Genomic DNA, 54,412 nt, shown 5'->3' with positions numbered 1-54,412 from the left:
GGTCGACGGGCGGCGCGGTCACGGGCAGTTCGTCACTGCGGTCGCTCACCGAGACTCGCACGCCGGGGCCGTCCACGTCGACCCGGAAGTCGGTGACGCCGCCGCCGTGCAGGATCGCGTTGGTCGTCAGTTCCGAGACGACCAGCAGCGCGTCGGACAGGGCGTCGGCGTCACACGGGGTGTGCGTGTCGCGGCAGCGCTCGGCCACGGCTCGCTCCACGGCCCGGCGCGCCTCGGCTGGTTTGCACGGCCGGGCCCGGTCCGCGCCGAGCGGCCCGAATACGGATTCGATCATGTGCTCGTCGCACATCCTGCAGCTCCCTGGTCGGTGAAGACGGGAAGCCGGGTCCGGCCCGCGTTCCCGCGGCCGCCCGCACGGGCCCGCCTGGGGCTCACGGTGCCCGCTGCTTCCTTCAACCTGCCGCGGCGTTCGGGGCGCGCACCTCGCGAGCGCCGCGGTCCTCTTCTCTTCGGCTGACCTCTCCCCGCACCTGCAAACCTCCGGTCCGCCTCCTCCTGCCGAAAAGCGCCCGAACGGCCGCCGGCCGGTGCCATCTCGGCGCGTTGTGGGGGTAGGCGGGGTGCATGACCGATGTGGTGGACTCGGACGAACTGCTGCGGCGCATCCGGCGCGCGAGGGCCTGCGCGATGCGGGAAGAGCGGACGTGGCATGCCAGGAGCGAGGAACTGAGCGCGACCGACCCCAAGGGGGCCAGGGACGCGACCGTACGAAAGATGTCCTACGAGGCGGTGGTCACGGTGCTGGACGAGATTCTGACGCCGGGCAAACACAGTCCTGAGGGCTGACCGGGGCCCGGTACAGAAGGTGAAACGGGTCACCCGACCCGGTCGGGGGTGCACACACGACCCTCAGATGGTTTATCGTTCATTCATACGTGGTGGCGGAGTCGAACCCGTGGTCCTCCGTCCATCACCGCTATCGGCCCTGGCTGGTCTCCCCCGTCCAGCCAGGGCTTTTTCATGCCCGGAGAAAGTTGGGCACGCCGAGGTGCCCGCGGCCGCGCCAGCGGCTGAAATGGGCGTAGGGAGAAAGCACCGGAAGTCGACCTCCCGGCGAGGAGCTCCGCGTCATGACCAAAGCGATCAAACTCCTGACCGCCCTGCCTCCGTCGCAGCGGCACCGTCTGATGACGCTCGCGCGGGAGGTGTCCTTCGCCGAGGACACCCGGATCTTCGAGGCGGGCGGCGTGGCCGATCGCTTCTGGGTCATCCGCTCCGGCGCGGTCTCCCTGGACCAGGAGGTCAACTCCCTGCAACGGGTGACCGTGGCCAGCCTCGGCGCCGGCGACCTGCTCGGCTGGTCCTGGCTGTTCCCGCCGCACACCTGGGACTTCGGCGCGGTGGCGTTCAGTCCCGTACGGGCCTACGAGTTCGACGCGGCGGCGGTGCTGGAGCTGTGCGAGGAGGATTCCCAACTGGGGCTGCTGCTGGTGCGGTCGGTCGCCGAGGTGCTCGCGCACCGGCTGGAGATGACCCGGGGCAAGCTGATGGAGCAGTACACACTGCACCGGCGAGGGGTGCTGTGAGCGCTCAGACGCGGTAGCGGCGCAGTGCCGGTACCGCGGCGGCCAGCGCCAGCATCACGGCGACGACCAGCAGGCCGCCGCCCGTGACGGCGGTGCGGGGGCCGAAGGCGGAGCCCGCCGTGCCGTGCAGTACGTCGGCGAGGCGCGGGCCGCCCGCCACGACGACGGTGAAGACGCCCTGCATGCGCCCACGCATCTCGTCGGTGGCGGCGGACAGCAGGATCGCTCCCCGGAAGACCATCGAGACCATGTCGGCCACCCCGGCCACGGCGAGGAAGACCACGCCGACCCACAGACTGCCGCTCAGTCCGAATCCCGCGATGGCCGCGCCCCACGCGACCACCGCCCCGATGACCATCCAGCCGTGCCGGCGGGCCCGGGAGAAGGTGCCGGAGAACAGTCCGCCGAGCACGGCGCCTATGGGGATCGCCGCGAACAGCAGGCCCAGCGCGAGTCCTTCGCCGTAGGGCGCGTAGGTCTGGGCGGCGAGCTGCGGGAACAGGGCGCGCGGCATGCCGAGGACCATGGCGATGATGTCGGCGAGGAACGACAGCAGCAGCACGGTGTGCCCGGAGATGTAGCGGAATCCGGCGGCGATCTCCCGCAGCCCCGCGCGGCGCTTGCCCGTACCGGCCAGGGGCGGCAGCGGCGGCAGCCGGTACACCGCCCACACCGTGACGCACAGGGCCAGGGCGTCGATCAGATAGAGCTCGGGCAGGCCGATCACGGGGATGAGGGCGCCGGCGAGCAGCGGGCCCGCCACCTGGCCGGTCTGCATCACGGTAGAACCCAGGGCGCCCGCCGCCGGCAGTTCGTCCTCGGGGACCAGCCGGGCGATGGAGGCGGTGCGGGCCGGGGCGTTCAGGCCCCAGAAGGCCTGCTGCAGCGCGAGCAGCACCATGAGCGCGGCCACCGACTCCAGACCGGCGAAGGCCTGGAGCCAGAAGAGCAGCGAGGTGACGGCGATGCCGCAGTTGGTGATCAGCAGCAGCTTGCGCCGGTCCATGGTGTCGGCGATCGCCCCGCCCCACAGCGCGAACACGATCAGGGGCACGAGGCCCGCCAGGCTCGCCGCGCCCACCCAGGCCGAGGAGCCGGTGATGTCGTAGATCTGCTTGGGCACGGCGACGGCGGTGAGCTGGCTGCCGACGGCCGTGACGACGGTCGAGCCCCACAGCCGCCGGTAGGCGGGGCGGCGCAGGGGGCGGGTGTCCATGGCCCAGCGGCGCCAGCCTCGGCGCCGGGGTGCCTCCGGCGCCGGATCCCGCTCTCGCTCCGTGCTCTCGCTCGTGTCCACTCGCCGCTTCCTGGATGCTCGCTACATCTACCGGGCCGGGGATCACTATCCCACCGGCCGCCGGGCGCCCCGGAGCCGAGGTGTCAGCTTCCGGCGATGAGCGCGGCACCGAGCACGATCATGGTGGCGGCGAGCACACCGTCCATGACGCGCCAGGCGGCGGGCTTGGCGAGGAAGCGGCCGAGCAGCCGGGCACCGAAGCCGAGGGCGGTGAACCAGCACAGGCTGGCCAGCACGGCGCCGAGACCGAACGTCCAGCGCAGCGTGCCGTGGTCGGCGGCGACGGAGCCCAGCAGGAACACCGTGTCGAGGTAGACGTGCGGGTTGAGCCAGGTCAGCGCCAGGCAGGTGAGCACGGCCCGGCGGGCTGATCCGGCCGCCTCCCCCTCTGCCCGGAGGCCGCCGCCCGGCCGGATCGCCCGGCGGGCGGCGAGGGCGCCGTAGCCGAGCAGGAAGGCGCCGCCGATCCAGCCGACCGCCGTCAGCGCGCTCGGCCATGCCACCACCACCGCGCCGACGCCGCCGACCCCGAGCGCGATGAGGGCGGCGTCGGAGAGGGCGCAGATGCCGACGACGGCGAGGACGGCTTCGCGGCGGACCCCCTGGCGCAGGACGAAGGCGTTCTGCGCGCCGATGGCGACGATGAGGGACAGTCCGGTGCCGAATCCCGCGGCTGCGGCGGTGAAGGTGCTGGTCATGACCTCGACGCTACGGACGGGGCCGCCTCGGGTACAGCTAAAGATTCTTACGTATCATTAACGCACGTGATGACTTCCGTGATGCCGGACCTGCCGCTGGACCAGGTGCGAACCCTGCTCGCGGTCGTGGACGAGGGCACCTTCGACGCGGCGGCGGCCGCGCTGCATGTGACGCCGTCGGCGATCAGCCAGCGGGTGAAGGCGCTGGAGGAGCGCACGGGGCGGGTCCTGCTGCTGCGGACCAAGCCGGTGCGGCCCACCGAGTCGGGCGAGGTGCTGGTGCGGCTGGCCCGCCAGGTGGCGCGGCTGGAGCGCGACGCGTACGCGGAGCTGGGCCTGAGCGGCACCGGCGAGCCGACCCGGGTCTCGGTGGCGGTGAACGCGGACTCGCTCGCCACCTGGTTCCTGGGGGTGCTCACGCGTGTGCCGGAGGAGCTGCGGCTCTACTTCGAGCTGCGCCGTGAGGACGAGGACCACACGGCGGCGCTGCTGCGGGAGGGCGTGGTGATGGCCGCGGTGACCTCGTCGCCGGACGCCGTACCGGGCTGCTCGGTGCGCTCCCTCGGGCGGATGCGCTACGTCCCGGTGGCCGCGCCGGACTTCGCGGCACGCCACCTCGGCGGCCCCCTGGAGCAGGTGCTTCTCGAGGTGCCCGTCGTGACCTTCGACCGCAGGGACGACTTCCAGGACGGCTTCGTCCGCCGGCTCACCCGGGGGCGGAGCAGCGCGAGCGCGCTGCGGCACTACGTGCCGACGTCGGAGGGGTTCGTCGACGCCGTGGCCGCCGGACTGGGCTGGGGCCTGGTGCCCGAGGCCCAGGCAGATCCCCTGCTGCGCACCGGCGGGCTCGTCGGGATCGCCTCCGGCCGGACGGTCGACGTGCCGCTGTACTGGCAGCAGTGGAAGCTCGACTCCCCGGCGCTGGCGCAGGTCGCGGAGACGGTGACGGAGACCGCCGCGGAGGCGCTGCGCACCTGAGGGCGTGCCGCCCTACTCCCCGACGCTGTCCCACTGCGTCGCCGCGCTGTCCAGCAGCATGTCCAGGGCCGTCGGATAGGCGCTGGTCAGCATGCGGGTGGCGAGCAGGGGTGCCGCTTCCGCGATACGGGGATGGGTGGTGGCGGGCAGGCGGGCGTACGTCGAGCGCCACATCTCCTCGTCGGCGCGCAGGGAGGCGGTGGGCAGCGCCAGCGAGGCGGCGTCGAGTGCGGCGAAGGCCAGGGTGGTGTCGACGAAGGCGTGGTAGATCCGTACCGCGTCCGGCAGCGGGAAGCCCGCCGTGCGCAGGACGTCCAGGACCGCCTCGTCGGCCGCGAGTTCGTGGGCCCGGCCCGAGACGCGGCTGGCGGTGAGCACCGCCGCCTGCGGATGTGCCACGTACGCGGCGTGGATGCGCAGCCCGACGGCCCGCAGGTCCGCCCGCCACTCCCCCGTGGGCGCCCAGCCGCCGAGCGCCTGCCCGATCAGCGCGTCGCCGATGGCGAGCGTCAGGTCGTCCATGCCCCGGAAGTACCGGTAGAGCGTGCTCGGGTCGGCGTCCAGGGCCAGGCCGAGCCTGCGGGCGGTCAGTCCCGCGCTGCCGTGTTCGTGCAGCATGCGCAGCGCCGTCTCGACGATCAGCTCCTCGGACAGCACGGTGCCGCTCTTGGTGGGCCTTCGCCGACGGCGTTTCTCCTCGGGCACCACGGGCTTCGGCACGACGGCTCCCTCCTTATGCCAACGCCATTGACCTTAAGACAGGGGGCGGCGTTTCATCTCCTCAAGGGCCCGCCACGTTCTTCGCAAAAAGGGAGTTTCTGTCATGCGTGTACTGCTCGTGGGCGCCGGCGGTGTGGGCGGCGCGATCACCCGTATCGCGGCCCGGCGGCCCTTCTTCGAGGCGATGGTGGTGGCCGACTACGCCCCGGCCCGGGCCGAGGCGGCGGTCGCCGCGCTCGGCGGCGACACGCGGTTCACCGCCGAGCAGGTGGACGCCGGGGACGAGACGGCGGTGGCCCGTCTGCTGGCGCGGCACCGCTGCGACGTCCTGCTGAACGCCACCGACCCCCGGTTCGTGATGCCGCTGTTCCGGGCGGCCCGCGCGGCGGGCGCCACCTATCTCGACATGGCGATGTCGCTGTCCCACCCGCACGGGGAACGGCCGTACGCGGAGTGCGGGGTGAAGCTCGGCGACGAGCAGTTCGCTCAGGCGGCCGACTGGGAGAAGGAGGGGGTGCTGGCCCTCGTCGGCATGGGGGTGGAGCCGGGCCTTTCGGACGTCTTCGCGCGGTACGCCGCCGACGAACTCTTCGACGAGATCGAGGAGATCGGCATCCGGGACGGCGCGAACCTGACCGTCGACGGCTACGACTTCGCGCCCTCGTTCAGCATCTGGACCACCATCGAGGAATGCCTCAACCCCCCGGTCGTCTACGAGAGCGACCGCGGCTGGTTCACCACCGCGCCCTTCAGCGAGCCCGAGGTCTTCGACTTCCCCGAGGGCATCGGCCCGGTCGAGTGCGTCAACGTGGAGCACGAGGAGGTGCTGCTCGTCCCGCGCTGGGTCGACGCACGCCGGGTCACCTTCAAGTACGGCCTGGGCCGGGAGTTCGTCGAGACGCTGAAGACGCTGCATCTGCTGGGCCTGGACCGCACCGACCCGGTGACCGTGCCGGGGCCGGACGGGCCGGTGGCGGTCTCACCCCGGGACGTGGTCGCCGCGTGCCTGCCCGACCCGGCGACCCTGGGCGAGCTGATGCACGGCAAGACGTGTGCGGGCACCTGGGTGCGGGGCGTCAAGGACGGGAAGCCGCGCGAGGTGTACCTCTACCACGTGGTCGACAACCAGTGGTCCATGAAGGAGTACGGCAGTCAGGCCGTGGTGTGGCAGACCGCCGTCAACCCGGTCGTCGCCCTCGAACTCCTCGCCACCGGCGCCTGGTCCGGCACGGGTGTGCTCGGCCCGGAGGCGTTCCCGGCCGGACCGTTCCTGGACCTGCTGACGGCCTACGGTTCACCCTGGGGCATGCGCGAGCAGTGACCCGTCGTCCGTGCGAATTTGTTTCACGAGGCATCGACAGGTGACCCGAAAAGGAGTAATCATCCGAACGGGCACGTTTCTACTGTGATGCAGGTGACTTCGATGGACAACTGGCGAGACCACGCTGCCTGCCGGCACGAGGACCCCGAGCTCTTCTTTCCGATCGGCACCACGGGCCCGGCCCTGCTGCAGACGGAGCAGGCCAAGTCGGTGTGCCGGCGCTGCCCGGTTCAGGACGAGTGCCTGCAATGGGCCATGGACACGGGCCAGTCCATCGGCGTGTGGGGCGGCACGAGCGAGACGGAACGGCGTGCGCTGAAGCGGCGCACGGCGGCCCGGCGCCGCTCCGGCTGACGTCCCTCCACCGGCCGTTCGAGAGGGCCGGGGTTACGCTCGCGGCAGACCCGTCCGTCACAGAAGGGGCCGGCCATGAGCGTGCGCGTCCGCCGTGTCTACGATCCGCCCGAGCCGGCCGACGGCACACGTGTCCTGGTCGACCGGCTGTGGCCGCGCGGACTGTCGAAGGACGCGGCGCGGGTGGACGAGTGGCCGAAGGCGATCACCCCGTCGACGGAGCTGCGCCGCTGGTACCACGCGGGCGAGGCCTCCTACGAGGAGTTCGCCGAGCGGTACGAGGCGGAGCTCGACGGCGGTGAGGCCGCCGAACTCCTCGGCCGGGTACGGGATCTGGTCCGCGAGGGCGAGGTGACCCTGCTGACCGCGTCCAAGACGCCGGAGCAGAGCCACGCGACGGTACTGGCCCGCCTCCTCGAAGGCTGAGGAGGCGGGCCCGGGCGCGTCAGGCGGTCTGCTTGGCCGCCGCCCGCCCCGCCGCCCGGCCCGAGAAGAGGCAGCCGCCGAGGAAGGTACCCTCCAGCGCGTTGTAGCCGTGGACCCCGCCGCCGCCGAAACCGGCGACCTCGCCGGCCGCGTACAGCCCCTCCACCGGCTTGCCGTCGGCCCCGAGGGCGCGGGAGTCGAGGTCGGTCTGGATGCCGCCGAGGGTCTTGCGGGTGAGGATGTGCAGCTTGACGCCGATCAGGGGGCCGGCCGCCGGGTCGAGGATGCGGTGCGGGGTGGCGACCCGGCCGAGGCGGTCGCCGATGTAGCGGCGGGCGTTGCGGATGCCCTGCACCTGGGCGTCCTTGGCGTAGGGGTTGGCGAGCTGCAGGTCGCGCGCCTCGATCTGGCGCTTGATCCCGGCCGTGTCGAGGAGCGGCTTGTCGGTGAGGTCGTTCATCTTCGCGACGAGCTGTTCGATGCCGGGCGCGGTCACGAAGTCGGCGCCCTTGCGCAGGAACGCGTCGACCGGGCCGGGGGCGCCCTTGCCGAGGATGCGTTCCTTGAGGAACCCGGCGCGGTCCTTGGCCGTGATGTCGGGGTTCTGCTCGGAGCCCGACAGGGCGAACTCCTTCTCGATGATCTTCTGGGTGAGGATGAACCAGGAGTGGTCGTACCCGGCGATGTCCTCGGTGGTGCGCAGATGCTTCAGCGTGCCGAGGGTGTCGTAGCCGGGCAGGTACGGCCCCGGCAGGCGGCGGCCGAGGGCGTCGAACCACATCGAGGACGGTCCGGGCAGGATGCGGATGCCGTGGCCGGGCCAGATGGGGTCCCAGTTCTGAAGGCCCTCGGTGTAGTGCCACATGCGGTCGCGGTTGACCAGCCGTACGCCCGCCTCGGCGCTGATGTCGAGCATCCGCCCGTCGACGTAGGCCGGTACGCCGGTGACCATCTCCTGCGGCGGGGTGCCGAGGCGCTCGGGCCAGTGGCGGCGGACGATGTCGTGGTTGGCGCCGATGCCGCCGCTGGTGACGATGACGGCCTGGGCGGTGAGTTCGAACTCGCCCATGGGGTCGCGGTTGGAGGCGACGCCGCGGGGTGAGGTGTCCTCGGCCAGGACCGTGCCGCGCACCCCCCGGGCGGTGCCGCCTTCGACGATCAGTTCGTCGACGCGGTGGCGGTGGTGGAAGGTGAGCAGGCCGTCGCGCGCGGCCTGCTTGGCGTAGCGGACGAAGGGTTCGACCACGCCGGTGCCGGTGCCCCAGGCGATGTGGAAGCGGGGCACGGTGTTGCCGTGCCCGTGCGCCGTGAGGTCGCCGCGCTCGGCCCAGCCGACGGTGGGCAGGAAGGTGATGCCGTGCCCGTCCAGCCAGGAGCGCTTCTCCCCCGCGGCGAACTCGACGTAGGCGCGCGCCCAGCGCACGGCCCAGGAGTCCTCGTCGTCCAGCCGGTCGAAGCCGGCGCTGCCCCGCCAGTCGCTCCAGGCGAGGTCGAAGGAGTCCTTGATGCCCAGGCGCCGCTGCTGCGGCGAGTCCACGAGGAACAGCCCGCCGAAGGACCAGAAGGCCTGCCCTCCGAGGTTGGCGGCGTTCTCCTGGTCGACGAGGGCGACCCTGCGGCCCTTGCTGGTCAGCTCGTGTGCCGCGACCAGGCCGGCGAGGCCCGCTCCTACGACGATGGCGTCGGCATCCATGGCGACCGTTCCCTTCCTCAGTTCTGATCGGGGGTGCCGCTGCCGTCGGTCAGCAGGGCCGTGAGCAGTTGCTTCAGCCAGGCGCGGGCGTGTTCGACGTCCCGGTCCAGCAGCAGTTGGGTGGTGACGCCGTCGTACGCGGCGACCACGGCACGGGCGGCGCCGTCCGTGTCGCCCAGGACGGCGGGCAGTGCGGTGTGCCCGCGGGCCCGGCCGAGCCGGTCGGCGATCGCCTGTCGCAGCCGCGCGCGGTGTTCCAGCAGGCTGCGGGCCACGTCCGGGTCGCGGGCCGCGTGCACGAGGAAGTCCGTCTTCACCAGGAGCCAGTCCCGGTCGAGGAGCAGCACGTCGGTGACGCGGTCCACGGCCGCCGGCACGTCGAGGCCGGGCCCGTCGAGGGCGAGGGCCCCCGACACCTGCTCGGCGATCAGGTCGGCGCGCTCGCGGTAGAGGGCGAAGAACAGCTCGTCGAGGCTGGAGAAGTTGGAGTAGAAGGCGCCTCGGCTGTAGCCGGCGGCCTCGCAGACCTCCTCGATGGAGACATGTCCGAAGCCCTTGGCCGCGAACACGGAGAAGGCCGCCTCCAGGAGGTTGGCCCGCGTGCGCACCCGGCGCCTGGTCACCCGCCCCGTCGTCCCCTCCACGGCCATGTCCGGCCCCCTTTCGATACATGACTGTATTCGATACACCGATGTATCGAAAGCCTCACGTCGCGAAGCCTCGCAATTCGATGGAACATATTTTCGATTACGGAGTACGCTGGGCGCATGCACCTCCAGGGCTCCCTCTTCGACCAGACCGACGAGCTGCGCCTCGGTCCTCTCGACGGGATCAGCCGTACCGACCTCGGTTTCGGCGCCTGGCTCGACACCCTGCCCACATGGCTCAGCGGTTCCGACGACCTGTTCGAAAAGCTGGCCGCCGAGGTGCCGTGGCGGGCGGAGCGGCGCACGATGTACGACCACGTCGTCGACGTCCCCCGGCTGCTCGCGTTCTACGGCGCGGACGACCCGCTGCCGCACCCGGTCCTGGCCGAGGCGAGGGACGCCCTGTCCGCGCACTACGCCGGTGAACTGGGCGAGCCGTTCACCACGGCCGGGCTCTGCTACTACCGCGACGGCCGGGACAGTGTGGCCTGGCACGGCGACCGGATCGGACGCGGCGCCCGCGAGGACACGATGGTCGCCATCCTGTCGGTGGGAGCACCCCGGGATCTGCTGCTGCGCCCGATGCGGGGCGGCCGGGACACCGTGCGCCGGCCTCTGGGCCACGGCGACCTCGTCGTGATGGGCGGCTCCTGCCAGCGCACCTGGGAGCACTCCGTGCCCAAGAGCACGCGCGCGACGGGGCCGCGCGTCAGCGTCCAGTTCCGCCCGCACGGCGTGCACTGAGACGGCCCGAACCGCACTGCCGCACAGGGCCCGTTGAAGGCGGACCCGGTGATTCCGCCTGTCGCCGGGTCTGCTTTCCTTCTTCCGTCGGGCTGGGACCACACAACGCGGGGCGATCATGCGGGCAGACGTACGGCAAGTCGCGGACGGCACCTACCTGGTGCACGGCTCCAACACCAACTGGGTGATCCTCACGGAGGGGGACGCCGTCACCCTGGTCGACACCGGCTACCCCGGGGACCGGGAGCAGGTCCTCGCCTCGCTCACGGAGGTGGGCAGCTCCCCGGAGGCGGTCGCGGCCGTGCTGATCACGCACGCGCACAACGACCACCTGGGTTCCGCCGAGTACCTGCGCGCCACGTACGGCACGCCCGTCTATCTGCACGAGGCCGAAGTGCCGCACGCGCGCCGGGAGTTCCTGCACCAGGTGTCCGTCGGGACGGTACTGAAGAACGGCTGGCGGCCCGGTGTGCTGCCGTGGGTGGTGCACGCGCTGCGCTCCGGCGGCACCACGCACAACCCGGTCACGGCCCCCGAGCCGTTCCCGGCGGCGGGCGCCCTGGACCTGCCGGGCCGTCCCGTCCCGGTGCACACGCCGGGCCACACCGACGGGCACTGCGCCTACCACGTACCGGGCACCGGTGTGCTGATCTCCGGCGACGCCCTGGTCAGCGGGCACCCCACCTCGCGGATCGAGGGGCCGCAGCTGCTGCCGGACATGTTCCACCATGAGCGCCCGCGTGCCGTGGCCTCCCTGGACGTGCTGGCGGAGCTGGAGGGCGAGCTGCTGCTGCCCGGGCACGGGCCGGTCCACCGCGGCCCGGTGCGGGACGCCGCGCTCCGGGCCCGCGAACGCGCCCTCTAATCTGATGTGACGATCGGCGGCGAGACAAGGACACCCGGCCCATGGCACTGCAGATCAGCGCGACCAACCCGGAGCATCCCGCGCTCCTGCTGGAACTGCCGTGGGACGTTCCCCTGGAGGAGTGGCCGGAGGAGTACCTGGTGCCGCTGCCGCGCGGCATCTCCCGGCACGTGGTGCGCTACTCCCGGGCCGGCGACGAGGTGATCGCCGTCAAGGAACTGGCCGAGCGGCCCGCGCAGCGCGAGTACGACATGCTGCGCGACCTGGACCGGCTCGGCATCCCGTCGGTGGACCCCCTCGCCGTGGTGACCGGCCGCACCACCGCCGACGGCGCCCCGCTGGAGAGTGTCCTGATCACCCGGCACCTGGGCGGCTCGATGCCGTATCGCTCGATGTTCGAGACGACCATGCGCCCGGCCACCATGCACCGGCTGATGGACGCGCTCGCCGTGCTGCTGGTGCGGCTGCACCTGGCCGGGTTCGCCTGGGGCGACTGCTCGCTGTCCAACACCCTCTTCCGGCGGGACGCCGGCGCCTACGCCGCCTATCTGGTGGACGCCGAGACCGGTGATCTGCATCCCCAGCTCAGCGTCGGCCAGCGCGAGTACGACCTGGACCTCGCCCGGGTGAACATCAGCGGGGAGCTGCTGGACCTGGAGGCGTCCGGGGCGCTGCACCCGTCCGTGGACCCCATCGAGTTCGGCATGGAGATCTGCGCCCGCTACCGCACCCTGTGGGACGAGCTGACCCGCACCTCCGTCTATCCGGCCGGCAAGTACCAGTACATCGAGCGCCGGATCCGCCGCCTGAACGAACTCGGCTTCGACGTCGCGGAGATGCAGATCGAGCACGCCTCGAACGGTGACACGGTCAGCTTCGTGCCCAAGGTCGTCGACGCGGGCCACCACCAGCGGCAGTTGCTGCGCCTGACCGGCCTCGACACGGAGGAGAACCAGGCCCGGCGGCTGCTGAACGACCTGGAGAGCTGGATGGCGACCCAGGACGACTACGCGCCGGGCGACCCCCTGGGGGCCCGCCCGGAGGTCCTCGCGCACCGCTGGGTGCGGGAGGTGTTCCGGCCGACCGTGCGGGCCGTGCCGCCCGAACTGCGCGGCGCCGTGGACCCGGCGGAGATCTACCACCAGCTCCTCGAACACCGCTGGTACATGTCCGAGCGGGCCCAGCACGACATCGGCATCGAGACCGCGGTCGAGGACTACATCCAGAACATCCTGCCCAAGGCCCGCAAGACGCTGCAGCCGACCGCGGACTGAGCCGGAGCGTCCGTCAGGCGTGAGTCGGCCTTACGGCACCACGGCGACCGGGCAGTCCGCGTGGTGCAGCATGCCGTGCGCCACCGAGCCGATCCGGGCGCCGACGGCCGTACGGTGCGCCCGGCGGCCCACGACCATGAGCTGGGCCGTCCCGGCCACCGACAGCAGGACCTGGGAGGCGCTGCCCATCTCCACGTGCTCCTCCACCGGCACGTCGGGGAAGCGGTCCCGCCACGGCCGGACCGCCGCGTCCAGGCTCTTCCTCTCGTACGGCTCCAGTCCCCCGGCCTCGTCGAGGAGCTTCAGCGAGCCCGGGCTGTAGGCGAACACGGGCGGCAGGGTCCAGGCCCGTACGACCCGCACGGTCGCGCCGCGCGCGGCCGCCGTCTCGAAGGCGAAGCGCAGCGCGTCGGCACTGTCCTCCGGGTCGCCCTGCTGGCCCACGACGATCTCGCGCCCGGCGGCCTCGGCGGAGGGTGCGTCGCCCGCGCGGACGAGGACGACGGGCCGGGCGGCCTCGGCGATCACCTGCTGGCCGACCGAGCCGAGCAGGAAGCCGACGATCCGCCCGTGCCCGCGCGAGCCCAGCACCAGCAGCTCGGCGTCGGCAGCGGCGGCGAGCAGGGTGTCGACGGCCGGCCCCTCCACGATGTCGGTGGACACGTCGAGGTCCGGGTGCCGTTCGGTGACGGTCCCGACGGCCTCGTTCACCGCGGCGCGCACCCATTCCGCCTGGCCGTCGGCGTCCCCGGCGATCCGCGCTTCGGGCGCCTCCTGCGGCTGGGGCCGCCAGGCGTGCACCACCCGCAGTGCCAGCCCGCGCCGCTCCGCCTCCCGGGCCGCCCAGGACAGAGCGGCGAGGCTCTCCTGCGATCCGTCGACTCCTGCGGTGATCGGGCGTGTCATCCGGCTGCCTCCCTGAGAAACGGTCACTGCGTGCGTCCAGTCTTCACTACCCCCCTTCGCCACCCCTACGGGTTCCGGACCGCCCGGGATGATCTCCGTTTCGAAAGCGCCGCGCGGCGATCGAACATACGATGGGCGAAGGCCGGCGCGGCGCCCCGGGACGCCGCGTCGTGAGTCGACCGCCCGGTGTGGGGGACGTATGGCACAGGCCGCCGACGCGGCGCGGACCGTCATATTGACCGTGGACGACGACCCGGGGGTCTCCCGGGCGGTGGCCCGGGATCTGCGGCGGCGGTACGGCGCCTCGTACCGGATCGTGCGCGCGGAGTCCGGCGAGTCCGCGCTCGACGCGCTGCGGGAGCTGAAGCTGCGCGGCGATCTCGTGGCGGTGATCCTGGCCGACTACCGGATGCCGCAGATGAACGGCATCGAGTTCCTCGAACAGGCCCTGGACGTGTACCCGGGCGCGCGGCGGGTGCTGCTGACGGCGTACGCGGACACCAACGCGGCGATCGACGCGATCAACGTCGTCGACCTCGACCACTACCTCCTCAAGCCGTGGGACCCGCCCGAGGAGAAGCTCTACCCGGTCGTGGACGACCTGCTCCAGGCGTGGCGGACCAGCGACTTCCGGCCGGTGCCCAGCACCAAGGTCGTCGGGCACCGCTGGTCGTCGCGGTCCTCGGACGTACGGGAGTTCCTGGCCCGCAACCAGGTGCCGTACCGCTGGTACTCCGCCGAGGAACCGGAGGGCCGGCGGCTGCTGGCCGCGGCCGGCACGGACGGGATGCGGCTGCCGGTGGTCATCACGCCGGACGGGACGCCCCTGGTCGAACCGGAGGCAGTCGACCTCGCCGCCCGGGTCGGTCTCGCGACGACCCCGACGGCCGACTTCTACGACCTGGTCGTGATCGGCGGCGGACCGGCCGGGCTCGGCGCGGCCGTCTACGGTGCCTCCGAGGGGCTGCGCACCGTGCTGGTGGAGCGGTCGGCGACCGGCGGCCAGGCGGGGCAGAGCTCACGCATCGAGAACTACCTGGGCTTCCCCGACGGCGTGTCGGGCGGGCAGCTCACCGACCGGGCACGGCGGCAGGCGGCGAAGTTCGGCGCCGAGATCCTCACCGCGCGCGAGGTGACGGCGCTGGAGGTCAACGGCGCCGCCCGGATCGTCCGGTTCTCCGACGGCTCGGCGGTCGCCGCGCACAGCGTGATCCTCGCGACCGGCGTGTCCTACCGGCAGCTCGCCGCGCCCGGCTGCGACGACCTGACCGGCTGCGGGGTGTTCTACGGGTCGGCCCTGACGGAGGCCCCCTCCTGCCAGGGGCAGGACGTGTACATCGTGGGCGGTGCCAACTCCGCCGGGCAGGCGGCGATGTATCTGTCCCGGGGCGCCAAGTCGGTGACGCTGCTGGTGCGGGGCGAGTCGCTGTCGGCGTCGATGTCGCACTACCTGATCCAGCAGATAGACGACGCGCCCAACATCCAGGTGCGCTCCCGTACGGTCGTCGAGGCCGCGCACGGCGACGGGCATCTGGAGCGGCTGACCCTGCGGGACGTGGAGAGCGGTCAGACCGAACAGGTCGACGCGCAGTGGGTGTTCGTTTTCATCGGCGCCGCCCCGCTGACCGACTGGCTGGACGGCACGGTGCTGCGGGACGAACGGGGTTTCATCCTCGCCGGGCCCGACCTGACCTCCGACGGCCGCCCGCCCGAGGACTGGGAGCTGGACCGGCCGCCGTACCACCTGGAGACGAATGTGCCCGGCGTGTTCGTGGCGGGCGACGCCCGTGCCGAGTCCGCCAAGCGCGTCGCGTCCGCCGTCGGAGAGGGAGCCATGGCCGTGATGCTCGTCCACCGGTATCTGGAGCAGTCATGAGCGGGCAGTCGATGCCCTGCAACCCCCAGGAGATCGGGGCGCTGTTCCTGTTCGAGAAGCTCACGCCCGAGCAGCTCGGCAGGCTGTGCGGCGAGGGGCGGGTGGAGCGCTTCGAGCCCGGCCCGGTGTACACCGAGGGCGATCCCGCCACCTGCTTCTATGTGATGCTCGAGGGCACGGTCGTGCTGTACCGCCGGGTCGGCGGGGACGATGTGGAGGTGTCCCGGACCTCGCAGCGCGGGGTGTACGCGGGGTCCATGCAGGCGTATCTGGGCGACCGGGTGCGGCAGGTCTACAACAACTCCATGCGCGTCACCGAGCCGACGCGGTTCTTCGTGCTGCCCGCCGACACGTTCGCGGACATCATGCAGGAGTGGTTCCCGATGGCGGTGCATCTGCTGGAGGGGCTGTTCTTCGGCTCGAAGAGCACCCAGCGGGCCATCGGGCAGCGCGAGCGGCTGCTGGCGCTGGGCTCGTTGTCCGCGGGGCTCACCCACGAGCTCAACAACCCCGCCGCGGCGGCGGTACGGGCGACCGCGACCTTGCGGGAGCGGGTCGGCAAGATGCGGCACAAGCTGGCGATCATCGCGCAGGGTTCCTACTCCCCCGAGGTCATGGCGAACCTCATCGACATCCAGGAGCGCACCGCCGAGCGGGTCGCCAAGGCACCCGTGCTGAGCCCGCTGGAGGCCTCCGACCGGGAGGACGTGCTCAGCGACTGGCTCGACGACCGGGGTATCCCGGACGGCTGGCGGATCGCGCCGACGTTCGTCCAGGCCGGTCTCGACGAGGACTGGCTGGACCAGGTCGCGGCGGCCGTCGACGAGGACATGCTGCCGAGCGCGATCGGGTGGCTCAACTACACCGTCGAGACCGAGCTGCTGATGGACGAGATCAACGACTCGACCACCCGCATCTCGCATCTCGTCGACGCGGCGAAGCAGTACTCGCAGCTCGACCGGGCGCCCTTCCAGAACGCCGATGTGCACGAACTCCTCGACTCCACGCTACTGATGCTGTCGGCCAAGATCGGCAAGGAGATCAAGGTCGTCAAGGAGTACGACCGGACGCTGCCGAGGATCCCGGCGTACCCGGCCGAGCTCAACCAGGTGTGGACGAACCTCATCGACAACGCGGTGTCGGCCATCAACAGCGCGGGCGGTGAGGGGACGTTGACCGTGCGGACGGCTCCGGACCACGACCGGCTGCTGGTGGAGTTCCGGGACAGCGGCGTCGGGATCCCGGCGGCCGACCGGGGGCGGATCTTCGATCCCTTCTTCACGACGAAACCCGTGGGTGAGGGGACCGGGCTCGGGCTCGACATCTCCTGGCGGATCGTGGTCAACAAGCACCACGGGAGCATCCAGGTGGAGTCGGAGCCGGGGGACACACGCTTCCAGGTGCTGCTTCCGCTCACATCGGTCGAGGAGGAGCCTTCATGAGTGGCGACAGTGGTGACAGTCGTGACAACGGGATCGACCCGGGTGTGCCGCCGAGCGGCAACGGGTGCGTGGAGTGCGAGGCCGGTGGCGGGTGGTGGTTCCATCTGCGGCGATGTGCGCAGTGCGGGCATGTGGGGTGCTGTGACAGTTCGCCCGCGAAGCATGCGACGGGGCATTTCCGGGCGACCGGGCATCCCTTGGTGCAGAGCTTCGAGCCCGGTGAGAACTGGTACTGGGACTACTCGGCGAACGAGTTGTACGAGGCCGGCCCGGAGTTGGCTCCGCCGGGGAGTCATCCTGCGGATCAGCCCACGCCGGGGCCTGCGGGGCGGGTGCCGGTCGACTGGGCGAAGGTGTTGCGGGCCTAGGAGCTCGGGACTGTCTGTTCGGTGGCGGCTGCGGGTTGTTGGGGGTTGATCGCGCAGTTCCCCGCGCCCCCAAGAAAAGAGGGTTGGTTCAGTGCCGCTTGGTTCATTCGTCACGCCGGTTGTGGGGCGGGAGTCCGAACTCGCCCGGCTGAGTGGCGTGCTGGAGCGTGCCCGGGGTGGGGAGGCGCGTGCGGTACTCGTCGCCGGGGACGCCGGAGTCGGTAAGACGCGGGTCCTGGAGGAGGTGTCCGGGCAGGCCGCCGCAACCGGGATGGTCGTTGTCACCGGGCACTGCGTGGACCTCGGGGACGTCGGGCTGCCGTATCTGCCGTTCACCGAGGTGCTGGGGGTGCTCGCGGGCGATGAGCGGTTCCGGGCCGCTCTGGCCGCGCACCCTGTCGTCGAGCGGTTGCTGGGGGCCGGGTCCGACGGTGTGCGGGACGTGGACGGACGGCTGCGGCTGTTCGAGGGGATGGCGGGGCTGCTGGCCGATGTCGCCGATGTCGCCCCGTTGCTGCTCGTGCTGGAGGATCTGCACTGGGCCGACCAGTCGTCGCGGGATCTGCTGCGGTTCCTGCTCGGCCGGGGTGTCCTCAGGCACCGGCTGGCGGTTCTCGCCTCGTACCGGGCCGACGATCTGCACCGACGGCATCCGCTGCGGCCGCTGCTCGCGGAGTTGATACGGCTGCCCGCCGTGGAGCGGCTGGAGCTGCGGCCGCTGGCCGATCCCGATGTGGCCCGGCTGGTGCGCGCGTTGGAGGACCGGCCGCTGCCGGACACCACCGTGCGGCGGATCGTGGAGCGCGCCGAGGGGAACGCCTTCTACGCGGAGGAACTGCTCGCGGCCACCGACTCGGAGCCCGGCGGGGTGCCGGGCGGACTCGCCGATGTGCTGCTGATCCGCTTCGAGCAGCTCTCCGACACCGCGCAACAGGTGCTGCGGACCGCGGCCGTGGCCGGGCGCCGGGTGGAGCACGACGTGCTGCGGGAGGCGGCCGGGCTGCCCGAGGAGGAGCTGGAGTCGGCGCTGCGCGAGGCGGTGGGACGGCAGCTTCTCGTGGCCGGGGACGACGACACGTACTCGTTCCGGCACGCCCTGGCCCGCGAGGCCGTCTACGCCGATCTGCTGCCCGGGGAACGGGCGAGGCTGCACGGCGCGTTCGCACGGCTGCTCGCCGGGCGCGGCCGGACCGCCGAGAGCGCCGCCGAGCGCGCCCACCACTACCGGGAGAGCCACGACCTGGCCGAAGCGCTGACCGCTTCCCTGGAGGCCGCCGACCACGCCCAGCGGGTCGGTGCGCCCGCCGAGGAGCAGCGGCATCTCGAAGCGGCCCTGGACCTGTGGCCGGCGGTGGGTCCCGAGGCGCGGCCCTCGGACCGAGGCGTCGACCGGGTGACGCTGACGCTGCGTGCCTCCGCGGCGGCCGTGCACGCCGGGGAGCTGCACCGCGCCGTCTCCCTCACCCGGTCCGCGCTGTCCGAGCTCGGCCAGGACGCCGACTCCGAACTCGCCGCCCGGGTCCGCTACACCCTCGCCGGGAACCTGCTGAGCGTGGACAGCCTGACGGCGGCGTTCGCCTACAGCAGCGAGGCCCTGGGGATGATCCCCGAGGATCCGCCCTCGACCACCTGGGTGTGGGCGGCGGCCATGCATGTCATGGCCGCACGCCACGTCGGGGAGAACGAGACCGCGGTGCGGGTCGCCCGCCGGGCCCTGGAGGTGGCGGAGGGGCTGCGGGTGACCGACGCCCAGGCGGACCTGCTGATCTCCCTGGCCGTGTTCGACGGTGGCGGGCGGCGCGGCTCCGAGGGCCGTGAGCGGCTGCTCAAGGCCCGGGAGCTGGCCCGGAGTTCGGGCAACGCGCCGGTGGAGCTGCGCGCCCTGTTCAACCTGGCCATGGGCTGCTACGAGTCCGGTGAGCTGGCGGAGTGCCTGCCCTGGCTGACGGAGGGCCTGGACCGGGCCCGGCGCGCCGGGCTGCTGTCGTCGCCGTACCCGCTGGAGATGCGGTACCTGCGGCTGCTGGTGCTGCATGTGCTGGGCCGCTGGGACGAGTGCGTGCGCGCGGCGGCGACGGACGCGGACGTGCTGCCGGCGGCCGGCGGCTATACGAGCGGTCCGGCGCTGTCGGTGGCGCTGGCGCGCGGCGATCTCGCCGCCGCCGACCGGGCGCGGGCGCTGCTGGAGGGGCCGTTCGACTGGATGGGCACCCTGGTCGCGGGCATCGTGCTCACCGACGCAGCCGGGCTGCGCGGCGATCCCGAGGACGCGGTGCGGTGGATGCGGTCCACGGTCAGGACGCTCACCGACGAGGCGGGCACCCGGCCGGACGTCACGGTCCGGCTCGCCGCCCTGGCGTTGTCGGCGGTGGCCGACGCCGCGGCCGGGCTGCGGCTGACCGGCGACGAGGCCGGGGCCCGCCGCTGGACGGACACCGCGGCCGACCTGGTGGAGCTGGCGCGGGCCACCGCCGCCCACGGCGAGACCGGCATGCCCCAGGGCCCCGAGGGGCAGGCCTGGCTGGCCAGGGCGGAGGCGGAACATCTCCGGGCGGTCTCGGGGCCGGACCCGGCGGCCTGGTCGGCGGCGGTGGAGGCGTTCGGCTACGGCGATGTCTACGAGCGGACGCGCTGCCGGTTGCGGTATGCCGAGGCCTTGGTGGCGGCGGGGCGTCGCGAAGAGGCAGTGGCTCAGGCGCGGACGGTCCGGGAGGCCGCCGACGCCCTCGGCGCCACGCCGCTGCGGGAGCAGGTCGACGCCCTGGTCCGGCGCGGCCGGCTCTCGGACGCACCGGGCGCCGAGGACCGGGCCGGTGTGCTCACGGCACGCGAGCAGGAGGTGCTGCGGCTGCTCGCCCTCGGCCGCAGCAACCGGCAGATCGGTGACGAGTTGTTCATCAGCGGCAAGACGGCGAGCGTCCATGTCTCCAACATCCTCGCCAAGCTGGGCGCGTCGAGCCGGGGCGAGGCGGTGGCGATCGCCTACCGGGAGGGTCTGATCACCCCGGAGCCGTCGGCGTCCGGCTGACGGACACGACCGGCGCAACCGGCGTGACCGGCGTGACCGGGTGAGCACGCGGTCGAGGCGCCGGACGGACCGGGCTAACGGCTCCCGCAGTCGAGGCTCTCGAGATCGACGGCGTCGGCCATCGCCCGCATCCCCTTGTCGTTGGGGTGCAGATGGTCGCCGCCGTCGTAGGCGGGGAGGATCGACTCGGGGTCGTCGGGGCTGCGCAGGACGCGGTCGAAGTCGGCGACCGCGTCGAACTCGCCGCTGGTGCGGATGAAGGCGTTGACCTTCCGGCGCACCGCCTCCCCGGCGGGGTCCCATTCCTGCCAGCCCTTGAAGGGGGCGATCGTGGCGCCGACGACGCACTTGCCGTCCCCGTGCACCCGGTCGATCAGGGTGCGGTACCCGGCGATCAGCTGGGCGGCCGTGACGCCCGGCTCGAACTTGATGTCGTTGACGCCCTGGAAGAGGAACACCGTGCGCACGCCCGGCAGCGACAGCGCGTCCCGGGAAAGGCGGTTCAGGGCGCTCTGCCCGGCACCGTCGGTCAGGACCCTGTTGCCGGCGATCCCCGCGTTGGCCACCCCCTTGACGCTCGTCGTGGGGGACGTGGCCAGCCGGCGGGCGAGGTAGTCGGGCCAGCGACGGTTGAGGTCGGTGGTGGACTGCCAGCCGTCGGTGACGGAGTCGCCCAGGGCGACCACGGCGCCCGCCGCGGGCCGAGGCCGCACGGTGACGGCGTCGAGGTAGAACCGGGAGCGGGTCCGCTGTTTCCAGTGGGCCGCGCTCTCCTCCGCGGTGTGGTCGCCCCTGGTGGTGTACGAGGTCTGCATCGCCAGCCAGTGCCCGGTGAGCGCGCCGCCCGCCCGGGCGACGTACAGGCTGACGGCGAGCGAGCTCGCGGCGGGAACATGGCCGGGCAGCGGGTCGCTGTGGACGATGCCGCCGGGCGGGACGGTGACGGAGCGCGCTCCGTCGAAGGTCAGGCGTCTGTTGCTGCCGGGGACGAGCGCGGCCCCCTGCCGCTGCAGGCCTGCGTGGACGTTGCCGAAGGTCACCGGCTGGTCGCCGAAGGCGTTGGACAGCCGCACCCGCAGTCCGCTGCCGCCGACGCTGGTGTGCACCACCATCCGGTAGCCGCGGCCGTCGACCGCCTCGCCGAAGCGGTCGGCCGAGGAGGCCCAGGTGACCACGCCGTCCCCCGGCTCCGCCGGGGCGGCGGGCGGCCGGGCCTCCTCGGCCCCCTGGGGTGTCGCACCGGCCCCGCAGCCCAGCACGAGGCAGGTGGAGAGGGCGGCCAGGGCGGTGCGTCGGCGGGGGCGGGCGGTGCGGGGCATCGTCGGCGCTCCTTCGGCCGGTCGGCGGGCGATCGTCCGGGGCGGTCCCGGCGTACGACACGGTAGTGGTGCGACCTCCGACGCCGCGCACACGCCCCTGCCACGACCGGGACGAGTCGGGCATGGCGGTCAGGACGGCTTCGGTACGTCGATCCGGCCGATGCCGTAGGAGTCGAGGCGGGTGAGGTCGTCGCCGGTGAAGCAACCGGATCGTTCCCGAAGCCCTGGGGGCCGACCTCCGGTGGGAACCCCCGCTCTCCCCAGGCCGTTGTCCGGACGTGTTCAGCGAGTTGGTCCCCGGTGGGAATCTGGCGTTGCCGGGCGGTGCGGTGACCGTCCGGGTGCCCGGGCCGTTCGACGTGTCCGCGTTGATCACGGACGACAGCGGAAAGGTCGCAGGCGACGGCGACTTCGTCTTCTACAACCAGCCGGGCGCGCCGGGGGCCGTGCTGCGGGGCGACACCCTCACCGTGGACCCGGCGAGGCTGCGTGCCGGCGCCACCCGGGTCACGGTCGCCGTCAGCCCCGCCGAACCCGGAACCGCTCTCGGCCGCCTGCCCTCCCCCACACTCCACGTCACCGACTCCGGCGGGCGCCCGCTCACCCGGTTCACCCCGCCGCGCCCCCGAGAGGAGAGGGTGCTGCTGCTCGCGGAGCTCTACCGGCGCGGCGACCGCTGGAAGCTGCGGGCGCTGGGCCAGGGGTACGCCGACGGACTGGCGGGAGTGGCACGGGACTTCGGCGTCGATGTCATGGACGACAAGCCCGCGTCGGAGCCGTGCGGGTTCGACAGCGGGGCGCGCCGAGCGGCGTTCGCAGCTGACGGTGCCGCCCACTCCCCCAGCGCTCCCGCCTCCGCGCCCGACCCCGACGGCTTCGCCGCCCTGGTCAACTCCGCACGGGCCGAAGCCGGTTCACCCCCTACGGCCTTCGACACGCGCCTGGCCTCCGCCGCCCGAGAGCACGCCGCCGCCATGGCGATGGCGGGACGCCTCGGCGTCGAGAGCCGGGACGGTGTCTCCGTCTATCAGCGCGTCACCGGCGCCGGGTACGCGTACCTGACCATCGGCGAGCACCTCGTGTCCGGCCCGCGCACACCGGCCGAGTTCGTCGCGTACTGTCTGCGCACCGACGCGGCGCGCCGCACCCTGCTCGACCCTGCGTTCACCCACACCGGAGTGGCCCACGTCCACGACGGCCCCTCCGGTGACACCTACTGGACCGCCCTGTGGGCCCGGCCGTTCACGGCGGACGGACTGCTGGGCACAGCGGCGGCCGTCACCGACCTCACCAACCGGGAGCGGGACCGTGCCGGACTCCCGCCCCTGGCCGTCGACCCTCTGCTCACCACCGCCGCGCAAGCGCACAGCGCCGACATGGTGGCCCGGGCCTTCTACTCGCACACCGGGCCGGACGGCAGCCAACCCTGGGACCGGGCCGCCGCGGCGGGGTCCACCCGGCGCTCCATCGGCGAGAACATAGCCTGCGGGCAACGCTCCCCCGCCGAGGTCGTGGAGGGCTGGATGAACAGCCCGGGGCACCGGGCCAACATCCTCAAGCCCGGCTTCACCCACATCGGCGTCGGCTTCGCCGGCGGCGGCCGGGCGGGCACCTACTGGACGCAGCTCTTCGGCGCCTGACACCGCACCACATCGCTCGGGCCGTCGCCCCCGCCGGCGATCTTGGCGGAGCGAGACCCTCCGGGCGAGGATGCCCGTATGAAGGGTGATCTGTTTTCCAGCGAGCACATGGCCCAGCCGCCCGTCGCGGCGGGGATGACGATCGAGAACGCCAAGTGCGTCCGGTACACGGTGAACGGCGAGATGCTCGCCCGGCAGGGCGCGATGATCGCCTACCGCGGCAACCTCCAGTTCGAGCGCAAAGGCCAGGGCATGGGCGGCATGCTCAAGCGCGCGGTCACCGGGGAGGGACTGCCGCTGATGGCGGTGCGCGGACAGGGCGAGGCCTGGTTCGCCCACGAGGCGCAGAACTGCTTCATCGTCGACGTCGAACCCGGCGACGAGTTCACCGTCAACGGCCGCAACGTCCTGTGCTTCGACGCCACGTTGTCGTACCGCATCGCGACCGTGAAGGGCGCCGGCATGACCGGCGGCGGCCTGTTCAACAGCGTCTTCTCCGGGCACGGCAAACTGGCCCTGGTCTGCGAGGGCACTCCGCTCGTCATCCCGGTCTCCGCGCACTACCCGGTGTACGTCGACACCGACGCGATCGTCGGCTGGACGGCCGGCCTGCAGACCTCCCTGCATCGCTCCCAGTCCATCGGGTCGATGCTGCGCGGCGGCTCCGGCGAGGCCGTGCAACTGCTGCTCCAGGGCGAGGGGTACGTCGTCGTGCGGCCGAGCGAGGCAACTCCGCAGAAGGCCGGGCAGCACTGATCGAAGTACTGAAGCCCCTCGGGTGATCTACGCCTCACAGGCAACCCGGTCCGTTCACTCGACGTCTTGATCGACAACAGGTGTGCCCTGGCCCTTGTGGCCAGGGCCGGTTTCCCCCCTTCTATACGCACCATGTATACACAGCGCGTATACATGGTGCGTATACGGACCGAAAGGCATCGATGTACGGCAAGGCATTCGCCCCGGAGTACCAGGGCGCGCTCACCACCCTGTCCGTCAACTCCTCACTGACCGACGTACTGGCCGCCGGCACCGAGCAGTTGAAAGCGGCCGAGCGCGCCGGTGAGCCCGGGGAGGTGGCGCGTTCCGGGCTCGCGGTGGCCGAGGCGCAGCGCCGGCTGGGCCGGGTCGCGGACGCTGACCGGGCCTGGAAAGCGAGTTACCGCGCCGCCCGCGAGGCCGAGGACACCGGGGCGATGGCCTGGGCCCTGTGGAGCGGCGGCACGCTGGCCCGGCAGCGCGGCGCGCTCCGGCTGGCCCGCCGTCTCCTCCAGCTCGCGGCCGACCTGGGCGAACGCGGCGGGGACATCGTCGTACGCGGCTACTCGCTGGCGGGCCTGGCCGAGACCGGCCGTATCCAGGGCGACTACGAGGCCGTCGGCCGGCTGCACGAGCAGTTGCTCGCCGAGGCCCGGCGGCGCGGGGAGGCGCGGCACACGGTGTGGGCGCTGGAGGGCATCGCGCAGATGCACCGCAACACCGGCGACTACGACAGGGCGTACGCCCTGTTCGAGGAGTCCGCCGAGATCGCCGCGCGCGCCGACGACCGGCGTGGTCACGCCTGGGCGCTGCGCGGACTGGCCGATGTGGTGTCGGTGCGCGACGGGGACACCGAGCGGGCCCTGGAGCTGCTGAGCGAGGCGGAGACGTCATGCCGGGCGATGAAGCTGTCCAGCGCGCTGGCCTACAACCACAAGATGCGCGGCAACGTGCTGTACCGGGCCGGGCGTTACGCCGAGGCACGCGCCCTGTACGAGCAGGCGCTCGCGGAGTTCCGCGAGATGAGCGAGCCGCGCGGGGAGGCACTCTCGCGTCTCGGCCTGGCCAAGTCCCTGGCCCGGCTGGGCCGCGACCGCGGTGAGACGGCGGCCGAGCTGGCCGACCTCGCCGGCGTGCTGGAGCGGATCGGCCTCCAGCACGCCCGCAAGATGGTGGCCCGCGCCCATGAGGAGCTCGGCATACCGGACACGGGGCTCGCTCTCGCGGGGACGGAGGCGGCCCGATGACGGCGCTCCCCCTGGAGATACGGACGACACCGCGGGACCTCGCGCCCGAGGCGCCCACCACCCGCTCAGCGGACGCCCACCAGGTCCTCGATCGCTGCCGTTCCCTCGTGCGCCCCGCCCTCGCCGAGGCCGTCGGGCGACTGCACCCCTGGATCGGCGAGATGGCCGCGTACTCCTTCGGCTGGTGCGAGGTGGGCGGGGCCCCTGCCGCCGCCTCCGGTGGCAAGGGCGTACGGCAGGCCCTCGCGGTGCTCGGCGCCGAGGCGGCCGGTGCGCCCGGCAGGGCTGGGGTCGCCGCGGCGGTGGCGGTGGAGCTGGTGCACACCTTCTCCCTGCTGCACGACGACATCATGGACGGCGACGCGGACCGGCGCCGCCGCCCGACCGTGTGGAAGGCCTACGGCACGGGACCGGCGGTGCTCGCGGGTGACGCCCTGTTCGCGCTGGCGGTCGAGACGCTCGCCGCACAGCCGGGCGGCGGCGGTGCCGTACGGACGCTGTCCGGGGCGCTGGGCGACCTGGTGCGCGGGCAGGCGGACGACCTGCTGTTCGCCGAGCGGCCCTGGACGGGGCCGCGGCGGGTGCGGCCCGACGAGTACCGGACGATGGCGGAGCAGAAGACGGGCGCCCTGCTGGGCTGCGCGGCCGCGCTGGGTGCCGTGCTCGGGGGTGCCGCGCCGGAGACGGTCACCGCGCTCGACCGGGCGGGCCGGGACCTCGGGGTCGCCTTCCAGATCGTCGACGACGTGCTGGGCATCTGGGGTGACCCCCGGGTCACCGGCAAGCCGGTCCACGGCGATCTGCGGGAGCGCAAGAGGACGTTCCCGGTGCTGGTCGCGCTCGACTCCCCGAGCGGCGGCGCACTCGCCGCGCTCCTGGAGAGCGGCGAGGATCCCGCCGCGGCGGCGGCGCTGATCGAGGAGGCCGGCGGCCGTTCCGCGGCCCTCGCCGAGGCCCGGCGTCACATCGCCGCCGTCGAGACGGCGCTCGCCGGGGCACCGCTGGCGGCGGGGGCTGTGAGCGAGCTGCGGTCGCTGCTCGCCTTCCTGGTACGACGCGACGTCTGATCCGGTGACTGGCGTCCGATCCGGCGGCTGACATCTGATCCGGCGGCCGACGTCCGATCCGGCGGCTCGCGCGCCCGGCCGGATTGACCTCGGCCGGGTCGGCGGGCCAGGCTGCGACCAGGCGTGTTCCGCGACCCCGCGCCGGAAGGACGACAGCCGTGATCGGCATCTCGGAGATCGAAACCGCGGCCGGGCGGATCGCCGGACACGTCGTGCGCACCCCGACCGTGCCGAGCCCGGGGCTGTCGGAGCTGCTCGGGGTCCCGGTCACGGCGAAGCTGGAACTACTGCAGCACACCGGCTCGTTCAAGGCGCGCGGGGCGACGGCGAAGCTGCTCTCGCTGGGCGAGGCCGAGCGGGCCGCCGGAGTGGTGGCGGTCAGCGGCGGCAACCACGGGATCGCCGTCGCGGTCATGGCCGCGGCCCTCGATGTGAAGGCCACGATCGTCATGCCCCGCTCGGCGCCCGCCCGCGCCGTGGAGATCGCGGAGGCGTCGGGCGCGTCGGTGCGGCTGACCGACGACATGGACGGCGCGTTCGCGCTCATGACGCGGCTTCAGCAGGAGGGGCTGACCCTGGTCCACCCCTTCGACGACCCGGTAGTGATCGCCGGACAGGGCACGGTCGGCCTGGAGTTCGCCGCCGACGCCGGGGAGCTCACCGACGTACTGGTCAGCATCGGGGGCGGCGCGCTGATCTCCGGTGTCGCCGCGGCGCTGCGGGCGCTCCGGCCGGGGGTGCGGATCTGGGGCGTGGAGACCGAGGGAGCGCAGGCCATGTCCGAGGCGCTGGCGGCGGGCGGCCCGCTGCCGGTCGCCCTGTCCTCGATCGTCTCCACGCTCAGCGCCCCGGCGGTGTCGCAGCTGACCTACGACCATGTGTCGGCCCTGGTCACCGAGGTGCTCGTGGTCCCGGACCGGGAAGCCGTGCGGGGCTCGCTGGAGCTGGCCGAGCATGCCAAGGTGTGGGCCGAACCGGCCGCCGGCTGTCTGCTGCCCGCCGCCCGGCAGGTCCGGGAGCGGGTCGGTGACGGAGCCCGGCTCGGCCTGGTGGTGTGCGGGGGCAACGCGACCACGGGGGACATGATCGCCTGGTCGCGTCGCTTCGGTCTGCGCTGAGGATCCGGCCGCCTGCGGGGAATCCGTCGCGGAATTCATCGGAGGGGTCTGAGTTCAGGTGTTGTACACCGCCGCATTTACCGGCGGTTACCACCAGGCCAGCCCGGAATTTGCGAATCCGCGGGCGGCGGCGGGCGAATTCGCCGAGCACGTGGAGGACCGGGCGACCGAGGTGAGCCGTGCCTGACCCCGTGAAAGACCGTTTTTCCTCGCACACTTGCACCCATCCCTTGAACAAAAGACAAGAATGAACACGGAGTTGCGATCCGTTTGAACGGAGTGCGCCTCACTCCCCGTACCTCTGGAAAAGGTTGAAAGCCAGGATTCCAGTCGAGGGATGGCCATGGGCAGGGCGCACGTCTCCACACACCAGTTGGTCGCCGGCCGGTACCGGCTGCTCGAGATCATCCAGCGCGAGACCAACCGCATCTGCTGGTACGCCGAGGACACCGGCGCCGGCGAGGTCTCGCGGCCGTGTCTCGTCACCCAGATCGGGCTTCCGGACGACCCCCTCGAACCCGAACGCCGGGCTTCCGCCCGGCTGCTGCGCACCTCCGAGAACATGGCGCTGCTGTGCCCGGGCCGGATCGCCAGGGTCGTCGACACCATCGAGGAGGCCGGCGCCCTGTGGACCGTCAACGAGTGGATCGACGGCACGCCCCTGGGCGAACTCCTCTCGGAGCAGGGCACGTTCAACTACGTGCGGGCCGCGCGCGTCGGCCTGGCGCTGCTCGACGTCCTGGACGCCGCGCACAGCGAGGGCATCACGCACGGCGAACTCAGCCCCGGCCAGGTGTTCGTACGCGAGGACCACTCGGTCGTCGTCACCGGCTACGGCCTGGTCGGCGCCACCCTCGCGCCCCGGCTCACGGCCCCCGCGTACGCCTCTCCGGAACAGGCCCGGAACGAGCGCATCGGCCCGGCGGCCGACCTGTGGGCGCTCGGCGCGATCCTCTACACGATGGTCGAGGGACGCCCGCCCTTCCGCGACCGGGGGCGCCCGGAGAACACCCTGAAGGCCGTGGACCGGCTGCCGCTGCGCTCGCCGGTGCGCTCCGGGCCGCTCACCCAGGCCGTGCAGGGGCTCCTCCGCAAGGACTCACGGGAGCGGCTGACCCGCCCGGTGGTCCGTGAGGCGCTGAACCGCGCGCTGAGCGAGGACCCGGAAGCGGCCATGGCCTCGGTGCAGGCCCCGCCGCGGCTGCGCGGCGCGTACGCGGCGATGCTGCCGGGGAACCCGGCCTGGAGCAGACGGACCATGGTGGCCGGGACGGCCCTGGCGGTGGTCACCGTCGCGGTCGCCGTGCTCGCCGCCACCCAGGGGCTGCCCGGCAGTGACACCGGCGGCGAGGCGGCCGACTCGCCGGCCCGGCCACCGGCCTCCGCCGCCTCGCCGGGCGAGAGCGCCGGCGGTGGTGGCGGTTCCGAGCCGTCCGGGAAGCCCAGCCCGACCGGGACGCCCGCCTCCCCCACGCCCACCCCGTCGTCCCCCGAGCCCACCCCCTCCGCCCCGGCCAACGGCCTGCCGCCCGGCTTCCACCGCTACCACGCGCCTGAGGGCTTCTCCGTCGCGCTGTCAGAGGACTGGAAGCGGCTGGACACCGACCGCGACGGCCCGGCGTACCGGGTCGTCTTCGGCGCCGAAGGCGACGACCGCACACTGGCCGTCACCTACAGCGCGGACGCGGGCCCGGACCCCGTGGCCGTGTGGCGGGACGACGTCGAGCCGAACCTGAAGCAGTCCGGTGACTACGAGCGGATCGGCGCGATCCGCGCGACGACGTACCAGGGGCGCAAGGCCGCCGACATGGAGTGGACGGCGGACGTCGGCGACACCCGTGTGCGCACCTTCGGCCGGGGCTTCCTGCTGGGCGAGGGCCGGAGCTTCTCGCTGCGCTGGACGACCCCCGCCGCCGACTGGGAGGACCGCGCGAACGAGGAGACGTTGCGCACCTTCCTCAAGACGTTCCGGCCGGACTCAGACTGAGCCGCGCGGCGCGCGCAGCGACGTGAGCGGTCCGGGCCGCAGGGGCTGGGTGCGCCAGCCCCTGGTGAGCGTACGGTCCGCGAGGGAGCAGGTGAGCGCCAGTCGGTGCGGGGTCTCCAGGAACGCGACCTCCACGGCCAGCGTGCCGGCATCGGTCCAGCCGCCGCTCACCGCGGTCGGGAGCGGCCCCTCCGCCACCGTCCAGTCGGCCCTCCCGATCGGCAGGTCCAGCCGGGCCTCCCCCTCGGTGAGCCCGAGCGTCCAGGCGTCCGCGTCCCGCGCGAGTGCGGCCGACAGGGCCGGACCGTCCGCCCCCGCGGAGCCGAACTCGGCGGCGGCCCAGTCCTCGGCCTGTCCTGGCGGTACGGGAGCGCCCGGGGCGGGTGGCAGCGCGAGCCCGGCGAGGCGCTCGCGCAGGGCCGCGTCGGCGGTCTCCCGGCCGGTCAGCGGCTCGGGGCCGAAGGCGGGCAGCAGATGCTTCCAGACGAGGTCCAGGTAGTCCTGCATCCGCTCGGTCGCCGTGGTCGTGGCGATCACCGCGTCGTGCTCGGGCAGCACCAGGCAGTACTGGCCGTAGGCGCCGTCGCCCCGGTAGCCGTGCCGTGAGGTCCAGAACTGGTAGCCGTAGCCCCGGTCCCAGTCCTGCCGGTCCGCGTCTCCCATGGCCCCGGCGGTCGCGATGTGCGGATGCGCGGCCCGGGCCGCCCACCCCTCGGGCAGCAGCCGCTTGCCCTCCCATACCCCGTCGCGCAGATACAGCTCGCCGAGCCGGGCGATCGCGTCGGTGGTGGCGTGCAGACCGCTGTAGCCGATCTCGCGGCCGGCGCGGTCCCGCTGCCAGAACACCTCGCCGATGCCGAGCGGATCCAGCAGCCGGGGGCGCAGATAGTCGGTGAGCCGCTGTCCGGTCACCCGCTGGACGATCGCGCCGAGGGTGTAGGTGGTGGGCTGGTTGTAGGCGAAGACGGTGCCGGGGTCGCGGTCCGGCGGAAGGAGCAGGAACCCGCGCACGGGCTCCGCCCGGTCCAGCCCGTAGGTCTCCTCGACGGTCTCCCGCTCGTGGCCGCTCGACATGGACGCCACGTGCCGGACCAGCATGGCGCGGCTGCGGGGGTCGGTGATGTCGGCCTCGAACTCCGGGAAGTAGGAGATCACGGGCGCGTCGAAGTCGAGCAGTCCCTCGGCCTCGGCCAGGGCGGCGGCGGTCCCGGTGAAGCTCTTGCTGAGCGAGTACAGCAGGTGGGGGCGGGCGGGGGTGTAGGGCGCCCACCAGCCGGAGGCGACCAGGTGTCCGTGCCGCATGATCATCAGGCTGTGCGGCTCGATCTCCGGGGCCGCTTCGAGGGCGTCGAGGAAGGCGTGGACGCCGGAGGCGTCGACACCCTGGGAGGCGGGGCTGCCGGTCGGCAGGGCGGAGGCACTCATGGAGGCATCCTCCCCCTGCCGCCGGACCTTGATCGAGCCGTTTTCACGCCCGCTGTCCGGGGACTCGCCGGTTATGGTGCAAATCGGATACACGATGATGACCGAACAGGCCGGCCCCCGAGAGCTCGTCGACCATGTGGTGCGGGCCGAGGAGGCGGGCTTCGACTTCTCGGTGACCTCCGACCACTACTTCCCGTGGCTGCGCTCGCAGGGCCACTCGCCCTACGCGTGGGCCGTGCTCGGCGCGGCCGCCCAGGCCACGTCCCGTATCCCGTTGATGACGTACGTGACATGCCCGACGTTCCGCTACCACCCGGCGGTGGTGGCGCAGAAGGCGGCGACGCTGCAGTTGCTGTCCGAGGGCCGGTTCCGGCTGGGACTCGGCTCCGGTGAGAACCTCAACGAGCATGTGGTGGGCGGCGGCTGGCCGTCGGTCGACGTACGGCACGAGATGTTCGAGGAGGCCGTGGAGATCATCCGGGCCCTCTTCGAGGGCGGCCACGTCAATCACCGCGGCACGCACTTCGACGTGGAGTCGGCCCGGCTGTGGGACCTGCCGGACGAGGCGCCGCGGATCGGCGTCGCGGTCTCCGGGGAGCGGTCGTGCGCACTCGCGGGCCGGCTCGGCGACGCGGTGATCGCCACCGAGCCCAAGCCGGGGCTGCTGGAGGCCTTCGACCGGCACGGCGGCGCGGGCAAGCCCCGCATCGGCCAACTGCCGGTCTGCTACGACCCCGACCGGGACGCGGCCGTCGAGCGCGCCCACTCCCAGTTCCGCTGGTTCGGCAGCGGCTGGAAGGTCAACTCGGAGCTGCCGCACCCGGATTCCTTCGAGGCCGCGACCCAGTTCGTCACGCCCGACGACGTCGCCGACGCGATCCCGTGCGGTGACGACCCGGACGCGTTCGTCGAGGCCGTCCGCCCGTACGCCGAGGCGGGCTTCACCGAGATCGCCCTGGTCCAGATCGGCGGCGAGTCGCAGCCGGCGTACCTGGACTGGTCGGAGAAGACCCTGCTGCCCGCGCTGCGGGACGCGTTCGGCTGAGGCCGGTGGCGGCACAGGCTCTCCGAGGGTGGAGATAGGCTGCTGGCCTGCACGTACTCGATACAGCCAACCCCCTCAGGAGAGTCGTCCGTGACCGTAGCCATCACCCCGCCCGAGACCTCCCCGGCGCCCGTCTCCGACCTGGTCGCGCTGGACGCGCGGGAGTTCGGGGCGTACGCCCGGACCGGAGGGTGGGCCTTCGGGCTGAAGGTGGCGCGCAGCGTGCGGCCCGGCGGGCAGGGCGCGGACGAGACGCCGAAGGTGTCGGCGAAGGAGTTCGCGGAGCTCGCCGGATGCTCTCCGGAGCGGGTCATGCGCTACTACAAGGCGTGGGACCGGGCCGCGGACGACGGTCTGGTCCCGCAGTTCGAGGCGCTGACGCCGGGTGAGGACGTGGAACTGCCGGACGCGGACGTGTGGCTGAGCTACTACGTCTCCCGCAACAGCGCCACCTCCGAGCGCGGCACCGCCATCACCGAGGCCGCCGAGGCGGAGGGCATCCGGCCCACGAAGGCGCTGGAGGTCGCGGAGAACCCCACCGCCCTGCGTGCCGCGATCCTCGCCGACCCCTCCACCGCCCGCGCGGCCCGCCAGGCCCTGCTGGACCGGGTCCGGGAGGACCCCGACCTGCAGGCCGAGCTGGCCCGTGACGTCGTGCGCACCGACGAGCTGAAGAAGGCCGTCGCCGGCGAGAGCAGGGCGGCCGACCGCATCGGATACGTGCGCCAGATCGCCGAGTCGGGCCAGATCAAGACGCCCGCCGGGCAGACGCTCGACGCTCCCGCCGATCTGCGTCAGGAGGCCGAACGGCACCTGTCGCTCATCGACGAGCTGGACGAGAACGAGGACTCCGGCGAGTGGGCCACCGAGGCGTACGACACGATGAAGTCCCTCGTCGTCGAGACCGTGGAGGCCGACCCGGGGCTGCGGGTGCAGGAGCGGCGCACGAAGTTCTACAGCAGCCTGCAGAAGGCGACCAAGGTGTTCGAGGAGCTGACCTTCGACGACACCCCGGAGTTCTATGAGGACGACATGGTCGAGCGCCTGGAGGAACTGCAGCGGGCCGTGGCCGTGTGCATCGAGTCCCTGCGCGGTACCCGGGGGAATCACCCGCAGGGCTGAGCATCTTGCGCGTATGAGGGGTACTAGAGGGCTCTACGTCGGTTCATCCCGGAGGCCCTTTCGTGAACTCCTTCGTGCACAAGACCCTGGTGGTGCAGCTCCAGGCCGGTGACACGGACCGTTTCTCGGTACTCGCCCACCTCAGCTACGACGCCGCGGACCCGTTCGCCGTGACCCTCGTGTTCAGCCACGACGGCCGGGTCCTCGCCCGGTGGCAGCTGGACCGCGAGATGCTCGCCGACGGTCTGCGGCGTCCGGTCGGGCTGGGCGATGTGCGGATCCGCCCGGTGGCGCGGGGCATGTGGCAGGAGCTGCGCCTGGAGTTCCTCGGTGACGCCCGACCCGACGGCGGCCGTCACCACGCCCTGGTGTTCGGGTGGGCGCCGGGGTTCGCGGCGTTCCTGCGGGAGACTCACGAGGTGGTGCCGCCGGGCCGCGAGGAGGTCCGCGTGGACGATTTCCTGGCGGACGTCATCGCCGGGGGCTGAACCCCGGGGCCGCGGCCGTCCCGGCGGCGACCGCCGTCACTCCGACGTATGGCGGTACCGGGTCCACAGGGGCAGGACCAACCAGCACAGCAGGTACCAGCCGACCACTCCGGCGACCAGGTAGGGCACGAAACCGTTGTGCGTGGCCACGCGCAGGATCAGCAGCAGAGAGGCGGTCGTCGTGGCCAGCAGCAGCGCGAGGCCGAGCAGCGTCAGCCGTGAGGCCAGCCGCACCGCCTGCGGCTTGACGCGCCGCCCGGAGACGATGCGGTGCAGGGACACCGGCCCTATGAGCGCCCCGGTCGCGCACGCCCCGAGGACGACGGTCACGAGGTAGATCGTCTGATCCGTGTTGGTCAGATCGTCGTACTTCTCGGTGAACACCACGGTGAGCAGGAACCCGAAGAGGATCTGCACGCCCATCTGGGCCACGCGGACCTCCTGGATGAGCTCCTGCCACATCCGGTCCGCTCTCTCCTCCTCCGTCTCGTCCCGCCCCCGGCGCCTGGCCCCGCCCTCTACCGCGTCCGACACTGTTCCTCCCGGTGTGAGACCTCGCGTCCTTCTCTCCCGCGAGTTCCCCGTAAAACGCCGTCGTCCCGGGCGGCGGGGCGGTTTGAGCGATCAGGCGACGGTTACACGGACGACGCGAAGGACGCAGAACCCCGAGGAGGTCGTGGACGCATGTCCGGTACGCAACTCACCGTGACGCTCAGCGGCGGCGGTACGGACGACGCACGAGCGGTCGTCCGCACGTTGGAAGGCACATTCGGGGCGTCGGACGAGCTTCCCGCCGACGAGAACGCGACGGTGCACACGGCGACCTTCGGCAACGCGGAGGCCGGCGTCTCCGGAGGCGCCGCGGTGAGCGCCGAGCGCCTGTCCGCGCCGGTGACCGTCACCGTGCAGGGCACCCCGGAGGCGGTGCGGCGGGCGAGCGACACGCTCACCCGGGCCTTCACGGCCCGAGACGACGGTGTCGCCTCCGGCGACCAGGAGCAGGAACGGCAGCTGCTCCTGGTGCCGTGAGGGGCCATGGGGCCGTAAGCGGGGCAGCCCTTACCAGCGGGATTCGACCTGGTCCTTGATCCGCTGCTCGTAGAGGTCGCGAATCGCCGTCAGCGTCTGGCCGGACAGTTCCGGCAGACGGGCGGCGTTCGCGTTGGCACGGGCCTGCTCGGGTGAGCGGGCGCCGGGGATCACGGTCGTGACGCCGGGCTGCTCGACGATCCAGCGCAGGGCCAGCTGGGCCGGGGTGTATCCCTCGGGGGCGAGCGCCGAGAACTCTGCGGCGGCCTCGACGCCGGTGGCGTAGTCGACGCCGGAGAAGGTCTCCCCCACGTCGAAGGCCTCGCCGTGCCGGTTGTAGGCGCGGTGGTCGTTCTCGGGGAAGACCGTCTCCCGCGTGTACTTGCCGGACAGCAGGCCGGAGGCGAGCGGGACGCGGGCGATGATGCCGACGCCCGCCTCACGGGCGGCCGGGAGCACCTCGCGCAGGGGCTTCATGCGGAACGGGTTGAGGATGATCTGCACGCTCGCCACGTTCGGCCGGGCGATCGCGGTCAGGGCCTCCTCGCAGGTCTCGACGCTGACGCCGTACGCGGCGACGCGCTCCTCCTCGACCAGGGTGTCGAGGGCGTCGAACACCTCGTCCGTGGAGTAGACGGACGTCGGCGGGCAGTGGAGCTGCACCAGGTCGATCCGGTCGACGCCGAGGTTGCGCCGGGAGCGGTCGTTCCAGTCGCGGAAGTTGTCGAGCACGTAGTTCTCGGGGATCTGGTCGACCCGGCGGCCCATCTTCGTGGCGACCAGGACGTGCAGGTCCGGCCTGCCGCTGAGGAACGTGGCGATGGTCTGCTCGCTGCGGCCGTCGCCGTACACGTCGGCGGTGTCGAAGAAGGTCACTCCGGACTCGGCCGCCGTCTCCAGTACCGAGAGGGCCTCCTTGTCGTCGACGTCACCCCAGTCGGCTCCAAGTTGCCATGTGCCCAGGCCCACGACGGAGGCGTGCTGACCCGACCTGTCGAATGTGCGCTCGTCCATGGGCGTCAGTCTGTCATCCGTCACGGCTCCGCGCGGAACGTGTCGCTCCGGCCCGCGGACCCTGCAAGATTCACTCACACGAGTGAATAGATGCGACAGGAACGTGTCACGTGTCAACGGGGCCCCTAGCGTGACTCCACGTGACTACCGGTTCCACGGGCAACTGCCCTTCCCAGCAACCGCATTGGACGCGTCGAGGATTCCTCCTCACTGCGGCCGCCCTAGCCGCCGTGCCGGGTCTGCCGGCGGATCCGGCGGCCGCGGCGGCGGAGTTGCCGGACTTCCCGGCGGATGTCGCGCTGTACCGCTCGGCGTACCGGAACTGGGTCGGCGAGATCACCGCCGACGGGCTGTGGGCCTGTGCGCCGGACAGCGCGGAGCAGGTGGCCGAGGTCGTCAACTGGGCCTGGCGGCAAGGGTGGCGGGTGCGTGCCCGGGGCGCCGCGCACGGCTGGTCGCCCCTGACCGTGACGGAGGGGACGCCGTCCGGCGCGCCCGTGCTCCTCGTCGACACCACGCCTCATCTGACCGGCCTCGCGCTGGACTCGCCGACAGCTGTGCGCGCCGGTACCGGCGTGACCATGGAGGCCCTGCTGACCTTCCTGGAGGAACACGGCCTCGGCGTCACGGCCGCTCCCGCCCCCGGTGTCCTGACTCTGGGCGGCGCCCTGGCGATCGACGCGCACGGCACGGCCGTCCCCGCGCGGGGCGAACACCGGCGGGCCGGGCACACCTACGGCTCGCTCAGCAATCTGATCCTGTCCCTGACGGCGATCGTCTGGGACTCCCGTGCCGGCGCGTACGTGGTGCGCACGTTCCGCCGCGACGAGGCGGACTGCGCCGCGCTGCTGACCCATCTCGGACGGTCCCTCGTGACCGAGGTGGTGCTGCGGGCCGGCGCGAACACCAACCTGCGGTGTGTGAGCCGTACGGACATCCCGGCGGGCGAGCTGTTCGCCGCACCCGGCTCCGACGGGCGTACCCTCGCGCGCTACCTCGACGAGGCCGGGCGGGTCGAGGCGATCTGGTTCGCCTTCACCGAGCATCCCTGGCTGAAGGTGTGGAGCGTCTCCCCCACCCGGCCGCTGACCTCGCGGCGGGTGACGCGGCCGTACAACTACCCCTTCTCCGACAACATCCCGACGCCGGTGGCGGAACTGGTCGGACGGATGACGTCGGACGCGGCCTGGTATCTGGCGCCGGTGCTGGGCACCGCACAGTACGAGGCGGCCGCGCTCGGGCTGGTGACGACACTGTCCGCCGACCTCTGGGGACCGTCCAAGAACACGCTGCTGTATCTGAAGCCGAGCACCCTGCGGGTGCACGCCGACGGCTACGCGGTCCTCACCTCGCGGGAGCAAGTGCAGCGGGTGGTCTCCGAGTTCGCCGCCTTCTACCGGGAGCGGCTGGCGGCGTACGCGGCCCGGGGCAGCTTCCCGGTCAACGGCTCGGTGGAGATCCGGGTGACCGGCCTGGACCAACCGGGCGACGCCGCGGTGGCCGGGGCGCGTGCGCCGCTGCTGTCCGCGCTCCGGCCGCGCGAGGACCACCCCGAGTGGGACACGGCCGTGTGGCTGGACGTCCTGACACTGCCGGGCACTCCGGACGCGGAGGCGTTCCTGCGCGAGATCGAGCGGTTCCTGCTGCGCACCTTCGACGGCGGGTTCGCGCTGACCCGGGTGGAGTGGTCCAAGGGGTGGGCGTACACGGACGACGGGGTGTGGAGCGACCAGGAGGTGCTGGGCTCGGTGGTGCCGGCCGCGGTCGGTACGGCGGAGTGGGCCGAGGCGGACGCGGTGCTGGACCGGCTCGACCCGCACCGCGTGTACGGCAACGCCTTCCTGGACCGGCTGTTCGGCCCGGGCGCTACGGGGTGAGGTGCGCCTGCACCGACGGGGCGTAGCGGCCGACCAGGGCGTCGACCGTGCTGGCCCGCACCTCGGTGCCGCGGGCGATGCCGTACATCACGCCCAGGCCGAGCAGCGTGGCGACGGCCAGTTCGGCGCGCAGGCCGGCGTCGGGGCCGGTGAGGCGGTCGGTGAGGCGATCGGTCACCTGGGTGCGGAAGTTGGCGCGCAGGATGTCGCCCTGCTCGCCGTGCAGGGGCGCGAAGACGATCCGCAGCAGCGGGTCGGCGCCCTGCTCGGACTGGCTGACCAGGACGTGCCGAACCATGTGCGCTCCGAGTTCGTCGAGCGGCGCGGCCAGCAGGGCATCGGCGTCGCTCTCGAAGGACATGACCCGGGCGAACAGCGTGTCCTTGTTGCCGAAGTACTTCAGGATCAGCGGCGGGCTCACACCGGCGCGCTCGGCGACGGCCTTGAGCGTGATGTCGGCGTGCGCGTGCCGGGCCAGCAGATGACGGGCCGCCTTCAGAATGGCCGCCTTGGTCGCCTCGGCGTCCCTGCGGGCCGGCGTGGGCGTGACGGGTGGAGTGCTCACGGCACTCATGCTCCCTCCATCGCCCGGTCGTGCGCTCCCGGGGTGCGGTCCCCGGCCGGTTCGGGACCGTCCGGCGCGTCGGACCCGGAGTCGCCGGGGATGCACAGCGCCGCCGCGACGGCCAGGAGCGCGACCGCGCCGGCCATCGCGAAGGCCAGCAGGTATCCGTGCAGGGTGGGCACCGGCGCCCCGCCGACGAGACTGGTGTGGTGCACCAGGACGGCGGCCACGGCGGCACTCGAGCAGGCCTGGCCGATCGTCCGCATCAGGACGTTGACGCCGTTGGCGGACGCGGTCTGCCCGGCCGGCACGGCACGCAGGATCAGGGTGGGCAGCGCCGAGTAGGCCAGGGTGGTGCCGGTCGCCACGACCGTGGCCCCACCGATGATCATCCACAGGTCGCGGCTGTCGGCGATACGGACCGCGTACCCGGCGGCGATGACCGCCGCCCCGAGGGCGAGCGTGACGCGCGGCCCGCGCGCGGCGGAGATCCGCGCGGAGACGGGCGACAGCAGCAGCATGATCACGCCGCTGGGCAGCAGGCACAGACCGGTGGCGACGATGGACAGACCGAGCCCGTACCCGGTCGCCTCGGGCGCCTGCACGAGCTGGGCGGTGACCAGGGTGTTGGCGTAGAAGGCGAACCCGGCGAGCAGCGCGGCCACATGGGACAGTCCGACCCGGGGCCGGGCCACCAACCGCAGGTCCACCAGCGGCTGTTCGGCCCGTAGCTGCTGCCACCACCACAGCGCGAGTACGACGGCGGCGGCAAGGAACAGGCCCACGACACGCGGGCCGCCCCAGCCCCACTGCCCGCCCTGGGACACCCCGAGCAGCAGGCAGACCAGTCCGACGGCCAGTCCCAGGGCGCCCGGCACGTCGAACCGGCCCGGTTCGCGCACCGGCGATTCCCGTACCGCCCACCACACCAGGGTCACGCCCGCCGCTCCGAGGGCGCTGGTCACCCAGAACATGGTGTGCCAGTCGGCGTACTGCACGATCACCGCGGCCAGCGGCAGGCCGAGCGCGGCGCCGATGCCGACGGTGGAGCTCATCAGCGCCACGGCCGAGCCCCGGCGCTCGGGCGGCAGCTCGTCCCGCAGGATGCTGATGGACAGCGGGACGACCGCGGCGGCGGCCCCGGACAGGGTGCGGGCGGCGATCAGCACACCGATGTCGGAGGTCAGGGCGCACAGGACCGAGCCCAGGGTCATCAGCGCGAGGGCCGCCATGAGCACCCGTCGCTTGCCGTACATGTCGCCGGCCCGGCCCAGGACCGGGGTGAGGACGGCGCCGGAGAGCAGGGTGGCCGTGACCATCCAGGAGACCGTGCCGGCCGAGGCGCCGGTCAGCCGGGGCAGGTCGGGCAGCAGGGGCACGACCACGGTCTGCATGACGGCCATGAGGATGCCGCCGAAGGCGAGCACCGGGACGGTGAGCCGGTTGCGTATCGCGGCGGTCCGGTCCATCGGCACTCCAGCGGGCGGCGCCTGGGCGAGGCGGCGGGTGAATGGTAATTCACCTTAGCTGGTGAATTACCATTCACCCAGCCGGGAGGTCCGGTCGGCCTCGGGGCGCCGGGAGGGCGGACCGCCGAATCGCGCCAGTTTCGCGGCGTGACGTGCACCACGGACAGCGGGCCTCGCGGGGAGGAACCACCGCCGCGCCGCCCCAAGCGGGCGGAATCTCCCCCTCCGCGCCCGCGCCCCGCCCCGTGGGGGCAAGATCACCTTCGTTCAACCTTGCATGACATAAGGGGAATTGCCCGAATCGCAGCCAACCGGCTCGCGCGGATTTCTCCCGGTACCGGACGGACCTGTAGGCATGCCCAGGTCAACACCCGAACCGACCCAGGAGGTCCGTATGCCGGAACTCACCCGTCGCCGCGCGCTCACCGCCGCGGCCGTCCTCGCCGGGGCGGCCGGCGCCCTGCCCGCCATCGCACCCGCCACGGCCGCCCCCGAGCACGGGCACCACAACACCCCCGGGACCTTCGACGAGGTCTACAAGGGCCGCCGGATACAGGGCCGCCCGGCCACCGGGTCCGGTCATCACCACCACGGCGCCGGATACGCGGTCTTCGTCGACGGTGTGGAACTGCACGTGATGCGCAACGCCGACGGCACCTGGATCAGCGTCGTCAGCCACTACGACCCGGTGTCCACCCCGCGCGCCGTCGCCCGCGCCGCGGTGGACGAGCTGCAGGGCGCGCCGCTGCTGCCCTTCCCCGCCAACTGACCCGCCCCGAAAGGCTCTGGAGCATCCGCACATGACCGTCCGCAAGAACCAGTCCGCCCTGACCGCCGACGAGAAGCGGCGTTTCGTCGCCGCCCTCATGGAGCTGAAGCGCAGCGGCCGCTACGACGAGTTCGTCACGACGCACAACGAATTCATCGTCTCCGACACCGACAACGGCGAGCGGACGGGCCACCGCTCACCGTCCTTCCTGCCCTGGCACCGAAGATTCCTCCTGGAGTTCGAGCGGGCGCTGCAGTCGGTGGACGCGTCGGTGGCCCTGCCGTACTGGGACTGGACCGTGGACCGTTCGCCGCGCGCCTCCCTGTGGGCGCCCGACTTCCTCGGCGGCACCGGGCGCGACCGGGACGGCCGGGTGCCGGACGGGCCGTTCGCCTCGTCCGCCGGGAACTGGCAGATCAATGTGCGGGTCGACGGCCGTACGTTCCTGCGGCGCTCCCTCGGTTCCGGGGGACGCCAGCTGCCGACGGCGGCCGAGGTCGAGTCGGTGCTGTCGATGGCGACGTACGACATGGCGCCCTGGAACAGCGGCTCGGACGGTTTCCGCAACCATCTCGAAGGCTGGCGCGGGGTCAATCTGCACAACCGCGTCCATGTCTGGGTGGGCGGGCACATGGCCACCGGCGCCTCGCCCAACGACCCGGTGTTCTGGCTGCACCACGCCTATATCGACAAGCTGTGGGCCGAGTGGCAGCGGCGGCACCCCGGCTCCGGCTATCTGCCGGTGTCGGGCACGCCGAACGTGATCGACCTCAACGAGACGATGCGGCCGTGGCACGACACGAGCCCGGCGGATCTGCTGGACCACACGCCGCACTACACCTTCGACGTCTGATCAGGCGGTCGCGGCCGTGCGGCACTCCGGGTGTCCCCAGCCGGTGTCGTTCTTGGCGATGGACTCGCCCGCCGCGTAGGAGCGGCCGCACTGGCAGCGGCCGGGGAACTTCGCCTTGATGGTGCGCGAGGAGCCCTTGGCTCCGGAGGTCCTGGCGCCGGCGGCCTTCGCGGTGCGGGCCGAGCCGACGCGCGGGCGGGAGCGGGGCGCCTTGACCGGGGTGTCCGGGGCGGGCGGCGGCTCGGGGGAACCGAGCTCGCTGCCCGCGGGCTCCTGGACGGTGGCGGCCTGGCTGGCGGCGCGGTCGGCGAAGTCGTTGAGCCGGTCGCCGTCGACCTGGTGGGCGGGCACGTAGCGGAACTCCACCGAGCGCCCGTCCAGCAGCTCGTCGATGCGCACCACGAGGTCCTGGTTGGCGACCGGCTTGCCGGCGGACGTCTTCCAGCCGTTGCGCTTCCAGCCGGGCAGCCAGGTGGTGACCGCCTTCATCGCGTACTGCGAGTCCATCCGGATCTCGAGCGGTACACCGGGGTCGGTCGCCGTCAGCAGGCGCTCCAGCGCGGTCAGTTCCGCGACGTTGTTGGTGGCCTTGCCGAGCGGCCCGGCCTCCCAGCTCACCGGGCTCTCGGAAGCGTCGGCGACGACCCAGGCCCAGCCCGCGGGCCCCGGGTTTCCCTTCGAAGCCCCGTCACACGCGGCCACAACACGTTCAGGCATGCGCTCGATCATGCCATGGCCGCGGGGTCCGCCCGGCCGGGAGGGTCGGGTGGCTACGACACGTCGGACAGCTTCGGCATGTCCCCCTCGGTCGTCGTGACGTCGATCACCGAGAACATCGCGCCCTGCGGATCGCTGATGGCGGCGAACCGGCCGAACGGCGTGGTCATCGGGCCGAACCGCAGGATGCCGCCGAGCTTGGTCGCCTTCGCCACGGCGTCGTCGCAGTCCTCGACGGTGAAGTAGACGTTGATGTACGGCGGCACCTCGGGCGGGAATTCCTCGGTCATCTGCATCCGGCCCAGCACGGTGCGCTCGCCGAGGTCGTAGATGCGGAAGTCGATGTCGCCGTCCTTCATGTCCCGCTGCCGGTAGGAGAAGACGGCGGGGAAGAACGCGTCGGACTTCTCGGGCTCGCGGGTGAAGACCTCGGCCCAGGTGTAGGCACCCGGCTCGGCCATCACCTCGAAACCCTCGTGGGTGCCCGCCTGCCAGACGCCGAAGACGACACCGCTCGGGTCGCGGGCCAGGCACATGGTGCCGAAGTCGCCGACCTGCATCGGCTCCATCAGCACCTCGCCGCCCTTGTCGCGGATCCGGGCCGCGGTGGCGGCGGTGTCCCGGGCGGCGAAGTACAGGCACCACTGCGACGGGGCCTCCGGCTGGCCGGGCATGGGCGGGACGACGGCGGCGACCGCCTTGCCGTCCGCGTAGGCCTGGGTGTAGTCGCCGTACTCCGGGGACGCCTCGGCGAAGGTCCAGCCGAGGACCTCTCCGTAGAAGTTCTTGGCCCCTTCGAGATCACTGAACGTCGCGTCGGCCCAGCAAGGGGTTCCTTCAGGTTGCACGGCCATGGCTGCGGCCCTCTCCGGATGGGTGGATGGTCCGTTTCCTCACGCTAGTCACCCTCGCGTCGGCCCGCGCGCCGAACGGGCGGGGTTCCGCGCGCCGCCGTGTGGGCGGGGTTCCGCGCGCCGCCGTGTGTGATCCGCCCGCCGAGTGGCGATGGCGCGAGGAGGCGTGAGGCGCGAGGGGGTGTGCGCCGGGGAGAGACGGGCGGTGGGTCCGGCGGTACGGCGGCGTCCGTGCGCCCCGGGCTCCCTGTGCGCCCTGCGCGCCGGGCGGATCCGGGTGGGCGACCGGCGTGGGGGCACACGCCCGCTCGTCGTCCGCACCCATCGCGGGTTTGCCACCTCCGGCGCGAGAATCCGCCCCCTTCACGCGGTTATCCAGGCGCCTCTGCCGCTGTTTGGCTATGCCTCGCGGCGCGTCCGGCTCACGGGCGTCACGAGGCCGCCGCCTTCGCCGGCCACCCCACCGTCCCTGCCACCACTCCGCCTCTACGGCCGACCACTCACCTCAGGCCCCCGCTGCCACCTCTGCTCGGCAAAGGCTCCGCACCGCTCGCCCAGCGAACACCTCGTTCGATCCCAGGGAGGGAATGTGTCCGCCCCCGAAAGCACCACCGGCCCCGCCACCGACGACCCCGCCCCCGAGCCCGCCGCCCGCCCCGGCGCGGCCGAGGCCCGGCTCACCAGTCTCGGCACGCAGGCGGCGCGCCAGCTCGCCACCACCACCAAGTCCGTGCCGCAGATGCAGGCCATCACCTCGCGCTGGCTGCTCAAGATGCTGCCGTGGGTCGATGTCAGGGGCGGCGCCTACCGGGTCAACCGGCGTCTGACGTTGCGTCTCGGACGCGGCCGGGTGCAGTTCGAGCAGAACGGTGCCGACGACATCAGGGTCATCCCCGAGACGCTCACCGAACTGCCCGTGCTGCGCGGCTACTCCGACGGCGAGGTGCTGAAGCAGATCGCGTCGCGCTTCGAGGTCCGTGAGGTGCGCGTCGGCGAGGTGCTCTTCGAGGCCGGACAGCCCGTGACCGAGGCCTATCTGATCGTGCACGGCCGTTTCACCCGGTACGCCACCGGCAAGTACGGCGAGGAGGAGGTCATCGGGGTCGTCGCGGACGGCGAGGGGCTCGGTGACGAGGCCGTGGGGCGGGCCGACCCGCTGTGGCTCACGTCCGTACGGGCGGAGACCTCGGGCGTCGTGCTGGTGCTGTCCTGGGACGCGCTGCGGGAGTACACGGACCGCGTCCCGTCCTTCGCGGCCCATCTGGAGGCCTACGCGGAGCGGCAGAGCAAGCCGATGAACCGCAAGGGCGAGGCGGATGTGCCGGTGCAGGCCGGGCATGTGGGCGAGCCGGTGCTGACGGGCGGGTTCGTGGACTACGAACTCGCGCCGCGCGAGTACGAGTTGTCGCTCACGCAGACCGTGCTGCGTGTCCACTCGCGGGTCGCCGACCTCTACAACGACCCGATGGACCAGACCGAGCAGCAGCTCCGGCTGACCATCGAGGAGATCCGTGAGCGGCAGGAGTGGGAGCTGGTCAACAACCGCGAGTTCGGGCTGCTGCACAACATCGACTACAGCCAGCGCATCAGCACGTTCTCGGGGCCGCCGACCCCGGACGACCTGGACGAGCTGCTGTCGATGCGGCGCAAGACGCGGCTGTTCCTCGCCCATCCCAAGGCGATCGCGGCGTTCTTCCGGCAGTGCAACAAGCGCGGGCTGGTGCCGGGCACGGCGAACGTGGACGGGCATGAGGTGCCCGCCTGGCGGGGTGTGCCGTTCTTCCCGTGCGGCAAGATCCCGGTCAGCGACCACCACACCAGCAGCATCATCGCGCTGCGCACGGGCGAGGCCGACCAGGGGGTCGTCGGACTGTTCCAGACCGGGATCCCGGAGGAGTACCAGCCCGGCCTGAACGTACGGTTCATGGGCGTCGACGAGACCGCGATCATCCGCTACCTGGTCACCGCGTACTACTCGATGGCCATTCTGGTCCCCGACGCCGCGGGCGTCCTGGAGAACGTCCAGATCGGCCGGACGGCCGGCTGACGGGGTGGAATCGAGCACGCCCATGAACACGCCCCGGCCCCCGGCCCCCACATCCCCGCCTCCAAGCCCGACCAGCTCTCCGACACCGAGCCACGACTGCCTTCGGGCTCCACGCCCCGGACGTCACCCGGCCTTCCGGTCCCGTCGACCCTTGACACTCCGGCCCAACCAACCGTCGGGACTCCGGCCCCACCGGCACTCGGGGCTCCGGCTCCACCGGCCCCCGGGACTCCGGACCCGCTGCCCTCGGGCTCCACGCACCGGACGTCGCCCGGCCTTCCGGTCCCGTCGGCCCTTGGGACTCCAGCCCCACCTACCTTCGGGACTCCGGCCCCACAGGCACTCCGGGCTCCGGCTCCGCAGTCCTCGGGCTCCACGCCCCCACCATCTCTTGGCCTCCCGGCCCCGCCGCCCTCCGGGTCCGCGCATCGCCCGGCCCCCGGGGCTTCGTCCCCCATGCCCCCGGGCCCCGCCAGCCAACCCGGCCCACCGGCCCCACGAGATCCGAGCCCACCGATCCCCGACTTGTCGGCCCAACCGGCCGCCGACCCCCCGGCCCAATCGCGCTCCGGCTCCGCAGCCGCGCCGAGTTCCGGGCACCGGCCGGCCTTCCGCCCTCCGGCCCCACCAACCTTCGGCTACTCGGCCCCACCGGCCCTCGGAACGCCCGCCGCACGGCCGTCGGACTGCGCGATCCCGTCGGGCCCCACGACCTGTCCGGTCCTGGATACTCCCAGCCCCGCGGACCTCGGCCTCCGGCTCGCCCCGACCGCCGAATCCCCGCTCCCATCACCCCCGAGTCCCACGACCCCTCCGGCACCCTCGACCCGGCCGGCCTTCCGCCCTCCCGCTCCACCGACCTTCAGGTTCCCGGCCCCCAGCGTCTCGGGCTCCGTGATCTCCCCGCCCCCGAGTTCCACAGACCGACCAGCCTCCATCTCCCGCCGCACCCCACCCGGCCCCCCGAGCCTCGGCCGGACCGGACGGGCCCGGCGCGGGGGGCCCGTGCCCGGGCTTCGGTATCGGGCCGCCGTGCCCGCCGATCCCGCGAAGGTCGTGGAGGTCGACCGGAGGCTGGAGGCCTGGGCGCGGGAGCTCGAGCTGTTTCCGCCGGCGTGGACGGGGGACTTCGCGGGGTTCCAGTTCGGCCGGGCCGTGGTGCTCCAGCATCCGGGGGCCGTCGATCTGGACCGCCTCACCGTCGCGGGCGAGCTGTTGCTGGCCGAGAACCTCGTCGACAGCTGCTACTGCTCGGAGGACGAGGACCGCGGCGGATCGTCTCGCGGTCTGGGCGGACGGCTGGTCATCGCCCAGTCGGCACTCGACCCCTTCCACGGGCCGCCCGAGGCGGAGAGGGAGTGGCGCCAGGGCCTGACGGCCGACGGGCCGCTGCGCTCGTACCACCGCGCGCTGCGGGACTACGCCGGTTTCGCCACACCCAGCCAGACCGACCGGTTCGTGCACGACATCGCCCGGCTGCACCTCGGGTACGTCGCCGAGGCCGCCTGGGCGGAGACGCGGTACGTGCCGCGCGTCTGGGAGTACCTGGTGATGCGGCAGTTCAACAACTTCCGCCCCTGCCTGTCGATCGTCGACGCCGTGGACGGCTACGAACTGCCCGAGGCGGTCTACGCCCGACCGGAGATCCAGCGGATCACGGCGCTGGCGTGCAACGCCACCACGATCGTCAACGACCTGTACTCCTTCACCAAGGAGCTGGCGGCCGAGCCGGACCATCTCAACCTGCCGCTGGTCATCGCCGCCGACGAGCGGTGCGGACTCAAGGCCGCCTATCTGAAGGCCGTCGAGATCCACAACCAGATCATGGACGCCTTCGAGGAGGAGTCCGCGGCCCTGTCCGCCGCCTCACCGCTCGTCGAGCGTTACGCCGGGAGCCTGGCCGCCTGGGTCTCCGGCAACCACGAGTGGCACGCCACCAACACCCACCGCTACCACCTGCCCGACTACTGGTAGAGCACAGTCCCTTGACGTCACGCAAGAAGCACGAGGAGCCGTCCTTGACCACCACCGCCGACGCCGCCACCGCATCCCTTCAGCCCGCGTCCGCCGCCGATTCGACGTACCAGACCCGCGTGGCCGACTACTGGAACGCGGAGGAGAACCCGGTCAACCTCGAACTGGGGAAGATCGACGACCTGTACCACCATCACTACGGCGTCGGAGAGGCCGACTGGTCCGTGCTCGACGAGCCCGACCCGGCGCTGCTCCGCGAGCGGGTCACCACGGAACTGCACCGCCTGGAGCACGCCCAGGCGGAACTGCTCGCCGCCCACCTCGGCCCCGTGACTCCCGCCGACCGCGTCTTCGACGCCGGCTGCGGACGCGGCGGCGGCAGCGTCGTGGCGAACCTGCGGTACGGCTGCCGCGCCGACGGTGTGACCCTCTCGGCCAAGCAGGCGGACTTCGCGAACGAGCAGGCCCGGCAGCGCGGCATCGACGGCAAGGTCCGCTACCACTGCCGGAACATGCTCGACACGGGCTTCACCTCGGGCGCGTTCGCCGCGTCGTGGAACAACGAGTCGACCATGTACGTGGAACTGGACCTGCTGTTCGCCGAGCACGCCCGGCTGCTGCGCCGCGGCGGACGCTATGTGGTGATCACCGGCTGCTACAACGACACCTACGGGCGGGCCTCGCGCGAGGTGTCCCTGATCAACGCCCACTACATCTGCGACATCCACCCGCGCTCGGAGTACTTCCGGGCGATGGCCCGCAACCGTCTGGTCCCCGTCCATGTGCAGGACCTCACCGCCACGGCCATCCCCTACTGGGAGCTGCGCAGGCGGGCCGACCATCTCGTCACGGGCATCGAGGACACGTTCCTGACCGCGTACAAGAACGGCAGCTTCCAGTACCTGATGATCGTGGCCGACCGCGTCTGACCGTTCGTCAAGTCGTCGGTCACGGCCACTCCGTGGCCGACGCGCGTCTTCCGCCCCGGGCCCGGCTGTGCTTGCCTGGGAGCCTTTTCACCGGCCGGGGCGGGAGTTGCGGGATGCGCGGACCGTGGATCGTGGGTGTCCTGCTGGCCGGGCTGCTGCTCGGGGCGTGCGGGGATCCGTCGTCCGGACCCGGCACGTCCCCGCCGTCCGCGCCGGAGGTGTCCACGACCACGCATCAGCGGGCCCCGGCCTCACCGAGCCCCCGCGCCCCGGCGAAGGCGCCCCGCGTGCTGTATCTCGGCGATTCCCTCGCCATGGAGAACCAGAAGGTCCTCGGCCAGGAGCTGCGCCGGGACCTGCGCGCCAAATACACGAGCGCCCCCTATTCGGGCACCACCCTGTGCGACTACCTGGAGGGCACGGCCGAGCGCTCGCTCGTCCCGGCACGGGACAAGGCGGCGGCCCTGGTGCGATCGCTGCGGCCGGACTTCGTGGTGCTGCAGTTCTGGGGCAACGCCTGGGACTTCACCTGGTGCATGGACAAGATCACGTACGACGGTTCGCGGGAGAGGTACTTCGAGCGGTACGAGGCCGACGCGCGCCGGCTCATCGAGCAGATCTCGACGGCCGGCGGAGCGCACCGGCCGCGGATCGTGTGGGTGCTGCAAGGTCCGGACCCGATCACACCCGACCGGGTGCGGCGCGTGAACGGGCTGTACGAGCGGCTGGCCGCCGGCTCGGACGACATCGTCGCGGACGCCGGGGGGACGGTGAGTCCCGCCTCGGACCGCTACACGTGGACGCAGCACCTGCCCTGCACGGCCTACGAGCGGGCCCACCCCGACTACTGCACCCAGCCCGGCCGCGACCGGACGGCCCTGCACCGCGACGACGACTATCTGCATTTCTGTCTGGCTCCCACGACGTCCACGCCGAAGCCCTGCCCGGTGCGCTCTCCCGGCATCCTGCGCATCGCCCGGGAGATCACCAAAACCATTCGACAGCCGGGGAATTGACCGTTCGAATGGGCGTCATGTGCGCTGTGCGAATGCATGAGGACGAACGAGAGGTCGACGTCCCGCTCGTCGGCCGACTGATCGCGGGACAGTTCCCCCAGTGGGCGGGGCTGCCCCTACGACGCGTGGAGTCCTCCGGGAGCGAGAACGCCATGTTCCGCCTCGGCGCGGACAAGGTCGTGCGGCTCCCCCGGCATCCCCGCGCCGTCGAGGCCATCAGCCACGAACTGCGGTGGCTGCCCCGGCTGAGCCCTGGCCTGCCCGTCGCCTCCCCCGAACCCCTCGGACGGGGCGAGCCCGGCGAGGGCTTCCCGTGGCCCTGGTCGGTGTACGGCTGGCTGGACGGCCGCAACCCGGTGCCCGGCGCGCTCGACGAGCCGCGTCTGCTCGCCGAGGACCTGGGCGCGTACGTCGCGGCCCTGCGCCGGACCGACCCGGCAGAGGGCCCGACCGGTTACCGGGGAGTGCCGCTGGCGGCCCGGGACCCCTTCGTGCGCGAGGCGCTCGCCCAGCTCACGGGGCGGATCGACACCGCAGCCGTGACGGAGGCGTGGGAGGAGGCCCTGCGCGCCCCCGAGTACGCCGGGCCGCCGGTCTGGGCGCACGGCGATCTGATGGCCGGGAATCTTCTGGTCACGGCCGGACGGCTGAGCGCCGTGATCGACTTCGGCACCGTGGGGGTGGGGGATCCCGCCGACGACCTCATCAGCGCCTGGTGTGTACTGCCGACCGATGCGCGCGATGCCTTCCGCAAGGCCGTGGGCGCCGGCGAGGCCGAGTGGGCGCGGGGCCGGGGCTGGGCCCTGTCGATCGCGGTCATCGCCCTGCCGTACTACTGGGACACGAACCCACCGGTCGCGGAGAACTCCCGGCATGTGATCCGGGAGATCCTGGCCGAGACGGCGTAGGGGCAGACTCGGCCGGGTCTGCCCCCTGACCGGGGGGCGTCACTCGCCCGCGTAGGCCTGGTCCAGGGTCGCGATGTCGAACTTGGTCATCGCCATGAACGCCTCGGTCACCCGGGCCACCTTCGCCGGGTCCGGGTCGGTGATCATGTCCTGGAGCCGGTCGGGGACGACCTGCCAGGACACTCCGTACTTGTCCTTGAGCCAGCCGCAGGGTCCGGGCTCGCCGTCCTCGGTGAGCTTGGTCCAGTAGTAGTCGATCTCCTCCTGGTCCGCGCAGAAGATCATGAAGGAGACCGCCTCGGTGAACTTGAACTGAGGGCCGCCGTTGAGCGCGAGGAACTTGTGGCCGTTGGCCGTGAACTCGACGGTCATGACGGTGCCCGCCCGGTGAGGTGTTCCCTCGGGGTAGCGGGCGACGTCGCCGATGCTGGAGTTCTTGAAGATCGAGACGTAGTGGTGGGCGGCCTCCTCGGCCTGGTCGTCGTACCAGAGACACGTGGTGAAACCGTCGGTGGCCATGGGTACCTCCTGGGCGCGTGGAACGCTGTCACCACTGTCGACCGGCGCTCGCCCCGGAACTCATCGGTGGACCGGCCGGCAAATTCAGGTGGCCGTTACACCGTTCGGAACTAGCATCCCGGGTCATGACGTCTTCGCCCGCTGACAGCGGCAGCAGTCTCCGTCCGTTCCGTATCGACATCCCGCAGAGCGACCTCGACGACCTTTACGACCGTCTCGACCGGATCCGGTGGCCCGACGAGCTGCCCGGGGTGGGATGGACATACGGCGTTCCGTCGGGCTATCTGCGCGAGCTGGTGCGGTACTGGCGGCACTCGTACGACTGGCGGGCGGCGGAGGCGCGGCTGAACGCGTGGCCGCAGTTCACGACCGAGATCGACGGCGCGCGGGTGCACTTCGCGCACATCCGCTCCCCCGAACCGGGCGCCACCCCGCTGGTCGTCACGCACGGATGGCCGGGGTCGATCGTCGAGTTCCTCGACATCGTCGGGCCGTTGACGGACCCGGCCGCGCACGGCGGTGATCCGGCCGACGCCTTCCATGTGGTGCTGCCGAGCATCCCCGGCTTCGGGTTCTCCGGACCCACCCGGGAGACCGGCTGGGAGGCGCGCCGGATCGCGGACGCGTGGGCCGAGCTGATGACGCGCCTCGGCTACGAGCGGTTCGGCGCCCAGGGCGGCGACTGGGGCGCGGCCATCTCCCGCGAGCTGGGCCGAGTCCACCCCGGCCGGGTCACCGGCGTCCACCTCAATCTGCTGCCCGGCGGCCAGGCCACCACCGAGCCGACCGCCGAAGAGCTGGACGCGCTGAGTCCCGCGGAACGGGAGCGCACGCTCACCTCCTGGCGCCGGTGGGAGAAGTGGTCGCGCGACGGGACGGGCTACTTCCATGTGCAGTCCACCCGGCCGCAGACCCTCTCCTACGCGCTCACGGACTCGCCGGTGGGCCAACTCGCCTGGATCGTCGAGAAGTTCCGGGAGTGGACGGACTCCGACGAGCTGCCCGAGGAGGCCGTGGACCGGGACCTGATGCTCACGAACGTGATGCTGTACTGGCTGACGGGCACGGCGGGTTCGTCCGCCCGGGTCTACTACGAGCGCGCCCACGCCCGGGGCGAGCGGATCGCCGCCCCGCACGAGCCCTCCAGCGCGCCGACCGCGGTGGCGTCCTTCTCCGGCGACCCCCAGATCCCGCTGCGCCACAAGGCGGAGCGGACGGAGAACATCGTCCGCTGGACGGAGTTCGACCGGGGCGGGCACTTCGCCGCCATGGAGCAACCGGGCCTGCTGGTGGAGGACGTGCGGGCGTTCTTCCGGCAGCTGCGCGAGAAGGGCTGACGCCCGCTCTGCCCGTAGCGAATCTGCCGCGGGCAGAGAATCCGCACAACGGCGTCGTTCGAGGTCAACAGTGGAGTCGAGAGCATCCCCGACCACCAGGAGAACCGATGACTCCACACACGGCCTTCGCCCCGCGGGCGGAGGAGGGCGACACCTCCCCGACCCGCTTCGACGATCAGCTGGCCGCCCAGTTGCTCGCACAGCGCATCGTGCTGCTGGGCACCCAGGTCGACGAGGTCTCCGCGAACCGGGTCTGCGCCCAGCTGCTGATCCTGTCCGCCGAGGACCCGCGCACCGACATCAGCCTGTACATCAACAGCCCCGGCGGGGCGGTGCACGCGGGCCTCGCCATCTACGACACGATGCGGCTCATCCCCAACGACGTCTCCACCCTGGCCATGGGCTTCGCCGCGAGCATGGGCCAGTTCCTGCTCAGCGTCGGCGCGCCCGGCAAGCGCTACGCCCTGCCCAACGCGCGGATCATGATGCACCAGCCGTCGGCCGGAATCGGCGGGACCACCGCCGACATCGAGATCCAGGCGGAGAACCTGGAGCACACCAAGCGGACCATCGAGCGGCTCACCGCCGAGCACACCGGCCAGAGCGAGGAGACCATCTCCCGGGACGGCGACCGGGACCGCTGGTTCACGGCCGAGGAGGCCAAGGAGTACGGCATGGTCGACCGGGTCGTGGAGTCCCTCGCGGACGTCCGCCCGACGGCCGGCCGACGCAGGATGGGGCTGCAGTGATGGGGACCTACACGATTCCGAACGTCGTCGAGCGCACCCCGCAGGGCGAGCGGTCCTACGACGTGTTCAGCCGGCTGCTGTCCGAGCGGATCATCTTCCTCGGCACGGAGATCGACGACGGTGTCGCCAACGTCGTCATCGCGCAGCTTCTCCATCTGGAGTCCTCGTCCCCGGAGAGCGAGATCGCGATCTACCTCAACTCGCCCGGGGGATCGTTCACTTCGCTCATGGCCATCTACGACACGATGTCGTACGTGCGGGCGCCGATCTCGACGTTCTGTGTCGGGCAGGCGGCCTCCACGGCGGCCGTGCTGCTGGCGGGCGGGGACCCGGGGCGGCGGTTCGTGCTGGAGCACGCGCGTGTGCTGCTCGGCCAGCCGGCGAGCGGAGGACAGCGCGGCATGGTCTCCGACCTGGCGCTCCAGGCCAGGGAGATGGTGCGGATCCGCTCCCAGGTGGAGGAGGTGCTGGCGCGGCACACCCACCACGAGGTGGCGACCCTTCGGGCCGACATGGACCGCGACAAGGTGTTCAGCGCGCAGGAGGCGGTGGACTACGGGCTGGCCGACGAGGTGCTCAGCCGGCGCCTCGTGCAGGTCTGAGGCGCCGGCCGGCAGGCGGACTCAGGCGGCCAGGCACATTCCGTCGTGCGACGACGGGGCCGCCGCCCGGCGGCGGCCGGGGGCGCCCGTGTACCGCGCGGTGACGCGGGTCAGTTCGCCCTGTGTCCTCGACAGCAGGTCGCCGAGGCTCAGTCCGAGGGCGCGGGCGGCGGCCGCGAGGACCTCCGAGGAGGCCTCCTTGCGGCCGCGCTCGACCTCCGACAGATACGGCATGGAGATCCGTGCCTCGTCGGCGACGTCCTTCAACGTGCGCTCCTGCGCGAGGCGTTCACGGCGCAGGACGTCGCCGACCAGGTCGCGCCACAGCGGCTCCTTCACGGCGGGGGCCGGAGGGCTCGCACCTTGCGGGCGCAGGGGGATGACGCGGGCTTCGTTCGGCACAAGGTTGGTCACCGCTCCAGCCTAGGAGCGCCGGCCGCCAGGGGAAGGGTCCGGCGTTCCGCCCTCGGTGGAATCCCGGGAGGGCACGCCGGTTTGACTCCGCCTGCCGGGCCGCGTCCTGCCTCTTGCCCCCTGTCGGCCGTTCGGGTGAGCATGGGCGGACCGGAATGCCATGCTCCACCGATTTTCCGTCCGCTCGGCATTCGGGGGCATGTGTTGCGCCTGGCCGGGTACCCGCAACCCGGAAGGACCTAGGCAGATGTAGCCGTGACTTCGTGGGGAGAGGTAATGGAGACCGCCGTGATCCGGTCGAAGGCAGAGGTCGCCGGGGAGAACGCCGAGGCCGGGACGGGTGACGGAGCACTGCCGGTCGTGGACCCGCGGTCCGTGGCCCCGCGGGACGCCAGGGCGCTGTCCCGCCAGTTCTTCCAGCGCCTGACGGAACTCGAAGAGGGCACGCACGAGTACCAGTACGCGCGCAACACGCTCATCGAGATGAACATGTCGCTCGTGCGCTTCGCGGCCGGCCGTTTCCGGGGCCGCGGCGACGACATGGAGGACATCGTCCAGACCGGCATGATCGGTCTGATCAAGGCCATCGACCGGTTCGAGCTGTCGCGCGAGGTCGAGTTCACCTCCTTCGCGCTGCCGTACATCGTCGGTGAGATCAAGCGGTTCTTCCGGGACACGACCTGGGCGGTGCATGTGCCGCGGCGGCTGCAGGAGCTGCGCGTGGAGCTGGCCAAGGCCCGTGAGGAACTCGCCAGCCGGCTGGACCGTGAGCCGACCGTCGCCGAGCTGGCCACGCTGATGAACATCTCCGAGAACGAGGTCGTCGAGGGGCAGATCGCCGCGAACGGGTACAACTCGTCCTCGCTGGACGCCGCGCTCACCGGCGACGGCCCGGAGGGCGGCGAGGCGGTTCTGGCCGACTTCATCGGTGTCGAGGAGAACGGGCTGCGGCTGGTGGAGGACTTCCACTCGCTCGCCCCGCTCATGGCGGAGCTCAGCGAGCGCGACCGGCAGATCATCCACATGCGGTTCGTGGAGGAGGCCACCCAGGCGGAGATCGGCGAGGAGCTCGGCTGCTCGCAGATGCACGTCTCGCGTCTGATCAAGCGGATCATCACCCGGCTGCGGCAGGGCATGCTGGGCGAGCTCGGCTGCGCCTGACACAGTCGGCGGACCGGCCGGGCATACCGGCGAGACCAGCGGGTGCTGTCCCCCATGCGGGAGTGGGACGGCACCCGCGACTGTGTGGGCTGTTGTGGCACCGCGACGGTGTCGGGTCCAATGACGTTCGATGGCGCGCGAGCGCCGTCCGGGGGAGGCTTCACCCGGTCGGCTCAGGCTGGCAAGCTGACGACTGCCGACGGCTACCGCT

Annotated in this window: 53 protein-coding genes (2 of these 53 cut by a window edge); 35 read left to right on the top strand and 18 right to left on the bottom strand. The window is 72.2% G+C overall.

Annotated features, from left to right (window positions below):
• Positions 1-310: the 5' portion of an ATP-binding protein gene (locus tag NNW99_RS37995; RefSeq protein WP_215123949.1), read on the bottom strand. The gene continues 125 nt to the left of window position 1, outside the view; only the first 310 of its 435 coding nucleotides appear in the window; its start codon is at positions 308-310; the stop codon falls past the left edge of the window.
• Between the two features lie 275 nt (positions 311-585).
• On the opposite strand from NNW99_RS37995, the gene NNW99_RS37990 reads away from it, so the two are divergent.
• Together NNW99_RS37990 and NNW99_RS37985 are read left to right on the top strand one after the other, a co-directional pair.
• The gene (locus tag NNW99_RS37990; protein WP_215123948.1) at positions 586-807 is read left to right on the top strand and encodes a hypothetical protein; all 222 of its coding nucleotides are present in this window, start codon (positions 586-588) and stop codon (positions 805-807) included.
• 284 nt (positions 808-1,091) lie between these two features.
• Positions 1,092-1,547, top strand: a complete 456-nt coding sequence (locus tag NNW99_RS37985; RefSeq protein WP_215123947.1) for a cyclic nucleotide-binding domain-containing protein — start codon at positions 1,092-1,094, stop codon at positions 1,545-1,547.
• Positions 1,548-1,551: 4 nt separating this feature from the next.
• Here the strand turns inward: NNW99_RS37985 and NNW99_RS37980 are convergent, their stop codons facing one another.
• Together NNW99_RS37980 and NNW99_RS37975 are read right to left on the bottom strand one after the other, a co-directional pair.
• Positions 1,552-2,844: an MFS transporter gene (locus NNW99_RS37980; protein ID WP_215123946.1), complete on the bottom strand. Its 1,293-nt coding sequence runs from the start codon at positions 2,842-2,844 to the stop codon at positions 1,552-1,554.
• An 83-nt stretch (positions 2,845-2,927) separates the two neighbouring features.
• Positions 2,928-3,542: a LysE/ArgO family amino acid transporter gene (locus NNW99_RS37975; RefSeq protein WP_215123945.1), complete on the bottom strand. Its 615-nt coding sequence runs from the start codon at positions 3,540-3,542 to the stop codon at positions 2,928-2,930.
• Between the two features lie 69 nt (positions 3,543-3,611).
• On the opposite strand from NNW99_RS37975, the gene NNW99_RS37970 reads away from it, so the two are divergent.
• The gene (locus NNW99_RS37970; protein WP_370869218.1) at positions 3,612-4,520 is read left to right on the top strand and encodes a LysR family transcriptional regulator ArgP; all 909 of its coding nucleotides are present in this window, start codon (positions 3,612-3,614) and stop codon (positions 4,518-4,520) included.
• A gap of 12 nt (positions 4,521-4,532) precedes the next feature.
• Here NNW99_RS37970 and NNW99_RS37965 read toward each other — a convergent pair whose 3' ends face one another.
• Positions 4,533-5,240, bottom strand: coding sequence for a TetR/AcrR family transcriptional regulator (locus tag NNW99_RS37965; protein ID WP_215123944.1), 708 nt, complete (start codon positions 5,238-5,240; stop codon positions 4,533-4,535).
• Between the two features lie 103 nt (positions 5,241-5,343).
• Here NNW99_RS37965 and NNW99_RS37960 point away from each other — a divergent pair, with 103 nt between their 5' ends.
• From NNW99_RS37960 to NNW99_RS37950, 3 genes are all read left to right on the top strand, one after another.
• Positions 5,344-6,561, top strand: a complete 1,218-nt coding sequence (locus tag NNW99_RS37960) for a saccharopine dehydrogenase family protein (protein WP_215123943.1) — start codon at positions 5,344-5,346, stop codon at positions 6,559-6,561.
• Between the two features lie 102 nt (positions 6,562-6,663).
• Positions 6,664-6,915 (top strand): WhiB family transcriptional regulator, encoded by a 252-nt coding sequence (locus NNW99_RS37955; RefSeq protein ID WP_215123942.1) that lies wholly within the window; start codon positions 6,664-6,666, stop codon positions 6,913-6,915.
• A gap of 75 nt (positions 6,916-6,990) precedes the next feature.
• Entirely contained in the window at positions 6,991-7,341 is a 351-nt protein-coding gene (locus NNW99_RS37950) for a DUF488 domain-containing protein (RefSeq protein ID WP_215123941.1), read from the top strand.
• 19 nt (positions 7,342-7,360) lie between these two features.
• Here the strand turns inward: NNW99_RS37950 and NNW99_RS37945 are convergent, their stop codons facing one another.
• Together NNW99_RS37945 and NNW99_RS37940 are read right to left on the bottom strand one after the other, a co-directional pair.
• Positions 7,361-9,034 (bottom strand): FAD-binding dehydrogenase, encoded by a 1,674-nt coding sequence (locus NNW99_RS37945; RefSeq protein WP_215123940.1) that lies wholly within the window; start codon positions 9,032-9,034, stop codon positions 7,361-7,363.
• 17 nt (positions 9,035-9,051) lie between these two features.
• Entirely contained in the window at positions 9,052-9,684 is a 633-nt protein-coding gene (locus tag NNW99_RS37940) for a TetR/AcrR family transcriptional regulator (protein ID WP_215123939.1), read from the bottom strand.
• Positions 9,685-9,801: 117 nt separating this feature from the next.
• On the opposite strand from NNW99_RS37940, the gene NNW99_RS37935 reads away from it, so the two are divergent.
• From NNW99_RS37935 to NNW99_RS37925, 3 genes are all read left to right on the top strand, one after another.
• On the top strand, positions 9,802-10,425 hold the full coding sequence (locus NNW99_RS37935; RefSeq protein WP_215123938.1) for an alpha-ketoglutarate-dependent dioxygenase AlkB: 624 nt from the start codon (positions 9,802-9,804) through the stop codon (positions 10,423-10,425).
• A gap of 118 nt (positions 10,426-10,543) precedes the next feature.
• Positions 10,544-11,290, top strand: a complete 747-nt coding sequence (locus tag NNW99_RS37930) for an MBL fold metallo-hydrolase (RefSeq protein WP_215123937.1) — start codon at positions 10,544-10,546, stop codon at positions 11,288-11,290.
• 41 nt (positions 11,291-11,331) lie between these two features.
• Entirely contained in the window at positions 11,332-12,564 is a 1,233-nt protein-coding gene (locus NNW99_RS37925) for a DUF4032 domain-containing protein (RefSeq protein ID WP_215123936.1), read from the top strand.
• 30 nt (positions 12,565-12,594) lie between these two features.
• On the opposite strand, the gene NNW99_RS37920 is transcribed toward NNW99_RS37925, so the two are convergent.
• Entirely contained in the window at positions 12,595-13,470 is an 876-nt protein-coding gene (locus tag NNW99_RS37920; protein WP_215123935.1) for a universal stress protein, read from the bottom strand.
• 199 nt (positions 13,471-13,669) lie between these two features.
• Between NNW99_RS37920 and NNW99_RS37915 the strand changes: the two genes are divergently transcribed.
• The 4 genes from NNW99_RS37915 to NNW99_RS37900 all read left to right on the top strand — a co-directional run bounded on the left by NNW99_RS37915 (position 13,670) and on the right by NNW99_RS37900 (position 20,184).
• A complete protein-coding gene (locus tag NNW99_RS37915) occupies positions 13,670-15,346 on the top strand; it encodes an FAD-dependent oxidoreductase (protein WP_215123934.1) in 1,677 nt (558 codons plus the stop codon).
• Positions 15,343-16,788 (top strand): ATP-binding protein, encoded by a 1,446-nt coding sequence (locus tag NNW99_RS37910; protein ID WP_215123933.1) that lies wholly within the window; start codon positions 15,343-15,345, stop codon positions 16,786-16,788. Before NNW99_RS37915 ends, NNW99_RS37910 begins: the two co-directional genes overlap by 4 nt.
• Complete coding sequence (locus NNW99_RS37905) at positions 16,785-17,156, top strand: UBP-type zinc finger domain-containing protein (protein WP_215123932.1); 372 nt, start codon at positions 16,785-16,787, stop codon at positions 17,154-17,156. Before NNW99_RS37910 ends, NNW99_RS37905 begins: the two co-directional genes overlap by 4 nt.
• A gap of 91 nt (positions 17,157-17,247) precedes the next feature.
• Positions 17,248-20,184, top strand: a complete 2,937-nt coding sequence (locus NNW99_RS37900) for a helix-turn-helix transcriptional regulator (protein ID WP_215123931.1) — start codon at positions 17,248-17,250, stop codon at positions 20,182-20,184.
• A 74-nt stretch (positions 20,185-20,258) separates the two neighbouring features.
• Here the strand turns inward: NNW99_RS37900 and NNW99_RS37895 are convergent, their stop codons facing one another.
• Positions 20,259-21,503: an SGNH/GDSL hydrolase family protein gene (locus NNW99_RS37895; protein WP_215123930.1), complete on the bottom strand. Its 1,245-nt coding sequence runs from the start codon at positions 21,501-21,503 to the stop codon at positions 20,259-20,261.
• A gap of 278 nt (positions 21,504-21,781) precedes the next feature.
• Here NNW99_RS37895 and NNW99_RS37890 point away from each other — a divergent pair, with 278 nt between their 5' ends.
• The 6 genes from NNW99_RS37890 (at position 21,782) to NNW99_RS37865 (ending at position 29,318) form a co-directional block, all read left to right on the top strand.
• Positions 21,782-23,143 carry a CAP domain-containing protein gene (locus NNW99_RS37890; RefSeq protein WP_251058047.1) on the top strand — a complete coding sequence of 454 codons (1,362 nt, stop codon included), beginning with the start codon at positions 21,782-21,784 and terminating at the stop codon, positions 23,141-23,143.
• 78 nt (positions 23,144-23,221) lie between these two features.
• Positions 23,222-23,899 carry an AIM24 family protein gene (locus NNW99_RS37885; RefSeq protein WP_215123929.1) on the top strand — a complete coding sequence of 226 codons (678 nt, stop codon included), beginning with the start codon at positions 23,222-23,224 and terminating at the stop codon, positions 23,897-23,899.
• A gap of 182 nt (positions 23,900-24,081) precedes the next feature.
• Positions 24,082-25,146: a lipopolysaccharide assembly protein LapB gene (locus tag NNW99_RS37880; RefSeq protein WP_215123928.1), complete on the top strand. Its 1,065-nt coding sequence runs from the start codon at positions 24,082-24,084 to the stop codon at positions 25,144-25,146.
• On the top strand, positions 25,143-26,213 hold the full coding sequence (locus NNW99_RS37875; protein ID WP_215123927.1) for a polyprenyl synthetase family protein: 1,071 nt from the start codon (positions 25,143-25,145) through the stop codon (positions 26,211-26,213). Before NNW99_RS37880 ends, NNW99_RS37875 begins: the two co-directional genes overlap by 4 nt.
• Positions 26,214-26,371: 158 nt before the next feature.
• A complete protein-coding gene (locus tag NNW99_RS37870; protein ID WP_215123926.1) occupies positions 26,372-27,331 on the top strand; it encodes a threonine/serine dehydratase in 960 nt (319 codons plus the stop codon).
• 343 nt (positions 27,332-27,674) lie between these two features.
• Entirely contained in the window at positions 27,675-29,318 is a 1,644-nt protein-coding gene (locus NNW99_RS37865) for a serine/threonine-protein kinase (protein WP_215124602.1), read from the top strand.
• Here NNW99_RS37865 and NNW99_RS37860 read toward each other — a convergent pair.
• Positions 29,310-30,743 (bottom strand): serine hydrolase, encoded by a 1,434-nt coding sequence (locus NNW99_RS37860; protein WP_215123925.1) that lies wholly within the window; start codon positions 30,741-30,743, stop codon positions 29,310-29,312. The two genes, NNW99_RS37865 and NNW99_RS37860, sit on opposite strands and share 9 nt — an antisense overlap.
• Positions 30,744-30,816: 73 nt before the next feature.
• On the opposite strand from NNW99_RS37860, the gene NNW99_RS37855 reads away from it, so the two are divergent.
• From NNW99_RS37855 to NNW99_RS37845, 3 genes are all read left to right on the top strand, one after another.
• Positions 30,817-31,788: an LLM class F420-dependent oxidoreductase gene (locus NNW99_RS37855; RefSeq protein ID WP_215123924.1), complete on the top strand. Its 972-nt coding sequence runs from the start codon at positions 30,817-30,819 to the stop codon at positions 31,786-31,788.
• 90 nt (positions 31,789-31,878) lie between these two features.
• Complete coding sequence (locus tag NNW99_RS37850) at positions 31,879-32,910, top strand: hypothetical protein (RefSeq protein ID WP_215123923.1); 1,032 nt, start codon at positions 31,879-31,881, stop codon at positions 32,908-32,910.
• A 62-nt stretch (positions 32,911-32,972) separates the two neighbouring features.
• The gene (locus NNW99_RS37845; RefSeq protein WP_215123922.1) at positions 32,973-33,398 is read left to right on the top strand and encodes an SsgA family sporulation/cell division regulator; all 426 of its coding nucleotides are present in this window, start codon (positions 32,973-32,975) and stop codon (positions 33,396-33,398) included.
• 36 nt (positions 33,399-33,434) lie between these two features.
• Here NNW99_RS37845 and NNW99_RS37840 read toward each other — a convergent pair whose 3' ends face one another.
• A complete protein-coding gene (locus NNW99_RS37840; protein WP_215123921.1) occupies positions 33,435-33,932 on the bottom strand; it encodes a DUF6328 family protein in 498 nt (165 codons plus the stop codon).
• Between the two features lie 150 nt (positions 33,933-34,082).
• Here NNW99_RS37840 and NNW99_RS37835 point away from each other — a divergent pair, with 150 nt between their 5' ends.
• Entirely contained in the window at positions 34,083-34,427 is a 345-nt protein-coding gene (locus NNW99_RS37835; protein ID WP_215123920.1) for a hypothetical protein, read from the top strand.
• Positions 34,428-34,457: 30 nt separating this feature from the next.
• Here the strand turns inward: NNW99_RS37835 and NNW99_RS37830 are convergent, their stop codons facing one another.
• On the bottom strand, positions 34,458-35,441 hold the full coding sequence (locus NNW99_RS37830) for an aldo/keto reductase (protein WP_215123919.1): 984 nt from the start codon (positions 35,439-35,441) through the stop codon (positions 34,458-34,460).
• Between the two features lie 230 nt (positions 35,442-35,671).
• Here NNW99_RS37830 and NNW99_RS37825 point away from each other — a divergent pair, with 230 nt between their 5' ends.
• Positions 35,672-37,318: a cholesterol oxidase substrate-binding domain-containing protein gene (locus NNW99_RS37825; protein ID WP_215123918.1), complete on the top strand. Its 1,647-nt coding sequence runs from the start codon at positions 35,672-35,674 to the stop codon at positions 37,316-37,318.
• On the opposite strand, the gene NNW99_RS37820 is transcribed toward NNW99_RS37825, so the two are convergent.
• Both NNW99_RS37820 and NNW99_RS37815 read right to left on the bottom strand, forming a co-directional pair.
• Complete coding sequence (locus NNW99_RS37820; RefSeq protein WP_215123917.1) at positions 37,308-37,892, bottom strand: TetR family transcriptional regulator; 585 nt, start codon at positions 37,890-37,892, stop codon at positions 37,308-37,310. The genes NNW99_RS37825 and NNW99_RS37820 overlap by 11 nt on opposite strands.
• Entirely contained in the window at positions 37,889-39,352 is a 1,464-nt protein-coding gene (locus NNW99_RS37815; RefSeq protein ID WP_215123916.1) for an MFS transporter, read from the bottom strand. Before NNW99_RS37815 ends, NNW99_RS37820 begins: the two co-directional genes overlap by 4 nt.
• A gap of 394 nt (positions 39,353-39,746) precedes the next feature.
• Here NNW99_RS37815 and NNW99_RS37810 point away from each other — a divergent pair, with 394 nt between their 5' ends.
• Together NNW99_RS37810 and NNW99_RS37805 are read left to right on the top strand one after the other, a co-directional pair.
• On the top strand, positions 39,747-40,121 hold the full coding sequence (locus NNW99_RS37810; RefSeq protein ID WP_215123915.1) for a tyrosinase cofactor: 375 nt from the start codon (positions 39,747-39,749) through the stop codon (positions 40,119-40,121).
• 31 nt (positions 40,122-40,152) lie between these two features.
• Positions 40,153-40,974 carry a tyrosinase family protein gene (locus NNW99_RS37805; RefSeq protein WP_215123914.1) on the top strand — a complete coding sequence of 274 codons (822 nt, stop codon included), beginning with the start codon at positions 40,153-40,155 and terminating at the stop codon, positions 40,972-40,974.
• On the opposite strand, the gene NNW99_RS37800 is transcribed toward NNW99_RS37805, so the two are convergent.
• The gene (locus NNW99_RS37800) at positions 40,975-41,703 is read right to left on the bottom strand and encodes a ribonuclease H (RefSeq protein ID WP_215123913.1); all 729 of its coding nucleotides are present in this window, start codon (positions 41,701-41,703) and stop codon (positions 40,975-40,977) included. It lies immediately after the preceding gene.
• A 41-nt stretch (positions 41,704-41,744) separates the two neighbouring features.
• A complete protein-coding gene (locus NNW99_RS37795; protein WP_215123912.1) occupies positions 41,745-42,545 on the bottom strand; it encodes a VOC family protein in 801 nt (266 codons plus the stop codon).
• Between the two features lie 589 nt (positions 42,546-43,134).
• On the opposite strand from NNW99_RS37795, the gene NNW99_RS37790 reads away from it, so the two are divergent.
• The 5 genes from NNW99_RS37790 to NNW99_RS37770 all read left to right on the top strand — a co-directional run bounded on the left by NNW99_RS37790 (position 43,135) and on the right by NNW99_RS37770 (position 49,419).
• Positions 43,135-44,592, top strand: a complete 1,458-nt coding sequence (locus tag NNW99_RS37790; RefSeq protein WP_215123911.1) for a family 2B encapsulin nanocompartment shell protein — start codon at positions 43,135-43,137, stop codon at positions 44,590-44,592.
• 936 nt (positions 44,593-45,528) lie between these two features.
• The gene (locus NNW99_RS37785; protein WP_215124601.1) at positions 45,529-46,566 is read left to right on the top strand and encodes a family 2 encapsulin nanocompartment cargo protein terpene cyclase; all 1,038 of its coding nucleotides are present in this window, start codon (positions 45,529-45,531) and stop codon (positions 46,564-46,566) included.
• Positions 46,567-46,610: 44 nt separating this feature from the next.
• Complete coding sequence (locus tag NNW99_RS37780; protein WP_215123910.1) at positions 46,611-47,495, top strand: geranyl diphosphate 2-C-methyltransferase; 885 nt, start codon at positions 46,611-46,613, stop codon at positions 47,493-47,495.
• A 113-nt stretch (positions 47,496-47,608) separates the two neighbouring features.
• Positions 47,609-48,511: an SGNH/GDSL hydrolase family protein gene (locus NNW99_RS37775; protein ID WP_215123909.1), complete on the top strand. Its 903-nt coding sequence runs from the start codon at positions 47,609-47,611 to the stop codon at positions 48,509-48,511.
• A gap of 32 nt (positions 48,512-48,543) precedes the next feature.
• Positions 48,544-49,419: an aminoglycoside phosphotransferase family protein gene (locus tag NNW99_RS37770; RefSeq protein ID WP_251058046.1), complete on the top strand. Its 876-nt coding sequence runs from the start codon at positions 48,544-48,546 to the stop codon at positions 49,417-49,419.
• Positions 49,420-49,458: 39 nt separating this feature from the next.
• Here the strand turns inward: NNW99_RS37770 and NNW99_RS37765 are convergent, their stop codons facing one another.
• Entirely contained in the window at positions 49,459-49,938 is a 480-nt protein-coding gene (locus tag NNW99_RS37765) for a VOC family protein (protein ID WP_215123907.1), read from the bottom strand.
• Positions 49,939-50,063: 125 nt separating this feature from the next.
• On the opposite strand from NNW99_RS37765, the gene NNW99_RS37760 reads away from it, so the two are divergent.
• The 3 genes from NNW99_RS37760 (at position 50,064) to NNW99_RS37750 (ending at position 52,626) form a co-directional block, all read left to right on the top strand.
• A complete protein-coding gene (locus tag NNW99_RS37760) occupies positions 50,064-51,275 on the top strand; it encodes an epoxide hydrolase family protein (protein WP_215123906.1) in 1,212 nt (403 codons plus the stop codon).
• Positions 51,276-51,382: 107 nt separating this feature from the next.
• Positions 51,383-52,024 (top strand): ATP-dependent Clp protease proteolytic subunit, encoded by a 642-nt coding sequence (locus NNW99_RS37755; RefSeq protein ID WP_215123905.1) that lies wholly within the window; start codon positions 51,383-51,385, stop codon positions 52,022-52,024.
• A complete protein-coding gene (locus tag NNW99_RS37750; RefSeq protein ID WP_215123904.1) occupies positions 52,024-52,626 on the top strand; it encodes a ClpP family protease in 603 nt (200 codons plus the stop codon). Before NNW99_RS37755 ends, NNW99_RS37750 begins: the two co-directional genes overlap by 1 nt.
• Before the next feature lie 21 nt (positions 52,627-52,647).
• Here the strand turns inward: NNW99_RS37750 and NNW99_RS37745 are convergent, their stop codons facing one another.
• Positions 52,648-53,040 (bottom strand): RodZ family helix-turn-helix domain-containing protein, encoded by a 393-nt coding sequence (locus NNW99_RS37745; RefSeq protein ID WP_215123903.1) that lies wholly within the window; start codon positions 53,038-53,040, stop codon positions 52,648-52,650.
• 276 nt (positions 53,041-53,316) lie between these two features.
• Here NNW99_RS37745 and NNW99_RS37740 point away from each other — a divergent pair, with 276 nt between their 5' ends.
• The gene (locus NNW99_RS37740) at positions 53,317-54,201 is read left to right on the top strand and encodes an RNA polymerase sigma factor SigF (protein ID WP_215123902.1); all 885 of its coding nucleotides are present in this window, start codon (positions 53,317-53,319) and stop codon (positions 54,199-54,201) included.
• Positions 54,202-54,411: 210 nt separating this feature from the next.
• Here NNW99_RS37740 and NNW99_RS37735 read toward each other — a convergent pair whose 3' ends face one another.
• Position 54,412 carries a 1-nt sliver of an ATP-binding protein gene (locus tag NNW99_RS37735; protein WP_215123901.1) on the bottom strand. 464 nt of this gene lie beyond the right edge of the window, so only 1 of the gene's 465 nt is visible here; its start codon lies beyond the right edge, outside the window; only part of the stop codon is in view: it crosses the right edge, with 1 base visible at position 54,412.

Origin of the sequence: Streptomyces sp. CRCS-T-1, from assembly GCF_024442335.1 — a bacterium.
Classification (GTDB): domain Bacteria; phylum Actinomycetota; class Actinomycetes; order Streptomycetales; family Streptomycetaceae; genus Streptomyces; species Streptomyces koelreuteriae.
This window is presented reverse-complemented; position numbering and strand designations above follow the sequence as displayed.

What these genes read in the sequence shown, in the direction of transcription:
- NNW99_RS37815 (WP_215123916.1), bottom strand. Translation starts at nt 39,352, where the DNA reads ATGGACCGGACCGCCGCGATACGCAACCGGCTCACCGTCCCGGTGCTC.
- NNW99_RS37805 (WP_215123914.1), top strand. Translation starts at nt 40,153, where the DNA reads ATGACCGTCCGCAAGAACCAGTCCGCCCTGACCGCCGACGAGAAGCGG.
- NNW99_RS37885 (WP_215123929.1), top strand. Translation starts at nt 23,222, where the DNA reads ATGAAGGGTGATCTGTTTTCCAGCGAGCACATGGCCCAGCCGCCCGTC.
- NNW99_RS37895 (WP_215123930.1), bottom strand. Translation starts at nt 21,503, where the DNA reads ATGCCCCGCACCGCCCGCCCCCGCCGACGCACCGCCCTGGCCGCCCTC.
- NNW99_RS37875 (WP_215123927.1), top strand. Translation starts at nt 25,143, where the DNA reads ATGACGGCGCTCCCCCTGGAGATACGGACGACACCGCGGGACCTCGCG.
- NNW99_RS37860 (WP_215123925.1), bottom strand. Translation starts at nt 30,743, where the DNA reads ATGAGTGCCTCCGCCCTGCCGACCGGCAGCCCCGCCTCCCAGGGTGTC.
- NNW99_RS37830 (WP_215123919.1), bottom strand. Translation starts at nt 35,441, where the DNA reads ATGGACGAGCGCACATTCGACAGGTCGGGTCAGCACGCCTCCGTCGTG.
- NNW99_RS37990 (WP_215123948.1), top strand. Translation starts at nt 586, where the DNA reads ATGACCGATGTGGTGGACTCGGACGAACTGCTGCGGCGCATCCGGCGC.
- NNW99_RS37970 (WP_370869218.1), top strand. Translation starts at nt 3,612, where the DNA reads ATGACTTCCGTGATGCCGGACCTGCCGCTGGACCAGGTGCGAACCCTG.
- NNW99_RS37800 (WP_215123913.1), bottom strand. Translation starts at nt 41,703, where the DNA reads ATGATCGAGCGCATGCCTGAACGTGTTGTGGCCGCGTGTGACGGGGCT.
- NNW99_RS37950 (WP_215123941.1), top strand. Translation starts at nt 6,991, where the DNA reads ATGAGCGTGCGCGTCCGCCGTGTCTACGATCCGCCCGAGCCGGCCGAC.
- NNW99_RS37910 (WP_215123933.1), top strand. Translation starts at nt 15,343, where the DNA reads ATGAGCGGGCAGTCGATGCCCTGCAACCCCCAGGAGATCGGGGCGCTG.
- NNW99_RS37975 (WP_215123945.1), bottom strand. Translation starts at nt 3,542, where the DNA reads ATGACCAGCACCTTCACCGCCGCAGCCGCGGGATTCGGCACCGGACTG.
- NNW99_RS37820 (WP_215123917.1), bottom strand. Translation starts at nt 37,892, where the DNA reads ATGAGTGCCGTGAGCACTCCACCCGTCACGCCCACGCCGGCCCGCAGG.
- NNW99_RS37810 (WP_215123915.1), top strand. Translation starts at nt 39,747, where the DNA reads ATGCCGGAACTCACCCGTCGCCGCGCGCTCACCGCCGCGGCCGTCCTC.
- NNW99_RS37940 (WP_215123939.1), bottom strand. Translation starts at nt 9,684, where the DNA reads ATGGCCGTGGAGGGGACGACGGGGCGGGTGACCAGGCGCCGGGTGCGC.
- NNW99_RS37795 (WP_215123912.1), bottom strand. Translation starts at nt 42,545, where the DNA reads ATGGCCGTGCAACCTGAAGGAACCCCTTGCTGGGCCGACGCGACGTTC.
- NNW99_RS37925 (WP_215123936.1), top strand. Translation starts at nt 11,332, where the DNA reads ATGGCACTGCAGATCAGCGCGACCAACCCGGAGCATCCCGCGCTCCTG.
- NNW99_RS37930 (WP_215123937.1), top strand. Translation starts at nt 10,544, where the DNA reads ATGCGGGCAGACGTACGGCAAGTCGCGGACGGCACCTACCTGGTGCAC.
- NNW99_RS37775 (WP_215123909.1), top strand. Translation starts at nt 47,609, where the DNA reads ATGCGCGGACCGTGGATCGTGGGTGTCCTGCTGGCCGGGCTGCTGCTC.
- NNW99_RS37855 (WP_215123924.1), top strand. Translation starts at nt 30,817, where the DNA reads ATGGTGCAAATCGGATACACGATGATGACCGAACAGGCCGGCCCCCGA.
- NNW99_RS37880 (WP_215123928.1), top strand. Translation starts at nt 24,082, where the DNA reads ATGTACGGCAAGGCATTCGCCCCGGAGTACCAGGGCGCGCTCACCACC.
- NNW99_RS37935 (WP_215123938.1), top strand. Translation starts at nt 9,802, where the DNA reads ATGCACCTCCAGGGCTCCCTCTTCGACCAGACCGACGAGCTGCGCCTC.
- NNW99_RS37750 (WP_215123904.1), top strand. Translation starts at nt 52,024, where the DNA reads ATGGGGACCTACACGATTCCGAACGTCGTCGAGCGCACCCCGCAGGGC.
- NNW99_RS37760 (WP_215123906.1), top strand. Translation starts at nt 50,064, where the DNA reads ATGACGTCTTCGCCCGCTGACAGCGGCAGCAGTCTCCGTCCGTTCCGT.
- NNW99_RS37770 (WP_251058046.1), top strand. Translation starts at nt 48,544, where the DNA reads ATGCATGAGGACGAACGAGAGGTCGACGTCCCGCTCGTCGGCCGACTG.
- NNW99_RS37915 (WP_215123934.1), top strand. Translation starts at nt 13,670, where the DNA reads ATGGCACAGGCCGCCGACGCGGCGCGGACCGTCATATTGACCGTGGAC.
- NNW99_RS37740 (WP_215123902.1), top strand. Translation starts at nt 53,317, where the DNA reads ATGGAGACCGCCGTGATCCGGTCGAAGGCAGAGGTCGCCGGGGAGAAC.
- NNW99_RS37765 (WP_215123907.1), bottom strand. Translation starts at nt 49,938, where the DNA reads ATGGCCACCGACGGTTTCACCACGTGTCTCTGGTACGACGACCAGGCC.
- NNW99_RS37755 (WP_215123905.1), top strand. Translation starts at nt 51,383, where the DNA reads ATGACTCCACACACGGCCTTCGCCCCGCGGGCGGAGGAGGGCGACACC.
- NNW99_RS37920 (WP_215123935.1), bottom strand. Translation starts at nt 13,470, where the DNA reads ATGACACGCCCGATCACCGCAGGAGTCGACGGATCGCAGGAGAGCCTC.
- NNW99_RS37960 (WP_215123943.1), top strand. Translation starts at nt 5,344, where the DNA reads ATGCGTGTACTGCTCGTGGGCGCCGGCGGTGTGGGCGGCGCGATCACC.
- NNW99_RS37865 (WP_215124602.1), top strand. Translation starts at nt 27,675, where the DNA reads ATGGGCAGGGCGCACGTCTCCACACACCAGTTGGTCGCCGGCCGGTAC.
- NNW99_RS37955 (WP_215123942.1), top strand. Translation starts at nt 6,664, where the DNA reads ATGGACAACTGGCGAGACCACGCTGCCTGCCGGCACGAGGACCCCGAG.
- NNW99_RS37945 (WP_215123940.1), bottom strand. Translation starts at nt 9,034, where the DNA reads ATGGATGCCGACGCCATCGTCGTAGGAGCGGGCCTCGCCGGCCTGGTC.
- NNW99_RS37835 (WP_215123920.1), top strand. Translation starts at nt 34,083, where the DNA reads ATGTCCGGTACGCAACTCACCGTGACGCTCAGCGGCGGCGGTACGGAC.
- NNW99_RS37985 (WP_215123947.1), top strand. Translation starts at nt 1,092, where the DNA reads ATGACCAAAGCGATCAAACTCCTGACCGCCCTGCCTCCGTCGCAGCGG.
- NNW99_RS37905 (WP_215123932.1), top strand. Translation starts at nt 16,785, where the DNA reads ATGAGTGGCGACAGTGGTGACAGTCGTGACAACGGGATCGACCCGGGT.